Source organism: Nitrospira sp. CR1.1 (genome assembly GCA_014055465.1).
Lineage (GTDB): Bacteria > Nitrospirota > Nitrospiria > Nitrospirales > Nitrospiraceae > Nitrospira_A.
The window spans coordinates 401,789-459,459 of record WIAF01000002.1 but is presented as its reverse complement, the minus strand read 5'-3'; the positions used below and the strand labels follow the sequence as shown (position 1 = coordinate 459,459).

At 59.3% G+C, this 57,671-nt stretch carries 51 protein-coding genes and 1 pseudogene (2 of these 52 running past the window's edge); 49 read left to right on the top strand and 3 right to left on the bottom strand.

Going from position 1 to position 57,671, the window contains the following annotated elements; all coding sequences use genetic code 11:
• The 3 genes from GDA65_06710 to GDA65_06700 form a co-directional block, all read left to right on the top strand.
• Window positions 1-1,303, top strand: the 3' portion of a protein-coding gene (locus GDA65_06710) for a carbon starvation protein A (protein ID MBA5862381.1). Its footprint begins 704 nt before the window's first position; only the last 1,303 of its 2,007 coding nucleotides appear in the window; its start codon lies beyond the left edge, outside the window; the stop codon is at window positions 1,301-1,303.
• A gap of 37 nt (window positions 1,304-1,340) precedes the next feature.
• Window positions 1,341-1,838 carry a YajQ family cyclic di-GMP-binding protein gene (locus GDA65_06705; protein ID MBA5862380.1) on the top strand — a complete coding sequence of 166 codons (498 nt, stop codon included), beginning with the start codon at window positions 1,341-1,343 and terminating at the stop codon, window positions 1,836-1,838.
• A gap of 146 nt (window positions 1,839-1,984) precedes the next feature.
• Window positions 1,985-3,004: a hypothetical protein gene (locus GDA65_06700; GenBank protein MBA5862379.1), complete on the top strand. Its 1,020-nt coding sequence runs from the start codon at window positions 1,985-1,987 to the stop codon at window positions 3,002-3,004.
• Between the two features lie 39 nt (window positions 3,005-3,043).
• Here the strand turns inward: GDA65_06700 and GDA65_06695 are convergent, their stop codons facing one another.
• The gene (locus GDA65_06695) at window positions 3,044-4,135 is read right to left on the bottom strand and encodes a hypothetical protein (protein ID MBA5862378.1); all 1,092 of its coding nucleotides are present in this window, start codon (window positions 4,133-4,135) and stop codon (window positions 3,044-3,046) included.
• Between the two features lie 138 nt (window positions 4,136-4,273).
• On the opposite strand from GDA65_06695, the gene asnS reads away from it, so the two are divergent.
• From asnS to GDA65_06585, 22 genes are all read left to right on the top strand, one after another.
• The gene (gene asnS / locus GDA65_06690; protein MBA5862377.1) at window positions 4,274-5,566 is read left to right on the top strand and encodes an asparagine--tRNA ligase; all 1,293 of its coding nucleotides are present in this window, start codon (window positions 4,274-4,276) and stop codon (window positions 5,564-5,566) included.
• A gap of 312 nt (window positions 5,567-5,878) precedes the next feature.
• The gene (gene rsmH / locus GDA65_06685) at window positions 5,879-6,802 is read left to right on the top strand and encodes a 16S rRNA (cytosine(1402)-N(4))-methyltransferase RsmH (GenBank protein ID MBA5862376.1); all 924 of its coding nucleotides are present in this window, start codon (window positions 5,879-5,881) and stop codon (window positions 6,800-6,802) included.
• Window positions 6,799-7,131 carry a hypothetical protein gene (locus tag GDA65_06680; GenBank protein MBA5862375.1) on the top strand — a complete coding sequence of 111 codons (333 nt, stop codon included), beginning with the start codon at window positions 6,799-6,801 and terminating at the stop codon, window positions 7,129-7,131. The genes rsmH and GDA65_06680 overlap by 4 nt, the downstream gene beginning before the upstream one ends.
• Window positions 7,131-8,849, top strand: coding sequence for a penicillin-binding protein (locus GDA65_06675; GenBank protein ID MBA5862374.1), 1,719 nt, complete (start codon window positions 7,131-7,133; stop codon window positions 8,847-8,849). Before GDA65_06680 ends, GDA65_06675 begins: the two co-directional genes overlap by 1 nt.
• A 1-nt stretch (window position 8,850) precedes the next feature.
• Complete coding sequence (locus GDA65_06670) at window positions 8,851-10,353, top strand: UDP-N-acetylmuramoyl-L-alanyl-D-glutamate--2,6-diaminopimelate ligase (protein MBA5862373.1); 1,503 nt, start codon at window positions 8,851-8,853, stop codon at window positions 10,351-10,353.
• 18 nt (window positions 10,354-10,371) lie between these two features.
• Window positions 10,372-11,835, top strand: coding sequence for a UDP-N-acetylmuramoyl-tripeptide--D-alanyl-D-alanine ligase (gene murF, locus GDA65_06665; protein MBA5862372.1), 1,464 nt, complete (start codon window positions 10,372-10,374; stop codon window positions 11,833-11,835).
• Window positions 11,836-11,896: 61 nt separating this feature from the next.
• Window positions 11,897-12,973, top strand: coding sequence for a phospho-N-acetylmuramoyl-pentapeptide-transferase (locus tag GDA65_06660; protein ID MBA5862371.1), 1,077 nt, complete (start codon window positions 11,897-11,899; stop codon window positions 12,971-12,973).
• Window positions 12,974-12,983: 10 nt separating this feature from the next.
• A complete protein-coding gene (murD, locus tag GDA65_06655; GenBank protein MBA5862370.1) occupies window positions 12,984-14,372 on the top strand; it encodes a UDP-N-acetylmuramoyl-L-alanine--D-glutamate ligase in 1,389 nt (462 codons plus the stop codon).
• Between the two features lie 35 nt (window positions 14,373-14,407).
• The gene (gene ftsW, locus GDA65_06650; GenBank protein MBA5862369.1) at window positions 14,408-15,625 is read left to right on the top strand and encodes a putative lipid II flippase FtsW; all 1,218 of its coding nucleotides are present in this window, start codon (window positions 14,408-14,410) and stop codon (window positions 15,623-15,625) included.
• Complete coding sequence (gene murG, locus GDA65_06645; GenBank protein ID MBA5862368.1) at window positions 15,622-16,743, top strand: undecaprenyldiphospho-muramoylpentapeptide beta-N-acetylglucosaminyltransferase; 1,122 nt, start codon at window positions 15,622-15,624, stop codon at window positions 16,741-16,743. Before ftsW ends, murG begins: the two co-directional genes overlap by 4 nt.
• 82 nt (window positions 16,744-16,825) lie before the next feature.
• Window positions 16,826-18,208, top strand: a complete 1,383-nt coding sequence (locus tag GDA65_06640; protein MBA5862367.1) for a UDP-N-acetylmuramate--L-alanine ligase — start codon at window positions 16,826-16,828, stop codon at window positions 18,206-18,208.
• Window positions 18,209-18,230: 22 nt separating this feature from the next.
• Complete coding sequence (gene murB / locus GDA65_06635) at window positions 18,231-19,163, top strand: UDP-N-acetylmuramate dehydrogenase (GenBank protein ID MBA5862366.1); 933 nt, start codon at window positions 18,231-18,233, stop codon at window positions 19,161-19,163.
• A 24-nt stretch (window positions 19,164-19,187) separates the two neighbouring features.
• Entirely contained in the window at window positions 19,188-20,171 is a 984-nt protein-coding gene (locus GDA65_06630; protein MBA5862365.1) for a D-alanine--D-alanine ligase, read from the top strand.
• Window positions 20,172-20,173: 2 nt separating this feature from the next.
• The gene (locus GDA65_06625; GenBank protein MBA5862364.1) at window positions 20,174-21,043 is read left to right on the top strand and encodes an FtsQ-type POTRA domain-containing protein; all 870 of its coding nucleotides are present in this window, start codon (window positions 20,174-20,176) and stop codon (window positions 21,041-21,043) included.
• A complete protein-coding gene (gene ftsA, locus GDA65_06620) occupies window positions 21,040-22,284 on the top strand; it encodes a cell division protein FtsA (GenBank protein MBA5862363.1) in 1,245 nt (414 codons plus the stop codon). Before GDA65_06625 ends, ftsA begins: the two co-directional genes overlap by 4 nt.
• Window positions 22,285-22,342: 58 nt before the next feature.
• The gene (gene ftsZ / locus GDA65_06615) at window positions 22,343-23,545 is read left to right on the top strand and encodes a cell division protein FtsZ (GenBank protein ID MBA5862362.1); all 1,203 of its coding nucleotides are present in this window, start codon (window positions 22,343-22,345) and stop codon (window positions 23,543-23,545) included.
• The gene (gene pgeF / locus GDA65_06610) at window positions 23,502-24,323 is read left to right on the top strand and encodes a peptidoglycan editing factor PgeF (protein MBA5862361.1); all 822 of its coding nucleotides are present in this window, start codon (window positions 23,502-23,504) and stop codon (window positions 24,321-24,323) included. Before ftsZ ends, pgeF begins: the two co-directional genes overlap by 44 nt.
• A gap of 102 nt (window positions 24,324-24,425) precedes the next feature.
• On the top strand, window positions 24,426-25,151 hold the full coding sequence (locus GDA65_06605) for a YggS family pyridoxal phosphate-dependent enzyme (protein MBA5862360.1): 726 nt from the start codon (window positions 24,426-24,428) through the stop codon (window positions 25,149-25,151).
• Complete coding sequence (gene proC, locus GDA65_06600; GenBank protein ID MBA5862359.1) at window positions 25,138-25,944, top strand: pyrroline-5-carboxylate reductase; 807 nt, start codon at window positions 25,138-25,140, stop codon at window positions 25,942-25,944. Before GDA65_06605 ends, proC begins: the two co-directional genes overlap by 14 nt.
• Window positions 25,944-26,240, top strand: coding sequence for a YggT family protein (locus tag GDA65_06595; protein ID MBA5862358.1), 297 nt, complete (start codon window positions 25,944-25,946; stop codon window positions 26,238-26,240). The genes proC and GDA65_06595 overlap by 1 nt, the downstream gene beginning before the upstream one ends.
• Window positions 26,241-26,261: 21 nt before the next feature.
• On the top strand, window positions 26,262-26,774 hold the full coding sequence (locus tag GDA65_06590) for a DivIVA domain-containing protein (protein ID MBA5862357.1): 513 nt from the start codon (window positions 26,262-26,264) through the stop codon (window positions 26,772-26,774).
• Window positions 26,775-26,887: 113 nt separating this feature from the next.
• Entirely contained in the window at window positions 26,888-28,018 is a 1,131-nt protein-coding gene (locus tag GDA65_06585) for a serine hydrolase (protein MBA5862356.1), read from the top strand.
• On the opposite strand, the gene GDA65_06580 is transcribed toward GDA65_06585, so the two are convergent.
• Window positions 28,015-28,335, bottom strand: coding sequence for a hypothetical protein (locus GDA65_06580; protein ID MBA5862355.1), 321 nt, complete (start codon window positions 28,333-28,335; stop codon window positions 28,015-28,017). The genes GDA65_06585 and GDA65_06580 overlap by 4 nt on opposite strands.
• A 161-nt stretch (window positions 28,336-28,496) precedes the next feature.
• On the opposite strand from GDA65_06580, the gene GDA65_06575 reads away from it, so the two are divergent.
• The 8 genes from GDA65_06575 (at window position 28,497) to GDA65_06540 (ending at window position 37,241) form a co-directional block, all read left to right on the top strand.
• Window positions 28,497-29,039 (top strand): CDP-diacylglycerol--glycerol-3-phosphate 3-phosphatidyltransferase, encoded by a 543-nt coding sequence (locus GDA65_06575; GenBank protein MBA5862354.1) that lies wholly within the window; start codon window positions 28,497-28,499, stop codon window positions 29,037-29,039.
• Between the two features lie 163 nt (window positions 29,040-29,202).
• Window positions 29,203-30,417 carry a type II secretion system F family protein gene (locus GDA65_06570; GenBank protein ID MBA5862353.1) on the top strand — a complete coding sequence of 405 codons (1,215 nt, stop codon included), beginning with the start codon at window positions 29,203-29,205 and terminating at the stop codon, window positions 30,415-30,417.
• Window positions 30,418-30,509: 92 nt separating this feature from the next.
• Entirely contained in the window at window positions 30,510-32,318 is a 1,809-nt protein-coding gene (locus tag GDA65_06565) for a PAS domain S-box protein (protein MBA5862352.1), read from the top strand.
• A complete protein-coding gene (locus GDA65_06560) occupies window positions 32,303-33,682 on the top strand; it encodes a response regulator (GenBank protein MBA5862351.1) in 1,380 nt (459 codons plus the stop codon). Before GDA65_06565 ends, GDA65_06560 begins: the two co-directional genes overlap by 16 nt.
• A gap of 14 nt (window positions 33,683-33,696) precedes the next feature.
• Window positions 33,697-34,602 (top strand): 4-(cytidine 5'-diphospho)-2-C-methyl-D-erythritol kinase, encoded by a 906-nt coding sequence (gene ispE / locus GDA65_06555; protein ID MBA5862350.1) that lies wholly within the window; start codon window positions 33,697-33,699, stop codon window positions 34,600-34,602.
• A gap of 299 nt (window positions 34,603-34,901) precedes the next feature.
• Window positions 34,902-35,843 (top strand): ribose-phosphate diphosphokinase, encoded by a 942-nt coding sequence (gene prs / locus GDA65_06550; GenBank protein ID MBA5862349.1) that lies wholly within the window; start codon window positions 34,902-34,904, stop codon window positions 35,841-35,843.
• 37 nt (window positions 35,844-35,880) lie between these two features.
• Complete coding sequence (locus GDA65_06545; protein MBA5862348.1) at window positions 35,881-36,648, top strand: 50S ribosomal protein L25; 768 nt, start codon at window positions 35,881-35,883, stop codon at window positions 36,646-36,648.
• Entirely contained in the window at window positions 36,648-37,241 is a 594-nt protein-coding gene (locus GDA65_06540; GenBank protein MBA5862347.1) for an aminoacyl-tRNA hydrolase, read from the top strand. The genes GDA65_06545 and GDA65_06540 overlap by 1 nt, the downstream gene beginning before the upstream one ends.
• Before the next feature lie 767 nt (window positions 37,242-38,008).
• Here GDA65_06540 and GDA65_06535 read toward each other — a convergent pair.
• Window positions 38,009-38,518 (bottom strand): hypothetical protein, encoded by a 510-nt coding sequence (locus tag GDA65_06535; GenBank protein MBA5862346.1) that lies wholly within the window; start codon window positions 38,516-38,518, stop codon window positions 38,009-38,011.
• A gap of 386 nt (window positions 38,519-38,904) precedes the next feature.
• Between GDA65_06535 and GDA65_06530 the strand changes: the two genes are divergently transcribed.
• The 16 genes and pseudogenes from GDA65_06530 to fabH form a co-directional block, all read left to right on the top strand.
• Window positions 38,905-40,110, top strand: coding sequence for a hypothetical protein (locus tag GDA65_06530; protein ID MBA5862345.1), 1,206 nt, complete (start codon window positions 38,905-38,907; stop codon window positions 40,108-40,110).
• A 92-nt stretch (window positions 40,111-40,202) separates the two neighbouring features.
• The gene (locus tag GDA65_06525; GenBank protein ID MBA5862344.1) at window positions 40,203-40,415 is read left to right on the top strand and encodes a hypothetical protein; all 213 of its coding nucleotides are present in this window, start codon (window positions 40,203-40,205) and stop codon (window positions 40,413-40,415) included.
• A gap of 194 nt (window positions 40,416-40,609) precedes the next feature.
• A complete protein-coding gene (locus GDA65_06520) occupies window positions 40,610-41,263 on the top strand; it encodes an outer membrane beta-barrel protein (GenBank protein MBA5862343.1) in 654 nt (217 codons plus the stop codon).
• 526 nt (window positions 41,264-41,789) lie between these two features.
• A pseudogene (locus tag GDA65_06515) lies at window positions 41,790-41,903 on the top strand (sulfur globule protein CV1).
• A gap of 659 nt (window positions 41,904-42,562) precedes the next feature.
• Complete coding sequence (locus tag GDA65_06510; GenBank protein MBA5862342.1) at window positions 42,563-44,119, top strand: hypothetical protein; 1,557 nt, start codon at window positions 42,563-42,565, stop codon at window positions 44,117-44,119.
• A 40-nt stretch (window positions 44,120-44,159) separates the two neighbouring features.
• Window positions 44,160-50,072 carry a copper oxidase gene (locus tag GDA65_06505; protein ID MBA5862341.1) on the top strand — a complete coding sequence of 1,971 codons (5,913 nt, stop codon included), beginning with the start codon at window positions 44,160-44,162 and terminating at the stop codon, window positions 50,070-50,072.
• Window positions 50,069-52,045, top strand: a complete 1,977-nt coding sequence (locus GDA65_06500) for a hypothetical protein (GenBank protein ID MBA5862340.1) — start codon at window positions 50,069-50,071, stop codon at window positions 52,043-52,045. Before GDA65_06505 ends, GDA65_06500 begins: the two co-directional genes overlap by 4 nt.
• Window positions 51,909-52,640 carry a hypothetical protein gene (locus GDA65_06495; protein MBA5862339.1) on the top strand — a complete coding sequence of 244 codons (732 nt, stop codon included), beginning with the start codon at window positions 51,909-51,911 and terminating at the stop codon, window positions 52,638-52,640. Before GDA65_06500 ends, GDA65_06495 begins: the two co-directional genes overlap by 137 nt.
• Window positions 52,538-54,271 carry an ABC transporter substrate-binding protein gene (locus GDA65_06490; protein ID MBA5862338.1) on the top strand — a complete coding sequence of 578 codons (1,734 nt, stop codon included), beginning with the start codon at window positions 52,538-52,540 and terminating at the stop codon, window positions 54,269-54,271. Before GDA65_06495 ends, GDA65_06490 begins: the two co-directional genes overlap by 103 nt.
• A 106-nt stretch (window positions 54,272-54,377) precedes the next feature.
• Entirely contained in the window at window positions 54,378-54,809 is a 432-nt protein-coding gene (gene rpsF, locus GDA65_06485) for a 30S ribosomal protein S6 (protein ID MBA5862337.1), read from the top strand.
• Window positions 54,793-55,188 (top strand): single-stranded DNA-binding protein, encoded by a 396-nt coding sequence (ssb, locus tag GDA65_06480; protein MBA5862336.1) that lies wholly within the window; start codon window positions 54,793-54,795, stop codon window positions 55,186-55,188. Before rpsF ends, ssb begins: the two co-directional genes overlap by 17 nt.
• A gap of 15 nt (window positions 55,189-55,203) precedes the next feature.
• Window positions 55,204-55,464 carry a 30S ribosomal protein S18 gene (gene rpsR, locus GDA65_06475; GenBank protein MBA5862335.1) on the top strand — a complete coding sequence of 87 codons (261 nt, stop codon included), beginning with the start codon at window positions 55,204-55,206 and terminating at the stop codon, window positions 55,462-55,464.
• Window positions 55,465-55,547: 83 nt separating this feature from the next.
• Entirely contained in the window at window positions 55,548-56,153 is a 606-nt protein-coding gene (locus GDA65_06470; protein ID MBA5862334.1) for a hypothetical protein, read from the top strand.
• A gap of 38 nt (window positions 56,154-56,191) precedes the next feature.
• Window positions 56,192-56,377, top strand: coding sequence for a 50S ribosomal protein L32 (gene rpmF / locus GDA65_06465; protein ID MBA5862333.1), 186 nt, complete (start codon window positions 56,192-56,194; stop codon window positions 56,375-56,377).
• Window positions 56,378-56,528: 151 nt separating this feature from the next.
• On the top strand, window positions 56,529-57,560 hold the full coding sequence (plsX, locus tag GDA65_06460; GenBank protein MBA5862332.1) for a phosphate acyltransferase PlsX: 1,032 nt from the start codon (window positions 56,529-56,531) through the stop codon (window positions 57,558-57,560).
• Window positions 57,557-57,671, top strand: partial view of a beta-ketoacyl-ACP synthase III gene (gene fabH / locus GDA65_06455; GenBank protein ID MBA5862331.1) — the 5' end (the start) only. The gene runs 863 nt beyond the window's last position; the window shows 115 of its 978 coding nt (coding positions 1-115); the start codon lies at window positions 57,557-57,559; its stop codon lies off the right edge, out of view. The genes plsX and fabH overlap by 4 nt, the downstream gene beginning before the upstream one ends.

Sequence of the window (57,671 nt, the reverse complement as noted above, 5' to 3'; positions counted from 1 at the left end):
GTTCGGGCGCGTCGTCGGGCAATCGTCCTATGCCTGGTTGTTCGAGTTCGAGAAGCCGGCGCTTGTCTGGCTGCTGGCCGGGTATGGATTCATCGCTTCGGTATTGCCGGGGTGGATGTTGCTGGTGCCGCGCGGGTATCTCTCAACCTTCATGAAACTCGGCGTGGTGTTTCTGCTCGGGCTTGGCGTGATTCTCATGGCGCCGACGATTGAGATGCCGCGCCTGACCTCATTTGCTAACGGGGGAGGACCGATTATTCCCGGCACCTTGTTCCCCTTTCTGTTCATTACGATCGCCTGCGGCGCCGTATCGGGCTTTCACTCGCTGGTGTCTTCCGGGACGACCCCCAAGATGATTGAACAAGAGTCCCAGGCGGTGGTGGGGTATGCGGCGATGTTGTTGGAAAGTTTCGTCGGCGTCATGGCGTTGATTGCGGCGTCGGTGCTGATTCCTGGCGATTATCTGGCCATCAATACGATGCTCTCCGCAGAGACGCTGACGGCGATGGGGTTTGCGCCATCCCGCATTGCGGAGTTGTCGCAGTTGGTCGAAGTGAATGTCGCGGGGCGGCCGGGTGGTGCGGTCTCACTGGCCGTGGGCATGGCGTCAATTTTTGCCGCGTTGCCAGGTATGGCCGGGCTGATGGCCTATTGGTATCAATTCGCGCTGGTGTTCGAGGCGCTGTTCATTCTGACGACGATCGATACGGGGACGCGTGTCGCGCGGTATCTGATTCAGGAAATGGCCGGGCGTGTCTATGCGCCATTTCGACAGATGAACTGGCAGCCTGGCGTGCTGCTGAGTAGTGCTGTTGTCGTGGGGTCCTGGGCCTACTTGATCGGAACCGGCAGCATTTCCACCATTTGGCCGATGTTCGGTGCCGCCAATCAATTGCTGGGCACGCTGGCGCTCTGTATCGGCACGACGGTATTGATCAAGATGTGGAAGGCGCCGTATCTCTGGGTGACGGCCCTCCCCATGTTGTTTGTGGGAGGCATTACGCTGGCCGGCTCGTATGAGATGTTCTGGATGTTCCTGACGAAGGCGGCGACGCTGGCGGCAGGGCAGGCCTTCGCGCTCTATCTCGACGCCGTGCTCGTTGCGGTCGTGGCGATTCTGGGGATCGTCGTCTTGAGCGACAGCCTGAAGCAGTGGTATGGGTATGTGGTTCTGAAGCGCCCATTCAGCAGCAGCGAAGTCATCGCCACTGCCGGCGGCGGATCGGCTGGTCGCGCGCAGACGGCGATTCACCATCATGATGACCGCACGTTCAAGCTGCCGCATGGCGGCGGCTGCTGTTAGGTTCTGGACGATGGCGCGAGCATAGAAGGAGGAAATCGTGGCTGACCAATCATCATTCGATGTCGTGTCGGAAGTGAATATGCAGGAAATGAAAAACGTCGTCGATCAGGCGACCAAGGAGATCAAGCAGCGGTTCGACTTCAAGGACTCCAAGACCGAGCTGACGTTGAAGGAGAAGGAAAAGGAACTCGTCGTGCTCTCCGACGATGAGTATAAGCTCAATGCGGTCATTGAAATCATCAAGAGCAAATGCGTGAAGCGCGGAGTTTCACTGAAGGCATTCGACTACGGCAGGATCGAGGAGGCGCTCGGGGCCACGGTCCGTCAAGTGATCAAGATTCAAAGCGGGATCGCTTCGGAGAAGGCCAAGGAGATTACCAAGGCCGTCAAAGAATCCAAGCTGAAAGTCCAGGCGCAGATCCAGGGTGAACAGGTGCGGGTGATCAGCAAGAGCAAGGATGATCTGCAAGCGGCCATTGCGTTCCTTAAAGGAAAAGATTTTGGGATTGATTTGCAGTTCACCAACTACCGCTAGCCTGGGGTGGTGAAACCGGCCTCCAGCTTCGTTCTCGCGTCGCTCAGAGGCTCGACGTACAACGTAGTACGCCTCGCCTCCTCGCTCGCTGCGGCCTTGCTGGGCAGCCTGTTTGACCATCCCAGAAGGAATTCCCCGGTTCCAGGATGCCCAAACTTTTCCTTTGTCTCTTGATGTTCGTCTTCGCTCTCGGCGGATGCACCGGCAGTGATCCGATCGTCGTCATTCAACTCCATCCCACCAATCCGGACATTCTGTACATCGCCACCAATGATTACATTTACAAATCGCGGGACGGCGGGAAAACCTGGAGCAATCTCTCGAAGGGGATGAGCTACTCGCGCGTCATTGCGATGGCGATCGACCCGGTCTATCCCGCCACGATCTATGCGGGCACAAAGGGAGATGCGGTCTACAAAAGTTATGACGGCGGTCAGCGCTGGACCTCGGTTCGAACCGGCTTGGACGATGCGACGATCTCGTCCGTCGTCAACCAGTTTGTTTTCGATCCGGCGGACGACAACCACATTTTCCTGGCCACCACGATGGGCGTATTCGAATCGAAGAATGCCGGGGAGCGGTGGGTGAAGAAGATGGAGGGGATGAAGGAAGTATTGATGGTGGTGACGCTGGGGATGGACCCCGCGCATCCCTCCGTGATGTATGCCGGCACTAGCGGAGGCGTGTACAAAACGAGTGATCAGGGGGCGCATTGGCTGCAGATGAATAACGGTCTGGTGCCGGAAGGTATGGTGAAGACATCGCGCGCACTCGGCGTGACATCGGTGCAGGTCGACCCCTTCGCGCCGGACACGGTCTACGCTGCGTCGCTGGCCGGTCTGTATAAAACCACGGATGGTGCGGTCTCATGGGTGCGTATCGGTGAGTCGTTGCAAGATCAGATGATTGTGGCGATGGTACTGGATCGCGCGCGGGCCGGGGTGATGTATCTCGCCGCGCGGGATGGCATTCACCGGAGCGAAGATGGCGGCAAAACCTGGGCGGCATTCAATGAGGGACTGACGACAACCAATATCCGTTCTCTCGCGCAAAGCGCCATGGATCCGCAGGTCTTGTTCGCGGGTACGAACGGCAGCGGGCTCTATAAGAGCGTGGATGGCGGCGCCCATTGGCAGCCGATGCCGTCGGTGTTTCCCAAGGACTAGCAGGCTGTCGGATGAGGTCGCCCGCGGATGGATGTGCCGTTATCGCCGGGGCTGGCTATTCAGGGAGGAGTCGCCGATGGCAGGACCGACTCCTCGAATGTGCGCCGAGGAGGAGTGCTCTGCGTTTTCGCCCGCGTTGATCTCAAATCCCGATACATTCGGCAAGGTCGTGTCTTGTGTGTGGGCGCCGACACGATCCGTCAAGACGCTGTCCCTGAGATCTTCCCCTCTTCTGGGGCGCAGGGATTCGTTGACGTTGCTGTAGGGCGAGACCGTGGCGCCGATGTCCGCGCCGAAGCTTGGGTTGAGTGCGCGGTTCAAATTCGTGTTTTCGATGTCGCCGCCGATCCTGGTCGGGATGGTGGTATCCTGAATATCCATGCCGGTCGGGGCGGAAGCTGCCGGTCGTTTCGGTCGGATATCATGCGCAATCGTCTCGCGTTCATCTTCAATGCGTCGTTCTTCTCTCCCGCGCTGCTCGTAATCCAGTGAGTCGAGCTTTTCGTATCGCGTGAGGAGGCCCTTCATCCGGGTCCTGAGTTTCTTGAGATCATCTCGCGCGATGGCGACGGTGCCGACAATTTCGCTGAGCGTCCATTGCCGGGCAAAGGTGCCGAGTTTTGGAGACTGGCCGGGGCCGCCGCCCAAACCGTCCACGCCGCTTCCTACGCCGAATCCCGCGCTGTTGTAGATGCCTTTTTGTTGGACCGACATCAAAATGTGGTTGGACTGTTCGAGAAGTTCGTCGATGCGATCGACGGAATCCCATTCGCTGGCGCAGCATTCCAGAAATTCCCGGTAGTCGCGGGTGAATTTCGAGGCGGTATTTTGAATGTCGACGATTTTGAGCGGTGCTTTCGTTTCGGATTCACTGTGCTTGTCCTGATTCCCTGAGGCGGGTTTCTTCTCATCCCGCTCCGCGTCGTACAGAGGGGTACAGCCAGCATCAGGGGTAGCGGTGATGCGCTTATCGGCGGTGCGACCCGGGCACCAGTAGATTTTCCCAGGCTGGTTCAGCGGGTTGTCCGATCTGAATTCTCCTGCCTGCGCGGGAGGCAGAAGGGTCAGCAGGACCAACCCGGTGAATACTGACGCGAACGAATAACGAGGGTGCAGCGCAATGGTATACATCGTGAGATTGATGATGCCCCGCAAAGGACGTTGTGTCAATGAAAGGGGGGAATTGTGATGTGCTTGAAAAGCCCGAGGCTGTTCGCTACCCTCCCGCATAATTGAGGTTGTTCACGTTCGTAGCGAAGGGGAATGCCCATGCCCGTGATCTATATCGACGAAGCTGCGGCTCACGCAGGACAGGACGTCACGATTCGCGGATGGCTCCGCAGCCGGCGCGATAAGGGGAAGCTCCATTTTCTGATTGTGCGGGACGGGACCGGCGATATCCAGGCGGTCGTGAGCAAAGGCGCGGTTGGGGACGAGCAGTTTACTCATTCGGCCGAGCTTACGCAGGAGTCGAGCGTCGTCCTGACCGGCACGTTACGGCAGGATGCGCGCGCCCCGGGCGGGTACGAACTTGATGTGAAGCATCTCGCGGTCGTGCAGGTCGCGGAACCGTTTCCGATTCAGCCCAAAGAGCACGGTACAGGATTTCTGATGGAGCATCGGCACCTCTGGCTGCGTTCCAGCCGCCAGCATGCCGTGCTACGTATTCGGCATGAGATCATTCGCGCCTGCCGGAACTTTTTCGATGATCGCGGTTTCACGCTGGTCGACGCGCCGATCTTTACACCCAATGCCTGTGAAGGCACTACCACGCTGTTTCAGACGCAATATTTTGAGGAGACGGCCTATTTGACGCAAAGCGGCCAGCTGTACAGTGAAGCCACCGCCGCAGCTTTTGGAAAGGTGTATTGCTTCGGGCCGACGTTCCGCGCGGAAAAATCCAAGACGCGCCGGCATCTGATGGAGTTCTGGATGGTCGAACCGGAAGTGGCGTTTGCGGAGCTGCCGGACATGATGGATCTCGCCGAACAGTTTCTCTCGCATATCGTGGCTGCTGTGCTGAAGACGCGCCGTGCCGAATTGCAGGTGTTGGAGCGGGATCTCGCCAAGCTGGAGCGTGTGACGGCGCCGTTTCCACGCATCACATATGAGGAAGCCGTGGATATCCTTCAGCGGAAAGGACATCCCGCAAAGTCGGGAGATGATTTTGGCGCGGAAGACGAAACTATTCTGTCGAAAGAATTCGATCGCCCCGTCATCGTGCATCGGTATCCCGCCGCCCTGAAAGCCTTCTATATGGAGACCGATCCGGCTCGACCCGATCTCGCGCTCTGCATGGATGTGTTGGCTCCCGAAGGGTATGGAGAAATCATCGGCGGCGGGCAGCGCATTCATCAACACGAGAAACTATTGGCGCGCATACAGGAACAGCATCTTCCGGTAGAGGCGTTTCAATGGTATCTCGATCTGCGCCGGTTCGGTTCTGTTCCTCATGCCGGATTTGGAATGGGCATTGAGCGCGCCGTGGCGTGGATCTGCGGGTTGGAGCATGTGCGGGAGACGATACCCTTTCCCCGGATGTTGTATCGCTTATATCCATAGGTTTTCCCCATCCTTTCTGTTCTGGTGATCGGTCATACGATCACCAGAAATGCTGCCATTCGATCTGTCTGATTTTCTGGACGGGTCCCACTTTCCTCGGCCTCTTTTATGCCGCAATTCACAAGATGGTGGGTAAGTTTCCCACAAGATTGTCCACAGATGTGGATAACGCACGTGCCAAATTCGGCACACCATGCGATGGGCGAAAAGCGAACAATATTCTTGATAAATTGGAGCAAAATCTGTTGACAGCTGTTTCGTTGGGTGTATACTCCAGCCAACATGTGGTGAAAAGTGGGTGGAAATGGGTGTATGAATTCTGCTCGCGGTTCCCATGAGCCGGTTTTGGTCGACGAGATCTTGTTCTGGCTGCAGTGCAAACCAGGTGGAATTTACGTGGACTGCACTCTCGGATATGCAGGGCTCGCTACCAGGATTCTCCATCACACTGCTCCAGATGGCATTCTCATCGGGATCGATCGCGATGCGGCCGCGCTCGAAGAATCTCGCACGCGCCTGCAAGGTGTCATGTCCCGGGTGCATCTCCGGCATGGAAACTTTTCTGAGCTTACAACGCTCGTGGCCCAGACCGGACTCCAACATGTGGATGGTGTGGTCTTCGATCTCGGCGTCTCTTCGCCGCAACTCGATCGTCCGGAGCGCGGATTCAGTTTTCGTGATGATGGACCATTGGACATGCGCATGGATCAGCGCGAGGGCCGCACGGCGGCCGACCTCATTCGTGATTTGTCGGAACGCGAATTGGCTGACGTGATCTATCAGCTCGGCGAAGAGCGGTATTCGCGAAGAATCGCCCGCGCGATTGTGCAGGCGAGAATGCAATGCGCAATCGGGACGACGCGGGAATTGGCGGCGGTGGTGGAACACGCGGTGCCGGCTTCCTACCGCCATGGGCGGATCCATTGCGCCACGCGAACGTTTCAGGCGTTGCGGATTGCCGTGAACCGGGAGTTGGAAGTGCTCGAACCGGCACTGCGCGATGCCGTTGCTACTGTGGCGCCTGGGGGGCGGGTCTGCGTCGTGTCGTTTCATTCGCTTGAAGACAGAATTGTGAAACATACGTTTCGGGCGCTGGCAAATGGCCCCGAGGCTTCAGTGAAGGTGCTGACAAAAAAACCGGTCATCGCTTCGGAGAGCGAGTGTGACCATAACCCGCGGTCGCGCAGCGCAAAGCTGCGTGTCGTGGAGCGCAAGTCCAAGGAGTCTATGCAATGAAAGCCGTCGCGTTTGCCGCGGTCACGTCGTTGGTGTTGCTCTTTGTGTGGGAACGGGTGGACATCGTTCGCATCGGATACCACATCGAGCGGCTGAAGACGCAAAAAGTGCTCCTCGAGCGCGAGCGGGATGAGCTGCAGGTCAAGCTTTCCGGGCTCACGGCGCCTGAGCGGATCGCGCGTCTGGCCAGCGACAAATTAGGCATGATGCAGCCGGAGAAGGGGCAAGTCGTCGTTATTAATATCGAGCCGGAGACGCCTGCGAATCCCGTCGCCACAGAAGGCGAAGTCCGGATTGCAAAGAACATTGTCACTCGGAGAGCGCGATAGTGGCTTCGACCGCCTTTCGTGGGCGCCGAATCGTGGTGGCCTGCGGGTTGGTGGTCGCGTTTGTCCTGGTGATCGTCCGCCTCGTGAATCTTCAGGTGATGCAATCGGCGGAGTTGACCGTCAAGGCCGATCGGCAACATCAGAAGAATGTCACGCTGGAGGGAGCGCGCGGCACAATTTACGATCGCAACAGCAAGGTCCTGGCAATGAATATGGATGTGCCGTCCGTGTTCGGAGTGCCTGCCTCGCTCGGCAACCCGGGAGTGGCGGCGCGCAATCTCTCGTCGATTCTGCATGTGAAGGCGGCGGAACTCGAAAAAAAGTTGAAGCAGGAAAAGCATTTCGTCTGGCTGGCGAGGAAGCTGGAGCCGGAACAGGGACGCCGGCTTGAACGACTTGGGCTCGACGGGGTCGGCGTGGTGATGGAGGGGCGGCGATTTTATCCGAAGGGGCCGCTGCTGTCGCATGTGCTGGGATTTGCCGGGATGGATGATCGCGGCCTGGAAGGGGTGGAGCTGCGGTACGAACAATATCTGCGCGGCGAAAAGCGGGCCGTCGTGTTGCAGCGGGATGCGCTGGGGCGCGCCGTCTTCCCCAAGGGCCTGAATGAGGAAGGGGCCGCGGCTGGACATAGCCTCACGCTGACGGTCGATGAGGTGGCGCAGTATATTGCCGAGAAAGAGCTGGATGAGGCGGTCACTCGATCCAATGCCAAGTCCGGCACGATCATTGTGATGGATCCCAGGACCGGCGCCGTGCTGGCTATGGCCGTGAGTCCGCGATTCGATCCCAATACGGTCGGCGCGCTGGTTCCCGATCGATGGCGTAACCGCGCCTTGACCGACACCTACGAACCGGGCTCGACGATGAAGGCTGTCATTGCAGCTGCGGCGTTGGAAGAGAAGGTCATGACTCCGGGCAGCATGATTTATGGCGAAAACGGGCAGTTTGCGATTGCGAATACGATCATCCATGACCATGAGAAAGCCGGGTGGATGACGTTTGCGCAGATGATTCAAAAGTCGAGCAATATCGGCGCCGCCAAGGTGGGCATGGCGCTGGGAGAATGGCGGGTCTTCGACTATTTGAAGGAGTTCGGCTTCGGAGACAAAAGCGGCATTGATCTGCCGGGTGAAACCGCCGGGTTGCTGCGAGGGCCCCGCCAATGGGGCAAACGTTCTTTGGCCTCCATTTCCATGGGACAGGAGGTTGGCGTCACGCCATTACAAATGGTGACGGCGATGTCGGCCATCGCTAATGGCGGCGTCCTCATGAAACCCTATGTGGTCTCGGAGATTCGCAACGCGAAGGGACAATTGGTCGCGCAGAATATGCCCCAAGCCAAACGGCGTGTCATCTCCGCCGATACGGCCAGGACATTGACGACGCTTTTGGAGGGCGTGGTGACCCACGGGACAGGCGGGAAGGCGGCCATCCCGGGCTTTCGAGTGGCCGGCAAGACCGGAACCGCTCAGAAGGTTGATCCCCGCACCGGCAAATATTCCTCCACCCTTTTGGTCGGATCGTTTCTCGGGTACGTCCCCGCGGAAGATCCCCGGCTGGCCATGATTGTGGTGATCGATGAACCGCGCGGAGAAGCCTGGGGTGGTGTTGTCGCAGCCCCGGTGTTCCGTCGAGTCGGAGAGCAGGTGCTCAATTATCTGGGGGTTGCAGTGGACGAACCGGTTAAGCTGGCGATGGCCGGGCTGGAATCCTGAGATGACGCTGGATGAGTTGATCAGTCCCATTCAGGGGCGTCTAGGCGTTTTGGAGCGGAGCGGGGATCAGCGGGTGACGATTACGGCCGTGACCGATGATTCCCGTCAGGCTGAGTCGGGGGCCGTCTTTGTCGCCGTGCCGGGAGAGCGGGTCGACGGCCACGAATTTTTAGATCGGGTCGTAAGGGCGGGGGTGGCGGCAGTCGTCGTGGGACGCCATGTTGAGGTTGGATCGACTCCGTGCATTCGCGTGCAGGATTCCCGGGCGGCATTGGGGATTCTCGGCAGCCGGTTTTACGGAGATCCCTCTGCCGCGCTCCGCATGATCGGAGTGACGGGCACCAACGGGAAAACCACGACCACCTATGTCGTGAAAACCATGCTGGAGGCGGTGAATCGGCAGGTCGGTTTGATCGGCACAGTCGCGTACCTGGTCGGGAACGAATCGATTCCGGCGTCGCATACCACGCCCGGCGCGTTGGAGTTGCAGAAATTATTTGCACGAATGGTCGAGAAGAGGTTGGATACGGTCGTCATGGAAGTGTCGTCTCACGCGTTGGCCCTTGACCGAACCGCCGGCTCGGAATTCGATGTCGCGGTGTTTACGAACCTCACGCAGGACCACCTCGACTTCCACCTGGATATGGAACGGTACTTCCAGGCAAAGCGCAGATTGTTTGTCGGGCTTGGCCAGTCGGGCGCGCGCAAGCCAAAGAAACGAGCCATCATCAATGCGGATGATCCCTGGGGCGGACGGATTCGTGAAGCCTGCACTGTGCCGGTATGGACGTATGGTCTGCACCGGCAGGCCGACATTCGCGCAGATGAGGTGAAGCTGTCTCCTTCGGGCACCAGTTTTACGCTGCGCACCCCGAGCGGCAGTTGCGCGATCCAAAGTCGGTTGGTGGGAGAGCACAACGTCTCCAATTTGCTGGCTGCCATCGGCGTCGTGCTGCACGAAGGTTTGACGCTGAACCAGGTTCGCGCCGCGGCGGGCGCCGTCTCCAATGTGCCGGGGCGATTTGAGCGGGTTGAGGCGGGGCAGGATTTTACGGTGGTGGTGGACTATGCCCACACCGAAGACGCATTGGTTCGATTGTTGACCGCCGCGCAGGCTCTGCGCACCGGTCGTATCATTACCCTGTTCGGATGCGGTGGCGACCGGGATCGCACGAAGCGTCCGAAAATGGGGCGCGCCGCCGTCCAGTATAGCGACGTGGTTATCCTGACCTCGGACAATCCACGCACGGAAGACCCGGCTGTGATTCTGAGCGAGGTCGAGCTCGGGGTGAAGGAAGCGTTGGCGGCTCGTAGCCATGTTCGGTATCGGATGATTGCGGATCGCCGGGCGGCGATCGAAGCTGCCATCGGGGAGGCAAAAGCCGGCGATATGGTGTTGATCGCGGGGAAGGGACATGAAGATTATCAGATCGTGGGAACGACGAAACATCACTTCGATGATCGGGAAGTGGCGCGTGAAATGATCGAGGCGCGCCGGTCCTGACATTCAGCGAGGCATGACATGCGGGAGCATGGACATCGTGGCGTAATGGCGCTGTTTACCGTTGAAGAAATGTGCGAAGTGTTGGGCGCCAAGTCGTCGACAGGCTTGAGTCCGCAGGATTTGAAGCAGCGGATTCGGCGTGTGGTGACCGATTCTCGTCTGGTGCGCAAAGGCGATCTGTTCATCGCCTTTCAGGGAGAGCGATTCGACGCGCATTCGTTCGTGCCCAAGGTCTTTGCGCAAGGCGCCGTCTGCGCCATCGTGCAGGAAGACTACCGACTTCCTCCGATGAAGCCCAGGACCGGCGCGCCCATTGTGCTCGGCGTGCGGGATACGCTCGAAGCCTTTCAGCGGTTGGCCACGCACTACCGCAACCGATTTCCCATTCCGGTCATTGCCATCACGGGAAGCAACGGGAAGACGACGACGAAAGAAATGGTCGCGCATGTGGTCGCGCAACGCTGGAAAACCCTCAAAACCGAGGGCAATCTCAACAATCGGATCGGCGTGCCGCAGACATTGTTCCAATTGGCGCCGCGGCACCAGGCTGCGGTGATTGAAATGGGCGTGGATCAGCAGGGACAAACGACCCGGTTGTGCGAAATCGCGAGGCCGACGGTCGGCGTGATTACCAATATCGGACCGGACCATCTGGAGTTTTTCGGCAGCATGGAAGGGTCTGCGCAAGCCAAAGCCGAATTGCTCGACCATCTGCCGGAGGACGGGGCCGTTGTGCTGAATGCCGACGATGAGTATTTCGATTACCTTGCCGCAAGGGCACAATGCCGGGTCGTGGCATTCGGCGCGTCACCCAAGGCGGCCGTTCGCGCCGCGAATGTTCGAACCGATGAAAAAGGCGGGACCAGCTTCGGACTCATCCTGCCGGGCAAAAGTCGCCAGACGGAAGTGCGGATCCGAACGCAGGGGCAGCACAATGTGAGCAATGCCTTAGCGGCGGCGGCCGTGGGTTATGCCTTGGGTCTGTCCGGCGCCGCCATCGCCGAGGGATTATCGAAGTTCCGCCCGGCGGCGATGCGATCGCAAATCAGCCAATCGCATGGCGTCCAGGTCATCAACGATTGCTACAATGCCAACCCGGCCTCCATGAAGGCGGCTATCCAATTGTTGGCGGAGCTGGGGCGGGGGAAACGATCGATCGCGGCTCTGGGCGACATGCTGGAGTTGGGCGCGGATACCAAGCGTCTACACCGGGAAGTCGGGGCGTTTCTGGCCGCGCAGGGGATCGGGCACCTGTTGGCGTGCGGCGCATTAGGACGGGAGTTGGCGGAAGGGGCTCGTCAGGCCGGTATGGCGTCCGAGAGGATTGCCGAACTGCCCGATGCGCAGGCGGCCGCCACGGCCCTGGCGCGCATGGTCCGGCAAGGCGACGTGGTGCTGGTGAAAGCTTCGCGCGGAATGCGCATGGAACAGGTCGTGGAGGCCGTGACGGGAATGCGGCGAGTGGCGAGAAAAGCCTGTTAGCTGCAAGGGATTCAAAGGAATTTAAAATCCGCCGAACTATGGCGGGCAAAGAAGCCGTAGGATGTTATACAACTGGCTCTACCCACTTCATACACAGTTTTCGTTTCTGAACGTCTTTCGCTACCAGAGTTTCCGGATCATCTACGCAGCGGTCACCGCGTTTCTCATCGCATTCGTGATGGCGCCTTGGGTCATCCGGAAACTGCAGGAGATTAAGCTCGGCCAGCAGATTCGCGACGACGGGCCGAAGCGGCATTTGGCCAAGAGTGGAACGCCGACGATGGGCGGCATTCTCATTATTTTTGCGGTGGTCTTGTCCACGCTCTTGTGGGCCGATATGACCAATCGTTATGTGTGGTTGGTGGTGGTGGCGACTGTCGGGTTCGGCGCAGTGGGATTTGCCGATGATTATCTGAAATTCATCAAGCGTCAATCGAAAGGCCTGTCGGCTGCGCAAAAATTTTCCGGCCAGTTCCTGGTGGCCTTGGCCATCGGCGTCTTTCTCTACAGCCTCCCGAGCTACACGACGAAACTCAGCGTCCCGTTCTTCAAATTTTTTACGCCAGACCTGGGCTGGTTCTACATTGTGTTCGTCATTCTCGTCATCGTCGGCAGTTCCAATGCCGTGAATCTGACGGACGGGCTCGATGGTTTGGCGATCGGCCCGGTCATGATCGCCTCGCTGGCCTATACCATCGTGGCGTATGTGACCGGGAACCGCGTGATGGCCGAATACTTGTTAATTCCGTACATCGAAGGCGCCGGAGAAATCGCCATTTTTACCGGAGCGATTTTAGGGTCGAGCCTCGGCTTTCTCTGGTTCAACACCTATCCGGCTTCTGTCTTTATGGGCGACGTGGGCTCCCTTCCGTTGGGCGCGGCGCTCGGAACGGTGGCGGCCATCAGCAAGCACGAACTGTTGTTGCTCCTGGTCGGTGGGGTGTTCGTCATCGAAGCCCTGTCTGTCATCCTGCAGGTGGGATCCTACAAATTGCGGGGGAAGCGTATTTTCAATATGGCTCCAATCCATCATCATTTTGAGATGAAGGGATGGGACGAGCCGAAAGTGGTGGTGCGTCTATGGATCATTGCCATTTTGCTGGCCTTGCTCAGCTTGAGCACGCTCAAACTGCGGTAGACGGGGACTCATGAACGTCAAGGATCTTCAGGTCACGGTCGTCGGTCTCGCCAGGAGCGGTGTCGGCGCTGCGCGGCTCTTGCATCACCTTGGAGCGCGGGTGACCGTGGCCGACCGGAAAGAACAACAGGAGCTCACGGCCATCCTGTCGCAGTTGGACGGGACGAGCATTGCCGTCCGGGTGGGGGATCGGTACGAATCGGCGCTTGAGGACGCGGATCTTGTGGTGATCAGTCCCGGCGTACCGACGCAGCTGGATGCCTTCAATCGCGTGCGCGCTCGCGGAGTTCGAGTTATCGGGGAACTGGAGTTGGCATCGCGGTATATGACGGCGCCGATCGTGGCCGTGACCGGAACAAACGGGAAAAGCACGACGGTCACACTGATCGGCAAGTTTTTGCTGGAGAGTGGCAAACGCGCCTTTGTCGGCGGCAATCTGGGCATCGCGGCCAGCGAAGCGGCCCTGGCTTGTGTCCAGGCGAAGCCGGGAAGCCCCGCCCCGTATGAGTATGTGGTGTTGGAAACCTCCAGCTTTCAGCTTGAAACGATCGAACAGTTCCATCCCTGGATCGCCTCGATCTTGAATGTGACGCTGGACCATATGGACCGCTACAGCTCGGTGGAAGAGTATGTAGCGGCCAAAGCGCGTATCTTCGCCAATCAAACCGCCGGAGACTATTCACTCTTCAATCTGGACGACATGCGGGTTGCCGCGCTTCGCGGAAAGACGAAGGCCGCTGTTCTGGGTTTCAGCCGAAGTGGAGCCACGGTTTCAGGCGTGGCCGGGGCCACGGTGCTGGACGGGGATCTCATCGTGACGACGGTGCGGGGGCAGCGCGAGGAAATCTGTCGCCGGAGCGATATGCGCCTGATCGGGCTTCACAACGTGGAAAATGTGATGGCGGCAGTGACCTATGGTTTGTTGTGCGGCTGCTCCATCGAAGCCATCCGCGCCGTGCTGCGATCCTTTCCCGGTTTGGAGCATGCCCTGGAAGTGGTGCGTGAGCGCCGCGGGGTTCGGTATGTGAACGATTCCAAAGGCACGAATGTCGATGCGGTCTTGAAAGCCCTTGAGGGCATCGAACAGCCGATCTGGTTGATCGCCGGAGGGCGCGACAAAGGCGGCGATTTTTCCCGCTTGGAAGGGATGATACGCCAGCGGGTCAAGGGCCTCATTCTCATTGGTGAGGCGGCGGGCCGTATTCAAAAGGCGATGGGTGATTTTGACGGATGTCGTCCTGCAGCGACTCTCCGCGACGCCGTGGAGCTTGCTGCTCGCGAGGCGCAGCCCGGTGAGGTGGTTCTACTCTCGCCGGCCTGCGCCAGTTTTGACATGTTTGCGGATTACCAAGACCGGGGCCGGCAATTCAAGGCGCTGGTCCAGTCGCTTCCGGCGTGAGGCCGGAAGTCGCGCGGAGGAACGACAGCTGAACAATGGCACAGCAAGCGCTCGGGACTCTGAAGCTGCCCTGGTCGACCTCGACCCAGCGGGCGTCCAAGCGCGTGCCGGTGGATCCGGCGCTCTTGGCGGTTACCCTTATCCTCGCTCTGATAGGCGTGGTGATGGTGTTCAGTGCCAGTGCTGTGGTGGCGGGAAACCGCTTTCACGACCCCTGGTATTTCCTCAAACGGCAGGTGGCCTGGCTGGTCGTCGGTTTGCTGGTCATGCATGTCGTCTCGCGGATCGACTATACGATCTGGAAGAAGCTGGCGATACCCCTGCTCTGCGGGGCCACGCTGTTGTTGGTCCTGGTGCTCATTCCATCGCTCGGGAACGTGGCCAAGGGGGCACGGCGGTGGCTGCACCTGGGGCCGATCAATATTCAGCCGGCCGAGGTGGCGAAATTCGTGGCCATCATCTACGCGGCAGCCTATCTGACCAAGAAGCAGGATCAGATTACGCAGTTCGCAAGGGGGTTGTTACCGCCGCTGATCGTGATCGGCTTGCTGAGCGGGCTGGTGCTGCTGGAGCCGGATCTGGGCACTGTGGTGGTGATGGGGCTCGTGGTGGCGACCCTGCTGTTTCTGGCAGGGGCGCGGATCAAGCACCTGGTGATCCTGTCCTTGTGCGCCTTGACGGGGGTGGCCGCGCTCATCCTGACGTCAGCATACCGCTGGAAACGGTTTCTCATGTTTTTGGATCCCACGAAGGACCCTTCCGGAGCGGGCTTTCAGATCACGCAGTCGTTTTTGGCCTTCGGGAGCGGCGGTCCGTTCGGGGTCGGGTTGGGAGAGGGCAAACAGAAATTATTCTTCCTGCCGGAGGCGCACACCGATTTTGTGCTCGCATTGGTCGGCGAGGAGTTGGGGTTGTTGGGCACCGTGACGATCGTGTTGCTGTTCGGCCTCTTTGTGATCAAGGGGGTTCAGATTGCGGGCCGGGCGCGGCATTCCTTCGGGAAGCACCTGGCGATGGGCATCACGATGTTAATCGGCATGCAGGCCTTGGTGAATGCAGGGGTCGTCACGGGACTGTTACCCACCAAAGGGTTGACGCTCCCGTTCGTCAGTTACGGTGGTTCGTCGCTCATGGCCAACCTGTTCGGGGTGGGGATTCTCCTGAGCATTTCGCGCGACCGGCAGGGCGGGCACGGCGGCCAGGACAGCAGCGGATCCCGAGGCGCGCGGAAGCGCGGGGTGATCACGGAATGACTATCGTGATTGCAGCAGGAGGCACAGGCGGGCACCTGTATCCGGCCATTGCCGTGGCCCGGGAATTTTTGCGGCGGGACCCCTCGACGCGCATCCTCTTCGTCGGAACGACGCGTGGCATTGAGCAAAAGGTCCTGGCCCATGAAGGGCTCCCCTTGCGGTGCATCACGGCGCATCCGTTCATGGGCAAAAAGCCGGGTGAGATGGCGAAGGCGCTCATCACCATTCCGGTCAGTCTCTGGCAGTCGCTGAGGGTACTGAAACAGCAGGGCGCTGATCTGGTGTTCGGCGTGGGAGGATACACCAGCCCGGCGATGCTGGTGGCAGCATTTTTGCGGCGCGTTCCCGGCGTAATTCTCGAGCCGAATGCCTATCCGGGATTGGCAAACAAAGCCGTCGCGCCGCTGGTGCAGCGTATTTTTCTGGCGTTCGAGTCGACGAGACAATTTTTCGATCGACGGAAGACAAGCGTGGTCGGAACGCCCGTGCGACAGGCATTCTTGGAATCTTCCGCGCCTGAGGCGGTGCGGCGCGAGATAGGACCGCAGCGGCGCCTGTTGATTTTCGGCGGTAGTCAGGGGGCGAAGGCCATCAACTCCGCGATGATTGACGCGTTGCCCCTGCTCGCAACCATGAATGCCCGATGGACCATTACGCATCAAACGGGGGAGGCAGATCATGCCCGGGTTGCGGCCGCCTACGAACAGGCGGGAATCTCCGCGCAGGTCGTTCCGTTTCTCTACGACATGCCCACGGCGCTCCGCGCAGCAGACCTGGTTGTGGCGCGGGCCGGTGCCATGACGATTGCCGAATTGACGGTCTGTGGGAAGCCGGCGATTCTGATCCCGCTCCCCACAGCCATCTACAACCATCAGTTGCGGAACGCGGAAGTGATGGCGAAGGCGGGTGGGGCGGTCCTCCTGCCTCAGGCGCAGTTGACCGGGGCCGGTCTGGCGCAGGCCATGACGGAAATTCTGGGCGACCCGCAACGACTGGAGACCATGAGCCGGCACAGTTGGAAGATGCGCCGCAGTGATGCGGCGGAAACTATCGTGCGAGAATGTTATGACGTCATAAGGAGGCGCCATGAGGCCAGCGACAGCGCTCGCGCCCTATGAACTACGAGAGCGGGAGAGACAGCAACAGAATCGCAACAACGGACAGCGATCATTTGGCGGACAGGAGCTAAGGCGGACGGCGATGTTCAGAAAGACACAACATATTCATCTAGTGGGAATCGGCGGGTCCGGGATGAGCGGCATCGCCGAGGTATTGTTGACGCTCGGGTACAGGGTCAGCGGATCGGACCTCAGCCAGTCGGAAACGACTCGCCGGCTTGAGGAACTGGGAGGGCGCATCGCCATTGGCCACCATGAGTCCAATATCGGCGAAGCGCAGGTGGTGGTGATTTCTTCCGCGGTGGCTGCGACCAATCCTGAAGTGGTTGCGGCGAAGGCGCGGCAGATTCCGGTCATCCCACGCGCTGAAATGTTGGCCGAGTTGATGCGGTTGAAGTTCGGCGTGGCGATCGCCGGCGCTCATGGCAAGACGACCACGACATCAATGGTGGCGAATGTGCTCGCGCAAGGCGGGTTGGATCCGACCATGGTGATCGGGGGCAAGGTGAATGCGTTGGGGAGTCATGCCCGCCTCGGACGGGGCGATCTGCTCATTGCAGAAGCGGACGAAAGCGACGGCTCGTTTCTGCGTCTGGCGCCGACGATCGCCGCGGTCACCAATATCGACCGGGAACATCTGGACCATTACGGCAGCATGGAGCGGCTCAACGACAGTTTTCTTGAGTTTGTGAACAAGGTCCCGTTCTACGGACTGGCCGTGCTCTGCTCCGATGACGAACGGCTGCGCCATCTCCTGCCGCGTGTGGTCAAGAGATACCAGACCTATGGTTTGAACGAACATCCCGATCATGTGCCGGATTTTCGCGCGACCGATATCAGCTTGCGGCAATGGGGTTCGGAGTTTCGGGTGTTTTTTCGCGGCCGTAACCTGGGTCCGTTCCGGTTGGGCATTCCCGGCATCCACAATGTGTCGAACTCGTTGGTCGCTATTGCGATCGGCATGGAGCTGGATATTCCGGTCGATCTCATCCGGAAAGGCCTGGCGGCGTTCAGCGGCGTCGAACGCCGGTTTCACCTGCGCGGGGAAAAGGCCGGCATTATGGTGGTGGACGATTACGGCCATCATCCGACCGAAGTCCGGGCCACGATTGCGGCCGCGAAGCAGGGCTGGGACCGGAGGGTGGTCGTATTGTTTCAGCCCCATCGCTATAGCCGTTCGCGCGACTTGATGCAGGAATTTTCCCATGCGTTCGACCAAGCCGATGCGCTGTTTATGACGGAGATCTATGCGGCGGGCGAGCAGCCGATTCCCGGCGTGTCCGGGGCCAAGTTGGTCGAGGCCGTGAAAACCGCCGGGCATCCCTCCGCCACATTCGTGGAGCGCAAGGAAACTCTGGCCGAGCAGGTGCTGCCGACGCTGAAATCTGGGGATCTTGTGATCACCCTCGGGGCGGGAGACATCTGGAAGGCGGGGCTGGCGATCCTCGACCGATTGCCGGCCTGAGGGTGATGAGAGGCGGGACCCGGTGTCACGTGTGGCGCGGAAAGAGCAATCGGCGGGAGCGAAGAAAGACTGGGCGCGCATCCTTGAGGGAATTCGTGGAACGATCACGTACGAGGCGTCGTTGCAATCCTATACCTCGTTCCGTATCGGGGGACCGGCCGAAGTTCTGGTGGAGCCGGCCGATGTGGACGATTTGTGCCGGGTGGTGGCGCAGGCTCACGCCGAACGCGTCCCGATTTTCGTGGTGGGTGGGACGAATCTGCTCGTTCGTGACGGGGGAATCCGCGGCCTCGTGCTCAGCCTCCGGCAACTCAAAGCCATCCGCCATGAGCCGGGATCTGTCCTCTACGCGGAGGGGGGCGTGGGCATGCCGACGTTGATTGGGTATGCCATCCGCCGCTCGCTGGCTGGGCTGGAATGGGGCGCCGGCATTCCCGGCACGGTCGCCGGTTGTGTGGTCATGAACGCAGGGACACGTTTGGGTGAAATGAAGGATTCCCTCAAAGCCGTTCGCATGGTCGATCCGCGCGGTCGGGTGGTGGACATTCCGGCAGCTGACATTCCGTTCAGTTACCGGCGGGCGCATCTGCCGCGCGGCATCGTGGCCGGAGTCTGGGTGCAACTGAAGCCCGGAGCGCACGACCGGATTGAAAAGACCGTGAAAGATTATTTGCAGTATCGCAAGACCACCCAACCGTTGACGCTCCCGAGCGCCGGATGCGTATTCAAGAATCCTCCGCAGGATTCCGCCGGCCGCCTGGTGGACGCTGCTGGGCTCAAGGGCGCGCGTGTGGGCGATGCGCAGGTTTCCGAAAAACACGCGAACTTTATGGTGAATGTGGGGCATGCGCGCGCGGCCGATGTGCTGGCCTTAATCCGGAAAGTCCGCGCCGGAGTCAAAAAGGCCTCGGGTGTCACATTGGAATTGGAGTTGAAGGTGGTCGGTCAGGCCTGACGCAGATCGAGGAAGGGAGTGGATGTGACGGAACGGAAGCCGCTGACTCGTTCGAAAATCGGGGTGTTGATGGGAGGTCAATCCTCTGAGCGCGACGTCTCTCTCAGGACGGGCGAAGCCGTGTACCGGTCTCTTGTTCGCAGCGGCTACGATGCGATGGCCATCGATGTGGGGCCGGGGTTGTCTCAGACCGTGCAAGAGCAGGCGATAGAAGTGGCCTTTTTGGCGTTACATGGGCCGGGCGGGGAAGACGGTGCGATTCAAGGATTCTTGGAGACCCTGGGCATCCCGTATACGGGGTCGGGTGTGCGCGCCAGCGCCATCGGTATGCATAAGGTGGTGACCAAGACGGTGGTGGCCGCCCACGGCATTCCAGTCCCGCGCGGGACGGTGGTGTGGCGGGGAACGGCGCCCACGTTGAACCGTATCCTGACGAGTTGTAAGTTGAAGCTGCCGATCGTCGTGAAACCGGCGAGCCAGGGATCCACCATCGGCGTGACCATCGTCCGCACACCGTCGCAATGGAAAGAGGCGTTGCAGATGGCCCATCGATACGATGAAGAGGCGATGATCGAGGCGTTCATCCCCGGGCACGAAGTCACCCTGTCCTTGTTGGGGACTATCGACGGAACGGTGGCCGGGTTGCCTGCCGTGGAGATTGTGGCGCCGGACGGATTTTATGATTTTTCGGCCAAGTACGAGAAAGGCCGGACGCAGTACCTCTGCCCGGCGCCGCTGTCCGCCGCCGTGAGCCGCGAGATCAAGCAGCTGGCCATCCGAACCTATCAGGCCTTGGGCTGTAGCGGCGCGGCGAGGGTCGATTTTCGGATTACGCCCAAGGGCAAACCCTTTGTATTGGAAATCAACACGGTGCCGGGGATGACGGAAACGAGTCTGTTGCCGATGGCGGCGGGCAAAGCGGGCCTGTCGTACGATACGTTGACGGAACGGATCCTCCAATCTGCGCTCCGGCGTGCCGGAACGGGATCATTTCGAGCCGTGAGGTAGCCATGCCGCTCAGGTGGCAGAAAGCACGACCGGCCAAACAGAATCCGCGGGCCAATGCCCGTTCGGAATCGGGCCTGGAACGCCGTCGAGGCGAGGCGGCAGGCGGCTACTGGTCGCGGCTGGGGCGTGGCCTGCTGATTTCCTTGCGAGTGATCGCGACGGTGATCGTCTTGGTCGGCGGCTGTTCAGGGCTCTTTGTGCTGGCTCGTGAAATAGGGCCGCTGACGCGCGAATGGTTTCTGGTGCGCTCCGTGTCGGTCAATGGACTGCATCATGTGACCAGAAAAGAGGTGATCGGCCGGTTGGCGCTCAAACCCGATACCGCGCTCTATTCCATCAATCCCACGTGGTTAGCGGAACGGATCAAGACGCATCCCTGGATCAAAGAAGCGACCGTGGTGTTGAAGCCGTTGCATGAAATCCATATCGACATCGTCGAGCGTGAGCCGGCGGTGGTGGTGCGCACCCTGGCGGAAAATCTTCTGACTGATGCGGAGGGGGTGTTGCTGGCGCGTCTCGGGTCCAGCGATGACCCGACGCTTCCCATCTTGTCGGGTGTCGATGGCAAGCGGCTGGCGCAAGGCAGGGCGGAGGATCGTCGTCCCGTGCAGGTGGGCGCCGCGTTGGCGCGCATGGTCGGTCAGACCACAGGGGGACGGCCGGACATCAATGTGGGGAATTTGAATAACCTGGTGGTCGAGGTGCAGGGCGTAACGTTTCAGTTCAGTGAGTCGTCGATGAATCAGCAATGGCATCGGTTTCTCAAAATGCGGCCCGCACTGCATGATGTGGCCTTTGACGGCGAGGGCGCCAGAGCGAATGAAATCGATCTTCGCTTTGCCGACCGCGTCATTGTTCGGGGAAGGGGGTGAGCCGAGTGTCTAAGCGGGATCATATCCTGGTCGGGCTCGATATCGGAACGACCAAGATTTGCGCAATTGTCGCCGAAGTGCCGGAGGAGGGCCCGCTGAACATCATCGGCGTCGGCTCCTGTCCCTCACGCGGGCTTCGCAAGGGTGTCGTGGTCAATATCGAGAGCACCGTGGAATCGATCAAGAAAGCGGTCGAGGAAGCGGAACTCATGGCGGCGGTGCAGATCAATTCGGTGTATACGGGTATTGCCGGCAGCCACATTTCCGGAGAAAATCTCAAAGGTGTCGTGGCGCTCAAGAAACAGGAAGTCACGCGGGACGACATCAGTCGCGCGGTGGAGAGTGCGCGCACACTGGCCGTCATTCCCCATGAACGGCGTATTCTGCACGTGTTGCCGCGCGAGTTCATGGTCGATGATCAGGAGGGTGTCCGCGAGCCGCTGGGCATGTCTGGCAACCGGCTTGAAGTCAATGTGCATGTCATCACGGGTGCGGTGACCTCAGCGCAAAACATCATCAAGAGTGTCAACCGGGCTGGGCTCGATGTCGTCGATATCATCCTGCAGCCGCTGGCTTCGAGCGAGGCAGTGTTAAGCGCGGAGGAGCGCGAGTTGGGCGTGGCCATGGTGGACTTGGGCGGCGGCACGACGGACCTCGCCATTTTCCTCGACGGCAGCATCCGGCACACAGCGGTGCTCCCGATCGGGGGACAGAATCTGACCAAGGATCTGGCAATCGGCCTGTTAACCTCGCAAACCGACGCCGAAAAAATCAAAGTGCAGCACGGCATCGCTCGCACCGAGCTGGTGCACGGGCACCAAATGGTGGAAGTGCCCTCAGTCGGCGATCGTCCGCCGCGGCAATTCACGCGCCGCGATATCGCGGAAATTCTGGAACCGCGCGTCGAAGAAATGTTCGATCTAGTCAAGCGCGAAATCGTGCGTGCCGGCTATGAAGGCATGCTCGGCGCAGGGGTTGTGATTACAGGCGGAACCTCGTTGTTGGAAGGGATGCCGGATGCGGCGGAACGCGGACTGAATCTGCCGGCTCGACGAGGCGCGCCGACAGGCATCGGCGGTTTACGAGATATCGTCAGCAACCCGATGCATGCGACCGGCGTCGGGCTGTTACTCCACGCGCGTCAACATGCCGACAACTTGGAGGCTGCCGGCATGCGTCACGGCAAAGGACTGGGAAAAGTGTTCGATCGCATGCGATCGTGGATGTTTGAGTTTTTCTAACTGTTGCGGACGGCTTCAGGCCACGTCCGCGCCATCGCCAAGGAAGGGAGGTGCCACGATGTTTTCATTTCAAGAGGAGCCGCAATCACCCGTTCGCATCAAAGTGATCGGGGTCGGAGGCGCGGGATGCAATGCCGTCAATACGATGATTACCGGCGGATTGTGCCGGGTCGATTTCGTCGCCGCGAACACGGACGTGCAGGCGCTTGATCGGTCTCAGGCGTCCTATAAAATTCAAATCGGTCCGGAGCGGACGCGCGGTCTCGGGGCCGGCGCCAAACCCGAAGTCGGACGCGACGCGGCGTTGGAGAGCAAAGACGAGATTCGCGAGAGCCTGGTCGGCGCCGACATGGTATTCGTCACCGCGGGCATGGGCGGCGGCACCGGAACCGGCGCGGCTCCAATCGTGGCGAGTATCGCGCGTGAGTTGGGGATTCTCACCGTCGCCGTCGTGACCAAACCGTTCCAGTACGAAGGGCATCGGCGCATGAGCCATGCCGAAGAAGGCATTCGTGATTTGGGGCGGCATGTCGATACGCTGTTGATCATCCCCAATCAGCGGTTGCTGGGCATCGTGGATAAGGCCACCCCGCTGTTGGATGCGTTCAAGGTGGCGGATGATGTGCTGCGCCAAGCCATTCAAGGCATTGCCGACGTGATTACCACCACCGGGCTCGTCAACGTCGATTTCGCCGATGTGCGGACCATCATGGCCCACACGGGGCGCGCGGTGATGGGCATGGGCATCGGGCGCGGCGCCAACCGGGCGCAGGAAGCCGCGCAACAGGCGATTTGCAGTCCGCTGCTGGAGGAAGGCAGCGTGGAAGGGGCTCGCGGAGTCTTGTTGAATATCACGGGCGGCCCGAATATGTCGCTGCACGAAGTGGAAGAAGCCGCGTCAATCGTGCAACATGCCGCCGATGCCGAAGCGAACATTATTGTGGGGCAGGTGATCAATCCCGAGATCGGCGATGATCTGATTGTGACGGTCATTGCGACGGGATTCGAACGGGAAGAGCAACCGGCTGCTCGACCGGCTGCCCCGGCCGAGCGCCCTGCCGCGCGAACTCCCAACGGACGCCCTGCGCAACAAGTATTGAGCGGCGTGCATGCGTCAGGGTCGGATCGACCTATCAAGGACATCGACCGGCCGACTTTCCTCCGTCGCATGGGTGAAACGCGCGAGGCGGTGGAACGGATCGCGGTCGTGGGCGACGATGAGTGGGATGTGCCAACCTTCCTGCGCAAGCAGGCCGATTGAGGATCAGCTCGTTCCGGAAAGCGTAAGGTCGGAAGAGACGATGGCGTCCGAGGTCATTACCCTTCCCTCGTTTGCAACCCATGCCGACGGGGCAGAACATTTTTTCGGCACCCGGCTGTCCGCAGTGCCGGTCACGCCGGGACGCGCCTCTGCGCACACAGCGGAACGGCGGGGCCACAAGGCAGTGGTGATCCTGTCCGTCAAGCAAGTGCACGGGACCGATGCCTTAGTGGTGGATCGGCCGGTCGAGGAGGGCGACCGGTTCGAAGGCGGCTGGGATGCGCTGGTCACTAATCAGCCGGGGCTGATGGTGACCGTGCGGACGGCAGATTGTGTGCCCGTTCTCTTGCATGATCCTGTGCGACGGGTTGTGGCCGCCGTCCATGCTGGTTGGCGGGGCGCAGTGGCGGGTATTGTGCCGAAGACTGTGGCGTTGCTGGTCAACCGGTTCGGGACGACGGTCAAGGATGTACGAATGGCCATCGGGCCTTCCGCAGGTTCCTGTTGTTATGAGGTAGACGAGCCAGTGCTTACACGGCTTCGTGACGTGTTTCCCGAATGGCAGTCCGTCGTCTCGCCGGTGAATTCGGAAAAGGCTCATTTCAATTTGCGCGCCTTTGTGCGAGCGCAAGCAATGGCGGAGGGTTTAGAGGCTGAGCGGATTGCCACTGCCGATGCTTGCACCATTTGTCAGCCTGACGTATTTTTCAGCTACCGCCGAGAAGGCGTGGTGAAAGCCACGATGGTCAGCGGAATTGCCCTCAGGCCCTCCCGGTAACCCGGCCGTCGGCTGGTCCCGGCCTTGATTCTCCGCGCCTGCTGGCGCCTGGAACCTATCGGGTGAGGCTCGGGCGTGCACGGCAATCTGCAAGGCGGCAGGATGGACGCAGAACTGGGGACAATTGCCGGTCGGGTGCGAGCGGTATTCGACGAGATTCAACGCGCAGCGGTCCGTGCGGGGCGTGCTCCGGACGCAGTGCGGCTGGTCGCGGCATCCAAAACTGTCACCGTAGAACGGTTGCGGGAAGCCGTGGATGCCGGTATTCGGCATCTTGGCGAGAACCGCCTTCAAGAGGCCCTTCCAAAAATCGAGGCACTGGATCGTGAGGGCGTCGTCTGGCATTTTATCGGTACCCTGCAGCGACGAAAAGTGAAGTCGGTCGTCGGGCGGTTCGAGACAATTCATTCGGTCGACAGCCTGGCGCTGGCGGAGGAGATCGATCGTCAGGCCAAGGCCGCGGGGTTGAAGCAACGGGTTCTGCTGGAGGTGAATCTCGGAGGAGAATCCAGCAAAGGCGGTTTTGCTCCGGCGGCATTGGCTGCGGCCCTGCCCCTTCTGAGCCAGTTTGAGCAGGTGGATATTCGCGGCCTCATGGCCATTCCTCCGCCGATGCCGACCGCGGAGGCTGCGCGTCCCTACTTCCGGCAGCTTCGGGAACTCGCCCAGGCATTGACAGCGCTAGGTTGCAGGAACATTAATATGCAGGAACTGTCGATGGGCATGTCCCATGACTATGCGGTCGCCATTGAAGAAGGTGCGACCTATGTGCGAGTCGGCACCGCAATTTTCGGGGCACGGGATGAGCAGGTTCATGATCAAAGGTAACATCGCGTTTCTAGGCGGCGGGCAGATGGCGGAGGCATTGATCGGCGGCCTGCTGGCCTCGAAGGTCAGCGAACCGCAGCTCATCTGCGCCACGGATCCGGTGGGGGCTCGCCGGGATCTTTTGAAATCCCGATTTGGCATTCTGGTCGGTGAAGACAATGCCAGGGCTGCCGACGGGGCGGATCTCGTGCTCCTGGCTGTGAAGCCTCAGGTATTACCGGCTGTGCTCAGGGATGCTGGTTCAGCCCTGTCAGGGAAATTAGTGGTCTCGATTGCCGCCGGCGTGACGACGGCCTGGATTCGGGAGCGGGTGTCGGCTGCGAGAGGCATCGTGCGAGCGATGCCCAATACGCCGGCCTTGGTGCGTGAAGGGGTGACCGCGCTGGCGTATCAGCCGGACCTGGCTGCGGATGACGTTGCGAAGGTGCGGGCCTTCTTCGAAGCGGTGGGTTCTGTGGTGCCGGTTGAAGAACGGCTGATGGACGCCGTCACCGGGTTGAGCGGCAGTGGGCCGGCCTATGTGTTCGTGGCGATCGAAGCGCTGGCCGACGGCGGAGTCAAAATGGGATTGCCGCGCGTGACTGCGCAATTGTTGGCGGCCCAGACGGTACTCGGTGCGGCACGGATGGTTCTGGAGCGGGGTGAACATCCCGCCACGCTCAAGGATCAGGTGGCCTCGCCGGGTGGGACGACCATCGCCGGGCTGCATCAGTTGGAGGTCGGAGGCATGCGGGGCTGTCTGATGGCCGCCGTCGAAGCGGCGACGAAACGTTCACAGGAGTTGGGACGCTGATGTTTGTGCTGAGCAATGTGCTGCAGGGGACGGCAACGGTGTTGGATACGATGTTGTGGCTCTATATGTGGGTGATCATCGCCCGCGCATTGATTTCATGGGTCAATCCCGATCCGTGGAATCCGATCGTGCAGTTCCTGGAGCGTGCGACGGAACCGGTGCTGACGCCGATTCGGCGACTGATAGGCTGGCGCATGGGCATGGATCTTTCGCCCATGATCGCGATCCTGATCCTTGTCTTTTTGCAATATGCCGTGGTTCAATCCTTGCGGGATATAGCCGTGCGGATGCATTAACTGTCGGGCAAGAGGTGTCGCATGAAAATCACTCCCATCGATATTCAGCAGATGGTGTTTCAGGTCAAGTTTCGGGGTTTCGACCGGGACGAAGTGAACCGCTTCCTTGAGGAGTTGGCGCTGACCGTCGAAAATCTGAATCGAGAGAACAGTCTGCTTCGCGAAAAACTCACCGTCACCGAGCAGCAGGTGGCAGACTTGCGCCGAACGGAAGCGACGCTCTCTAACACCTTGGTATCGGCGCAGACGTTGGCCGAGGATGTCAAACGGTCTGCCCAACGCGAGGCCGACTTGATCGTGAAAGAGGCCGAACTGAAGGCGAGTGAAATTATCCGGCAGGCCCGGGTCAGCCTCACCGAGATGCAGCGTGGCGTGGCGGATCTTCAAAAGCAGCGACTCATGATGGTGGAGCGGTTTCGTTCGACCTTGCGTTCGTTTGAGCGGATGCTGGAAGTGGAAGAGAGTGACGCATATCAATCGGATGCTGCTTCGGTCGAAGGAAAGCTGGCCGGCGAATCAAGCCCTGCGCGTTGAGTCTCCTGCGTCCATCCGGCAGTCCACTCTTGCTTGCACGCCTGAATCGGCGGAGCAGACCGTTCGCTCCCGTCCTTCCCCCGCTACCCGTGGACCACAAGTAGATCAAAGCCATGGCCATGAGCGATCCAATTCAGTCGGCGCTGCAAGCCGCCGTTGATGGCGGGACATTTCCGGGCGCGGTTCTGGCGGTACGGCTGCGCGGGAACATCGTCTTCGAAGGCGCTGTCGGCCGGCTGTCACGGCAAGGGCCGGAGGAAGCCGTCACGGTCCAGACCTGTTATGACCTCGCGTCCCTGACCAAAGTACTCGCGACCACCACAGCGCTGGCCCTGTTGATGCAGCAAGGGCTTGTGAAGGTGGACGACCGCATTGACGGGATCCTGAATGAATTGCGGGACAGTTCGACCGGAGGGGCGACGGTGCGGCAGTTGCTCACCCACAGTTCAGGTCTGCCGGGCTGGCGGCCTTATTACGAACGCGTAGCTGCTGCCGAGGCGGCGCAGCCGGGATTCCTCGGTAGTCCTGCGGCGCGCGAGGCCGTATTGGGGTACATCGCGAAGGAAGAGTTGGTCTATGAGCGAGGTTCCCGCAGTCTGTATAGCGATCTTGGGTTCATGTTGTTAGGTTTTGCCGTGGAGCGAGTATCGGGCGAGTCGCTCGATCAATTTTGTAGCGGGCAGGTGTACGGGCCGCTCGGCGCTTGCCCGCTGGCATATGCGCCACGCGGGCAGGTGTCGTCGCTGTCTATACATCACGGTGCGGGATGTACCATTGCCCCGACGGAGGAGGATCCCTGGCGGAAACGAATCCTCTGCGGCGAAGTCCATGATGAAAATGCCTATGCGTTGGGCGGAGTCGCCGGCCATGCGGGGTTGTTCGGCACGGCTCGCGCGGTGCTCGCGGTTTCGCAGGCTTGGATGGATGGCTGGCGCAACCAATCCGGCTTGTTGGCGTCCGATATCGTCAGGATGTTTACGACGAACCGGCAGGGCGTTCCGGGTTCCAGTTGGGCGCTGGGGTGGGATACGCCTTCGGTGCGGTCGTCCGCAGGCACGCGTTTTTCTCCAGAGTCGTTCGGCCATCTCGGGTACACGGGCACGTCGTTGTGGGTCGACCCGATCAAGGAGCTGGAAGTGGTGCTCCTCTCGAACCGGGTGCATCCCACCAGGCGAAACGAGCAGATCCGGATCTTCCGCCCGCACATCCACGATGTCATTTGCCGGGAATTCCTGAGAGGTTAGGCGGGCAGGTCGGGATAGTCGGTCCAGGTTTCTTTTTCGGCAAGGTACCGGTTGCCTTTGAAGTTCAAGCGTGTGCGTAACCGGGTAAAGCCGACATTCAGCAGCTTGTCGATGACGGCTTTGACGGCGGCACTGGTCGTTGGATGGGCTGTGCCCTCCACGGCGTAGGCTTCGTAGGTTACTTTGCCCGTATATCCAGCCGCCACCCGGCTTACGAGGACGGCCCGGTTAAAATAACGATCGCTTGGATCGATCCCCTCGACCTGATGCCGTTCAATGAGTCCCTCTTTCTTAAAGAGGAGGGGGAGTCCGCTCATACAAAACCTCCGTCGATCATCCGTAGGCCGCGAGTTACGGGTTCCGATTATAGGGACCTCCCCCGTCGAGTGCAACCGTCGTTGACAAGGTTCTACAGTGGTTTCTATGATGCGCGATTCCGGCGGCGTCATCCGGAAGCCGAAATGCCGACTCCAGCCATATGAATATGAACGTTCCCAATAGCCTGACGATGTTGCGCATCCTCTTGATCCCGGTCTATGTCGGGTTGCTTAACTATGAGCAATTCGACTATGCGCTGGCGATCCTGTTCATCGCCGGGTTGACCGACGCGCTCGACGGGATCATTGCCCGGGTGGCCAACCAGCGGACCAGGCTCGGAGAAGTCCTCGATCCCCTGGCGGACAAACTGATGCTGACCACGGGATTTATCACGCTTTCCGTCATGCACCTCGTGCCGCTCTGGCTGACGATTCTCGTCGCCAGCCGCGACCTCATGCTGATGTTGGGGGCGGCGGTCGCCCACTTCACCCATACGCAGGTCGATATCTCGCCGACGGTGCTGGGGAAAGGCACCACATTGATCCAACTGGCGACGCTGGTCGCCGTGATCTTTTTCGCCTCGCGGCGACTCGATCTCGCGACCCTCGATCCGCTTCTGTACCTGATGGGTGCCGTGACGCTGACGTCCGGCCTGCATTACCTTTCCCGAGGCTACGTACGCATTACCTCCAGCCAGGTATAACCTGCCATCATGCGTTCGGCCGCTTATGGCGCCATTTCCTGCGGTTCCGCCTTTCGTGCATTTGTTTGACAGTTTTTAGGTCGTCTTATAGACTTCGATCATAGTTTTTTCCGCTGCATACCTACGTGTCCTGCCTGGCGTTCAAAGGAGTGAAAACCGCGTTATGAGCACATTCGCCTATGTCGGACGCAATCGCCAGGGCGCTGTGAAGAAGGGGGAACTTACCGCCAAAACCAGAGACGAGGCGGTGGACCAGCTTCGCAAGCAACAGGTCGTCGTCACGAGCCTGGAAGAAAAGTCGGGTGGCGGGAAATTCAAGCTGAAGATCGGAGGAGGACTCACAGACAAGGACCTCGTGGTGTTCACTCGTCAATTCGGCACCATGATCAATGCCGGTTTGCCCCTCATTCAATGTCTCGACATTCTGTCTACCCAATCTGAAAATAAAGTTCTGCGCGAGACGGTGGGCGATGTGAAAAACAGCGTGGAAGCGGGATCCACGTTTTCGGATGCGTTAAAAAAGCATCCCAAAGTGTTCGACGATCTCTACGTGAATATGATCCATGCGGGTGAGGTGGGCGGACTGCTCGATACGATTCTGACCCGGTTGGCCAAGCACATTGAAAAGGCCATGAAACTGAAGGGCCAGATCAAGTCGGCGATGGTCTACCCCGCGGCGATTGTCGGTGTAGCGGTCGTCATCATTAGTGTGTTGATGGTCTGGGTTATTCCCGTCTTCGCGCAAATGTTCACCGAAATGTCCGGTGGCAAGGTCGGACTTCCCGGTCCGACGCAGATCGTCATCGATGTCAGCAATTTCTTCCAGAGTTATTGGTACGCCATGTTCGGGGCCATGGCAGGCGCCATCTTCGCGATCAAACGTTACTATGCCACCGTGAATGGACGCGTGGTGATCGATAAGCTGCTCCTCAAGATGCCGATCGTCGGAGACTTGATCAGGAAAGCATCTGTCGCGAAATTTACCCGCACGCTCGGAACCTTGATCACCAGCGGTGTGCCGTTATTGGAAGGATTGAGTATCTGTGCCAAGACGTCGGGCAACAAGGTGATCGAAGAAGCACTCATGAATGCGCGGGTGAGCATCAGTGGAGGAAAAACGATTTCCGAGCCGCTGGCCAAGTGTAACGTATTTCCCAAGATGGTAACGCATATGATCGCCGTCGGTGAATCGACCGGCGCGCTCGATGCTATGCTCGGGAAGATCGCCGATTTCTATGAAGACGAAGTCGACCAGGCCGTCGAGACACTGACCTCGCTCCTGGAACCGATCATGATGGTGGTGCTGGGCACCATCATCGGGTTTATCGTCATCGCCATGTACCTGCCGATCTTCACGATGGCGCAGGCTATCCAATAACGACGCTCCACCGTCGCGTCCGATTCCCGGCGCGCGGCCCGATCTGACGAGAGGGCCGTGCGCCGCACATCCATCAGGGCAACGCGCCCGTCATGCTGTCCCCAACCCTTCCAGTCTCCACCAGCGCTTCAGAGGCATCCCTGAGCCCGCATGGGTCGACCATGCCGGTGTGTGATGCGCCTCCTCAGTCGTCGAACGAGCGCTCTATGCCTGAGTTGAAGACCAGACTTCATTGGCTCATGGGGTTTCGCGTTCTAGTCGTGACCTTGATGCTCGGGCTGTCCCTGGCGTTTCAATCGACGCGTGGCGAATCGGCGCCGACCTTTACCGCCTTAATCGTCTTCACCTACGCCATCACCATCGTCTACGCACTGGTACTGAGAAATCTTACGTCTCCTGGGGCGCATACCGCCTTCACCTGGGTGCAACTCGGAGTCGATATCGTACTCGAGACCGTTCTTATTGTGAGAACCGGCGGTGTCGAGAGTCCGTTTGCGGTGCTGTATGTCATTACGGTGACGGTGGCCAGCCTGGTTCCTCACCGGCGCGTCGGCATTGTGACGGGAGCCGGCTGCACCCTTCTGTTCGGCTCCATCACGGCTGTTCAATATTTCGGGCTGTGGAACGCCTCGGCCTGGTTGCCTCCCAGCAAGCTGGAAGGGCCTGAGGCCTTGCAGACATTTGAGGTGTACGGGCTCGCGTTCCTGGTGGTTGGATTCTTAAGCAGTGTGCTGGCCGACGAGCTTCGTCATGCGGATCAGTCCTTGCGGGAGAAGGAGCAGGGACTCAGTCGCTTGCAGGTGTTTCACGAAAGCATCGTGCGCAGCATCAGCAGCGGCGTGTTTACAACCGACCAAGAGGGCCGTATTACCTCGTTCAATCCTGCGGCAGATGAGGTGACCGGCTATGGGTTCGCGGATGTGCAGGGCCGCTCGTGGCAGGAAGTCTTCAATTGGCACCCGGCGGACGGATCGCAGACGACGGACATGACGTCGCTGTCGCCCCTGCGCTTTGAGGTAGACTGCTTCCATGCCAACGGCAGCTGTCTGGTGTTGGGCATGACCCTGTCGCCGCTCCAGGAGCAGGGGACGCAACGTGGTTTGGTGGGGGTCTTCAAGGACCTCACGCAAATCCGGTATCTGGAAGAAGAGATGCGCCGGCGGGAATGGCTGGCCAATCTGGGCGAGATGTCGGCAGGTATGGCGCATGAAATACGTAATCCGCTGGGTGCGCTTGCCGGAGCCATGCAAATGTTGCGACAGGATGTCGGGTCCGATGAGACCAGCCAACGGCTGATGGACATTGCCATCCGGGAGGCGAGGCGGCTCGACAATATCATCACGGAGTTTTTGCAGTACGCGCGACCGCCGGCATTGAATGTGGCCGAGCAGGATTTGAACAAAGTCCTTGCCGATACGCTGGATCTGATCCAACATGAAGCGCGATCACGAACCGGCATCTCGATCGTGTCCCGCCTGGCCTCGACCGCCCTCGTGGCGCAGGTTGATCAGGATCAGCTGAAACAAGTGTTCTGGAACTTGGCCGTCAATGCGTTTGATGCCATGCCCGGAGGAGGAATGTTGACGATTGCCACCGGATTGCGGCGGGTGGACGTCGCCGGTTGCCGCGCCGATGTGATTGAGATCCGCTTTCACGATACCGGGGAAGGCATTCCCAAGCAGAACTTCGACAAGATCTTTTTGCCGTTTTTTACGACAAAGAAGGAAGGCTCCGGATTGGGGCTGGCCCAGGTCCATCGGATCGTAGAATTGCACGACGGGTGGATCAAGGTAGAGAGCGAGGTGGGGGCCGGAGCGCGTTTTGTGGTCTGCCTCCCGCAGTCCCCGGAGACAGGGGCTCGTTTGCGGCACGAGGGAAGGGAACCGTGGAAAAGATTCTAGTCGTCGACGATGAGCAGGGCTTGCGCGATGTGCTGAGCATCATGCTGAAGCGGGCGGGGTATGCCGTGACCGTGGCGTCGGACGGGGACGAGGCGATCGCCCAAGTGCAGAAGGAAATTTTCGATCTCGTCATCACCGACCTCAAGATGCCCAGAGTGGGCGGGCTCGAGGTGCTGAAGGCCGTCAAGGCCGCGTCTCCGGACACCGTGGTCCTGATGATCACGGCCTTTGCGTCCGCCGACTCGGCAGTCGAAGCGATGAAGCACGGCGCGTACGACTATCTCACCAAGCCGTTCCAGGTCGATGAAGTGCAACTGATTATCCGCAACGCGATCGAGCGGCGCCGGCTGTCCACGGAGAATATGCTCCTGAAGCGGGAGTTGGCCAGCCAGTCGTCGTTTTCCCAGATCGTCGGCCAGAGCGAGGCCATGCAAAAAGTCTACGATGTCATCAAGAAGGTGGCCGATTCCAAGAGCAATGTCCTGATCGGCGGGGAAAGCGGAACCGGCAAGGAACTGGTGGCGCGAGCCATTCATTTCAACAGCGCGCGCGCGTCGATGCCGTTCGTGACGGTCAACTGCAGCGCGGTGCCTGAAACGCTGTTGGAGAGTGAGCTGTTCGGCCATATGAAGGGCTCCTTTACCGGCGCGATTTCCAACAAGGCCGGTCTCTTCGAGGTCGCGAACGGCGGCACGATTTTTCTCGACGAAATCGGCGATACCACGCCCGCGATTCAGGTCAAGTTGTTGCGCGTCATTCAGGAGCGTGAGTTCCGGCGGGTAGGCGGAACTCAGGATGTGAAGGTAGATGTGCGTATCGTTGCGGCCACCAATCGGGACCTGGAAAAGGCGGTCGCCGAAGGCGCATTTCGAGAAGATCTCTATTACCGGCTCGATGTGATTCCGATCAAGCTTCCGCCGCTGCGCATGCGCACGGGCGACATTCCGCTCTTGAGCCAACATTTTCTGGAGAAATTTGCCAAGGAAAGTGGTAAACCAGTGCCGACGATGAGCCAGGAGGCCATGCGCGTGCTGTTGGCGCATGAGTGGCGGGGCAACGTTCGCGAATTAGAGAACGTCGTCGAACGCGTCGTGGCCTTCACCACGGGATCGTCGGTAACGGATGCGGATATTCGCGGATGGCTCCATAAGCCGGTGAGCAACCAGCAGGCCGTGCCGTCGGAATTGCCGGAAGATGGCCTGGACCTTGAGGGGCTGATCAACACGATCGAGAAGGATCTGTTGTTGAAAGCGCTCGAGCGGAGCCAATGGGTCAAGAAGCGAGCCGCGCGGTTGTTGCGGTTGAATACCCGGTCGTTCCGGTACCGTCTCGAAAAATATGAAATCAAAGGAGGCCGGGATTAGCGCCGCCCAGTAATCTGCGAGTGAATGCTACCAGTCTGCTGGTTCTGACTCCTGCCAAAGTCAATCTCATTCTTCGGGTGCTCGAACGACGGCCTGACGGGTTTCATGGCATCTGGTCGTTGATGCATACGGTTGGGCTCAACGATGAGTTGACGCTCACGATGCAGCCCGCCGCCGCGTCCCATATCACCTTGCGCTGTGACCAGGCCGCCCTGGCGGTGGATCAGAGCAACCTGGTCTATCGGGCCGCAGCGCTCGTGTTGGCGCGAGTCGGTCAGACGATCGATCTGTCCATCAGCCTGACCAAGCGCATCCCCATGGGGGCCGGATTGGGCGGAGGAAGCAGTGACGCGGCGGCGACCATTCTCGGGTTGACACGATTGCTGGGACTGGCATGGTCGGTTGAGCAGATGGCGGAGGTGGGGCAGCAGTTGGGCAGTGATGTCCCGTTCTTTTTTGTGGCGCCTGCCGCCTGTGTCACGGGACGGGGTGAGCATGTACGTCCGGTCCAGGTGACAGGAGAGAGGTGGATCGTGTTGGTCAATCCGGGATTCCCCGTCGCGACCAAATGGGCATACCAGCAGTTGGCCGCGACTCGCTCCGCAGTGCGCTCTCTCTCGGCAGCGGTGCAGTCCCTGGATCGACGCTCCGAGCTGAATTGGTCGGAGATCGTTCCGTTGGTAGAAAACGACTTCGAGGCGCCGGTGTTTGCCCAACACCCGGTGCTGGCTCAGATCAAGGGTCAACTGCTGAGCTTGGGGGCTGAGGTCGCCCTGTTGTCCGGCAGCGGGGCGACGATGTTTGGAGTATTCCGGGACCAGTCCGCCGCGCAGGAGGCCGCGATGCGGTTTGCGCGCAATCCTGGAATGGCGGCCTATGCCGTGCCGGCGGCAGGCGCGCCTTCGACGAGTCTCATATAGCGTGATGGGCAGGAGCTGGCGGAATTCCGGCCCTGTCGATCAGCCAGAACGATCCTTCCACCGTACATATGGTCACGCGGGTCTATCTTGGTCGTTAAGGGCTGCCGCCTGCGGCAAGATTATTGACAACTTCCCAGGCTTTTCGTTAATGTGCTGAGCTTCGGTAGGCGTCCTCTTGTCCTGACTGTGCGAGGTCGGCGGGATTCATAGCGGGTCCGTTCCGTGCCCACCGTGTTAGACGAACTCGATACGCACCGTTACAGCATCGGCATCGCCACGTACCGCATCGAAGGGGTGGAATGAACAGGGAACTGAAGCTCTTTTCGGGCAACGCCAATCCTGCGCTTGCGCGCGCGATCGGCTCATATCTCGACTTGCCCATCGGCGCGGCCACGGTGTCCTCTTTTAGTGATGGGGAAATTCGGGTCCGCATAGAAGAGAATGTGCGCGGGGCGGACGTGTTTCTTATCCAGTCCTGTTGCGCGCCGGTCAATGATTCGATCATGGAAATGCTCATCATGATCGACGCCCTCAAGCGTTCGTCGGCCAATCGCATTACCGCGGTCATTCCGTATTTCGGCTATGCCCGGCAGGATCGCAAGGATCAGCCGCGCGTGCCGATCTCAGCCAAATTGGTGGCAGACCTCATTACCACCGCCGGCGCGGATCGGGTACTGACGATGGATCTCCATGCCAGCCAGATTCAGGGGTTTTTCAATATTCCCGTGGATAATCTCTACGCCTTACCGGTGCTATTGGATTACATCACCAAACGAAGAATAGAGGATTTGGTCGTGGTGTCACCCGATGCAGGCGGCGTGGAACGTGCCCGGGCCTTTGCGAAACGTCTCCAGGCCAATCTTGCCATTATCGATAAACGGCGGGAAGGACCGAATCAGGCGCAGGTGATGAATATTATCGGTGATGTGCAGGGGAAAAGCGCTCTGCTCCTCGACGATATGATCGATACCGCGGGCACCATTGTGCAGGGAGCCCAGGCTTGCCTGGATAAGGGTGCGCGGGAGGTCTGGGCCGGCTGTTCGCACGGAGTCTTGTCGGGGCCCGCGTTGCAGCGTCTCCAACAGTCTGGACTGACGGACGTGTTGGTGACCGATTCGATTCCGTTGCGCGGCAAGGAGTTAACGTGCCCGAAATTGAAAACGTTGTCTGTGGCCCCACTCTTTGGTGAAGCCATCAGGCGCATCCATGAGGATGAATCAGTGAGTTCGTTATTCGTGTAGGCCGTCCGCGTGGAGCGACAGGTCGAGGAGGAGCATCATGAAATTCGAGTTAACCGTTGAGAGCAGAGAAGGTGGGGGCAAAGGCCCTGCACGTCAACTTCGTCGTGCCGGTCGCGTTCCGGCGGTCCTCTATGGACAGGGGGAATGTCTCCTGCTGTCCGTCAAGCCGGACGAACTGGTGAAGATTTTACGGTCCCAAGCCGGATCCACGGCGCTGATCTCCCTCACCATCAACGGGACGAAAAGTAAACCCAACCGTACGGCTTTGTTGCGGGACTTCCAGGTGGATCCAATTGCCGGAAGCGTGCTGCATGCGGATTTCTTTGAAGTCGCCATGGATAAGCCGATTCGCGTCAAGGTTCCTATCCATTTGACCGGCGGTCAGCCGATCGGCCTGAAAGAGGGCGGTGTGCTGCATCAGGCCTTGCGTGAATTGCATGTTGAATGTCTGCCGTCCGTGTTGCCGGATTTCATCGCGGTCGATGCCTCGCAGTTACAGATCAACGAAGGTATTCATCTGAAGGATATCCCGAAGACGGAAGGCCTGCGCTTCCTGGATGATCCCGACCACATGGTCGTGAGTGTGGCGGCGCCGATGACCGATGCCAAGCTGGAGTCCTTGCTCGCCACCGGTGCAGCCGGAGCTGAGGGCGCCAAGGAACCGGAAGTGGCGGCCAAGGGGAAAGCGGCGGCTGAAGGCGCGGCTGGCGCGGAAGCCGGCAAGGCAGGTGACGCCAAGGCCGGGGCTGCGGCGCCTAAGGCGGGAGCGGCTCCAGCCAAGAAGGAACCAGAAAAGAAGAAGTAGTGGCATTGCGCCTGCTTGTTGGATTGGGCAATCCCGGAGCCGAGTATGCCGAGACCCGGCACAACATCGGCTGCTGGGTGATCGAACGGGCTGCGGCGCGATGGTCGATACGTCTCACCAGAAAAGGCGTGGCCCAGCGAGGCTCGGGTCGCGCCGGTTCTAAACTCGTCGAGCTGGCCGGTACGCTCGACTGGATGAATCTCAGCGGTCCCCCCCTCAAAGGCCTCCTTCGTGAACTTGGCTTGGCGCCCGAGGCCCTAGTGGTCGTGCATGACGATCTGGATCTGGAGCCAGGTCGATTGCGGATCAGGCAGGACGGCGGCAGCGGCGGTCACAATGGTCTCAAGTCGATTATCGAAGCCCTAGGCACCTCAAAGTTCGTCCGCTTGAAGGTCGGAGTGGGGCGCCCGGCACCGCGGCAAGACTCCGCCGACTATGTGCTGGAGCCTGTCACACCAGAGGAACGAGCGCTGTATGCCCCCTGTCTCGACCGGGCCGTCGATGCCCTGGAGTTACTCTTGAATCGCGATGTCGCCACGGCGATGAACCAATTCAACGTGCGGGACAAAGCCGAGGGCGGCGAGAGGACTTAGTTCCCGTACCTGCGGCGGACTCATGCCCAACGTGGTCAGCCATCCCGGCGTTGCCCGTTCCATAGGAAAACCTACTGCTCTGGTGTGCTCGATCCGGGCCTGCCCGTTGCCCTGGTGCGCCCTGTCCCAACCTCTTGGATGGATTTCCTTGTCATCGAGGTAATCGCCAGCTGGTTGACTTCGGCGGTGGCGCTGCTTGCGAATCTGCCCACTATCGGAATGAATGTCACCGGAGTTATTTCCGTGTTGACGTGGGCATAGGTCCAACTCTCTAGCAGGCTGCGGAAAAACTCATGTTTTGCACGCTACGCCGCGATCAGCTCACGTGGCGTGTTGGTATCAGGATAGTAGGCAGGATGCGCAACAAGGCCATCCAGCAAGGCCGCAGCGAGTGAAGCGGCGAATCGTACTCGTGTCGTACGTTGAGCCGCTGAACGAGGCGAGAACGCCGCTGGTGGACTTTTTCCGCATCCTGCTAGAGGGGCCTCGCTGAAAGGTAGAGTATGCGGAGCATAGCCTGATGTTTCCAGTATCAACAACTTTTCAGCTGAGCTCGGGAATGTATTTGAGTATGGCGAGGGGTTGGGCAGAGAGGTTGGGGCGCACATCATCGCGAGCATGGGGCACAACTTGCTGCACGTTGGGCCCATTGCGGCTGGCAGGTGGAAGCCCGATCAATCGAATCAACGTACGGTGGCCCCTGGGACCTCCAGGGGCCACCGCTCCTTCCGAGAAAGAGAGGCACGTTTCCTTCGCGGTCGGCTCTGTTACGAAGCGCCTGGGTCCCACACATCATTGGTCCAATAATCGCACCCGCCTGAGGCGCAGAGTGGTCCCCCTTCATAGGGCGTGTTCATCGAGAAGTCGGGGACGCTGATGGGACGTTCGGTGTCGATGCCTAGTTCGATGGGTGCGCTCAACGCAGTTGAATCGTTTGATCCGTTAGGTCTGGTGCTCACGACAAAATTATAGATTTCGTCGGCCGCCACATCATTGATGCCATGTCGTCGATCCAACAGCATTTTGAGAAGGCGATCGGTTTCTCTCTTCACGACTTGGTGGTCTCCTCGGTCCAGACCGGCCTTCATACGGTCGAGTTTCTGGAAGTAGGGGGCGAAGTCCGAGGCGGGGTAGGTCGCTTTCTCGAACGCGACCATGTTCCAGACATCATCGATCCACGTCTCGCTCGCGAGTGCTGTGCCGCCGCACAAGAGTACGAGGGCGCAGCTTGCCGGTAGGATTATTCGTATGCTGTGTTGAAGGTTGCTCCAGTTCATGGCGGTACTCCTTTCGGAGCGTGCGAGCCGATGAGAACCGCTTGATCTCAGCGGCCATGTTCACCGGCTCGCCAAGGGTGAGCAGTGCGTCCCCGTGCGAATGGAAACGGCGGCGATCTGGCTTCTGAAGCGGACCGGGCGACCATGGTAGAGATCTCTTCTGGAAGGTCTGCCTGGGACGGAGTGATTGTACGAGTGGGACAAGGAGTGTGCCATTACCGTGGAGAGTGATTTTGTCTCCACCGTTTGGGTGAGGAAGAATGGACGGACGTTTCTCGTAACCTGTGCGGGACGTTCACGAGGCAACCGTAGGAATGGTTCCGGCAGTGAGTGGGAAGACTGTGATACAGTAAAAATAGTTGCAACATCGACCCACGGAAGAGACCATGCTGACGTCCAGCCACCAGCCTCTCTCGCTTGCGCAGTTTGACCTTTCCCCTGACCGCGGGTTCCTTCCGGCGGCCGATCCGTTGGCGCAGCTGCCGGATGAGCCGATCTTGAATCAGGTCGGCGCGGAGCTTCCGAAATTCCTGACGGCGCGACAGTTTCGATCTTTCGTCCAGGACCATCAGCAGCTCATGGGCGCGGTGGCGGACGATTGGGGGCTCGATGTGTTCCGTTCCGCCATGCGGACGCTGTCATTTGCCGGGCATGCCTATGTCTGGGAAAATCCCGACTCTCCGGCGGCCAGGTTGCCGGCCAGCATCGCCTTGCCTTGGTGCCGCATTGCGCAACAGCTGGGCCGTCCGCCGGTCCTTTCGTACGCCTCCTATGCGCTGCACAACTGGCGGCGGCTTGATCTGCAGAAGCCGATCGAGTTGGGTAATATCGTGCTCCTGCAGAATTTCCTCGGCGGGCTCGATGAAGAATGGTTTGTGTTGATCCACATCGAGATCGAAGCGAAAGCCGGGTCAGGACTGCAGGGCTTGGTTCAAGCCCACAATGCCGCGCGGGACGATGAGGCGGAGACCGTGCTGGCCGGGTTGCATGCGCTTGCCGTTGCGCAAGAGGCGATGCGTGAGACGCTCCTTCGCATGCCGGAACGGTGCGACCCCTACATCTATTACAGCCGGGTGCGACCCTATATCCATGGGTGGAAAAACAGTCCGGCATTGCCACAGGGACTGATGTACGAAGGGGTGACGGACTATGCTGACCGCCCGCAACAATTCCGGGGGGAAACCGGCTCGCAAAGTTCGATTGTACCAGCGTTGGATGCGGGACTTGGTGTGCGCCATGCCGACGATCCATTGACGCAATACCTGGTCGAAATGCGTGACTACATGCCGCCGCGCCATCGAGCCTTTGTCTCCGCGCTTGAGGCGCGCATGGACGGCCAACAGCGGCCATTGCTGTATGGGTATGTCCGCGATCGCAAGGCGACCAATCCCCAATTATGGGAGTCGTTCTGCGCCTGCGTAGACTTGCTAGCCCAGTTCCGCGACATTCATGTCGGGTACGCCGAGCGCTATATCTTCCGTCAGCACCAGTCGCATGCGAGTAATCCGACCTCCGTAGGCACAGGCGGAACGCCGTTCATGCCCTATCTCAACAAACATCTGGAGGAGACGAAGCACCTTCTCCGGGACTAAGCACGCAGGTGCGATTGTCTCCTCCCGTGTTTCGGGCTGGAATAATGGCCTCGGAGTTCGTACACTGCCGGCGTGCCGATGTGATTTGACCTATGCGCAAACCCGGCGAACCCATTTACCTCCGGATACACCTGATCGCCCTGGCGGTGGTCCTTCTTGCCACGGTGGCGTTGCCTCAGGCAGCGGAATTTTTTGTCGGCCCGCTAAGCTTCGGCACGCGCGCGTTGGCGGGGTTGGGAATTGCTGTGGCGGGCGGGATTGCGTTGTACCGGCTCTATAATTCTTCCGCCCGCAATGAGCCCTAGCAGCCAGCAGGGCATACTGCCGCCTGTATTGACGTGTCGCTGCGCGGGTGTCGGTCTATCCGGCATCGATCCTGCCTGTCGGGCATCTACTCCGCCACAGCCTCCTTTGCAATTCGACATCACGTAGGTGAGCCCGGCAAAGTTATCCAGTGTTCTCCGCCGAGGGACTGTTATGATCAGGGTAGGCCTCGCCCATGGAGCAAGCCACCATGGTGTGGATGACATGTCTACGCAGTGGGTTCGCAGGAGTATTGTCTGTGTCCCTACTCCTCCTCGCGCCTGTCTCGACCAGAGCGGAATGGTATGCGGCCGCCCAGCTGGGCGTGAACTTCGCCGATCCCATCCGGAATGTTCGAGGGAGCGGCTCCCTCGCCGGGTTGGAGGCCCCTAACTTCAATCTGAAAACCAGTCCCGCGTTCGGCGGCAAATTAGGATGGTTTCCCAATCATGGGATTCTGGGACTCGAAGTGGATGTTTCCCACAGTACCCCGCATATTAAGAATCTCGACGATGTGCCGGGCATTCACCTCTCCGTGACCAACATCGGCCCCAGCGTCATCCTTCGCTATCCTGGTCTGACCTGGCAGCCGTATATCGGTGGTGGACCGGCCCTGCTGGTGGCGCATCTTGGCCGATCTTCGACCACGGAGAGCGATACGCAGGTGTCGATCGGTGCCAATGTACTGGTGGGTATCCGCGCGTTCGTCACCCCGAGGGTGGCGTTGTTTACCGAATATAAATACACCGATTCGACGTTTCGCTTCGGCGGCGCGTTCGGGCCGGTCGGTGGTTTCGACGGTACCTATCGAGCCCATCAGCTGTTCATGGGCCTGGCCTATCACTTTTAGGAGAGCCTTGCCATGATGCGATTCGTTGGCTGCTCCGTTGCGACAGGCATCCTGGTGTTGACAGCAGGGTGCGCAGAGTCGCTGCACCAGGGGTAGCGGAAGGAAGTATGGAATAGCCGGTCCCATGCCGGGTTTTCAGACGGATCAGCCTACGGGAGAGCAGGATATTGGTGGAATCCGTTCGGATACTACGGCTCCGGCTACGGGTGGTATGGCGGCGGTTACGCGGGTAGTCATCAATCATCAACTGCGCCAGCATCTCGCCCGGCTCCGCCGGACAACGCGCCGCCACAGTTTCAGAAGAAGTATTGAGCCGAATAGGGTCACGGACGCTATGGGCAGACACATTGTAGATCGGTTTGGAGCGGCACGTATGCGCCAATGCGCATGCACCGCCATGGCGCTGGGGATCCTGGTATTCATGTCGGCCTGCGCCCAGTCGGTACACCAGACGCAACGGCTCGCGCAGCAAGACTTCATGCTCGACCCCGGATATGCGGGCGCCCAAAATTATTCCTATTGGCCTGGCCCAGGATACGGATATGGCATTGGGTATGGGGCCGGGTATTGGGGGGGACCGCTCGGATATTATGGCGTTCCGTACGGGCCCCTGGGATTTGGTTGGTACGGTGGGTATGGGGGCTTCGGTGCCGCACGTCCACCATCGAGCATGCCGGGAGCACGTCCTTCGCCGCCGCCACACGCGCCGCCACAATTCAGGAAAAAATACTGAGAGCCCTGACGTTACGTTCGACGAGAGTCAGTCGCCCAAAGAAGGACGCGCTGTCTGGCAAGAGACACGCCGAGTCAATCCTTTCTGTATCCATACCAATACTGCCTTGTATCCAAATCGATAAGATACGGTTCCCACCCTCAAGCGGCCTTGTGCATCCTCTGGGTCTCGTCCGAAGTCATCCACATTCACCATGACGAACGCGGAAGCGACGCGCCAGTCAGATCATTGGTGCATACGTGTAACTCGCAGTTCCATGGCTCTGATGAGGGGCACGCTCAGTCCACGTAATATTTGCCTCGGTATTTTTTCGTCCGACTGACGGAAAATGGCTTGGCAAGTATTGTGCAATCTGGTATCTCGTGCCCGGCCTAGATAAGACTAGCCCGCCGGCCGAAGGCCCGTCGCAGCAGTGAATCGGCGAGTACAGCAGAAGGGCTCATGAAGAAGGCGGACTAGGTGGTGATCCTCTGCGTGCATTGTTCGTGCGGATTGCTGTTTCCCGGGCCTCGATGTCATGTGATCATTGAGCTAAGTGCCGTCTGTTTCCAGGAGGAGGATTCTCGATGCGTGTACTGTCCACTGTCACCCTATGGATGATAGGTGTACTTGTCTTAGCCGGAATGACCCAGCCAAGCGACGCGCTCTCGCAGGCCGTGACCCCGTTTCAGATCGTTGGACACATTCAACGCTTCACGCTTGATAACCCAGCAGATCCTCTATCCGGTGCCAAGCTTACCGTGAATGGTGTGGATGTGGTGCTGCCGAAGAATCTCGTGATCCAATTGCCGGCGGCCTATTTCACTGCGCAACAGCTGTTCGATAAGGCGCAGGGCGTCTCAAAAAAGTATGGAGAATCCGGGCTCGCACTGAGCGATAAGTTTCCTCCACTGGCGGCATTTGAGGCCGATGTGAGCGGGAATATTGTGAATGGCCTCTATATTGCCGGGCTAGTCAGCATCTCACAGCAATCGTTGAATACCGGCGCTGGCTTCATCCATCACATCGATACCGCGACCGGCATGATGTGTGTGGGGGGAAGTTCGACAGCAGTGGCGTGTGGCGGCGGTGATACGCGTATTCGTCTGAATGATCCCGCATTGGATGCCTCGGACCCTTTTGCGGGAGACGGACGGTACGGCAAGCCGAATCCGGCGCCGCCACCAGTTGGTATGGATGATCCGAACTCTCGCTACCCGGATCCGCGTTTTACAGTCGACCAGGGCAATCCCACGGTGCATGCGCTGACCGGTTTCCCGATGTGCGTGCCGCGCTTGGTGAACGATGCGCAATGTCCCAGTCAAAATCGACCGGTGGAGCTCACCTTCGTCATGGACTCCGTCGATCTCGTGCCGCCGATTAAATTTGGAAATAACGCGATTAAGGCCTGCCCGCTGTGTGATGCGAATAGGCAGGCGCCGGTGAGAGTCGGCGACTACATTACCTTCTCGGGCACGAGGGCTCGTGATGCACAGGGAGCGGATTTTGTATCGGTGCATACGTTGGTGGTGAATGTCGGCATCTATACCAAACCCGGTGGACGTGCCTATGTCAGCCTGGAGGAATCCCTGCTTGGAACGAGGGGGCCGGTCGCGGATTGCGGCGCGGCTGCCGAATGCCAGGACCGCTTGAAAGTCGAAGGCTTCACGACGGATCCAAGCCGTCGCGTCAGCGTCTATGCTGTGGACGTCGCGCCAGGCGGGGTCCCCAGGGTGCGGTTGCTGCATAGCACGGAAAAAGACCAAGCCGTCTTTGGACGGTTCCGCTACGTCCCACCATTGACGGCCGCTGCGCTCTTCGATTTCAACGGAAATTTGAAAGGAGCTACGCGCGAGCTGATGGTGCGCATTGACGATCCTACGCCGTTACCGGACGGCAGCAATGTGCCGAGCGTACCCAAAGCCGCTCATGGGCTGATAGCCGGCATCTATGTCGCCCCGGTCGGGGAGTATATTTTCCCGGAACCAACAGGCGTGCAAGGGGGCGCTCAGCCCGCGCTGAATTTTCAATGTTTGGCCTTCCTCGCGAACGGGTGGGCGCTGCCGGACAGCGGGTTGCCCAATATTCCCCGCCTGACCCCTTGGCCGGGAGTCGCAACGCCGACGTTTTCCTGCACGCAATAGTGTGTGATCCTCAACAATGAGGCCAGTGGAGACCTAGACCATGCGAGATGATGAATTCGTTCCCGTGCCCACTCAATTAAAGGCAGACACGCCTCCCAGAGAAGTTCTCGTCGCTCGCCCCAGCCAGAAGCCGAATGTGTCACGAATCAGAGCGGTAGCTAACGCCGTAGCGATTCTCAGCCTGTCTCTCATCTGGTGGGGCTGCGCCAAGCCGAAACTGCCGGAATCCCAGCAGGTGGTCAAGCCGGCCTGCGAACGGACCATCACCGCCAAGGTCGTGGCCTTGGACCAGGTGTATTACTACAACCGGTTCGGTGCATTTAATCCGGCCGGCATCATGTACGCACTGCGGCGGGATGTCGTTCAAACGGACGAAAAGGAACTGCTCAATGGTGATCTGGATAACTGGCCTGACGAAAAAGAAACAGCGATCTCTCCTCAGCATGGGCCTGCGGATCTCGGTTTGGCCGGGAATGTCAAATTGCGGTCCGATAAGCGGCCTCGTCCGCTGGTGCTCCGGGCCAATGAAGGAGATTGCCTGCGAGTCACCTTCACCAACCTGCTTTCCCCGGACACGAACGGCCAGGAAGTCATGCTTGACCCAGAAAAGCGGCTTACCCGGCCGGATACGCGAGTGACATCCGTCAGTGATAGCGACGAACCGTCTACCCGGCATGCTTCCATGCATGTCAACGGATTGAGTCTGGTGGAGTCCATCGACTCACAGGGGGCGAATATCGGCCGGAATGGATGGCACGATCAAAGCGGGAAGAAGATCGAGGGCCGATGTTCATCGAACCGAAGCGATTTTGGTAAAGATCTCTGTGCCCTGGCGGCACCCGGTGAAACCAGAACGTACACGTGGTACGCCAAAAAGGAAGGGACATTTTTCCTCTATTCCATGGGAGCGCCCGCCGGAGGAGAGGGAGACGGCGGGCAGCTCGGGTTAGGACTCTTCGGGGCGATCAATGTGCAGCCCAGAGGTGCGAAGTGGTATCGCTCGCAGGTGACCCATGAAGACTTGAAGGCCGCAAGTCATACGCAGCCGACACGATTCAGTCAGCCGGTCATCGACTATGAGGCGGCCTACAAAAGTGGGCCGCATGCGGGCGACCCGATCCTGAACATGCTCAAGTGTCAGTCCCAAGACAACCGCCTATGCGAGCTCGTCCATTCGGATCTGAATGCGGTGATCGATATCGATCGGGAAAACGGCTGCGAAAAAATGGGCGAAGGGAATGCCTGCGGTCGACCGTATCGGGAGTTTAGTGTGATTTTTCATGATGAGATCACCGCCGTACAGGCCTTCGATGAAATCAGAGAAGAAGGTAGTCCGCTGAGTTCGCTTCGCGACGGCATGGGGATCAACTATGGCGCCTCCGGTGTAGGATCCATGGTCGTGGCCAATCGGAACAAGCTCGGGCCGGCGCGAGATTGTGTGGAATGCAAACTCGAAGAGTTTTTCCTCACCTCCTGGGTCAATGGCGATCCGGCGATGGTGGTCGGGTACGAGCGGGACAAAGACGGGAGGTACAAGAAGGACCGCGACGGACGGTTTGTCATGCAGGCGCGATATCCTGATGATCCGTCCAATGTCCATCATTCCTATCTTGGCGATCCGGTGCGTTTCCGAAACATGCACGCGGGCCCCAAGGAGACCCATGTGTTCCATTTGCACGCTCACCAATGGCTGGAGGATAAACACGACCCTCTGTCTCATTATCTCGATTCACAGACGATATCCCCGGGCACGACCTTTTCGTACGAAGTGCATTATGGCGGGTCAGGTAACCGGAATCTCGGACCGGGCGATTCCATTTTCCACTGCCATCTCTACCCTCACTTCGCTCAAGGCATGTGGGAGCTCTGGCGGACCCACGATGTGTTTGAAGACGGCGGACCAGACCGCCGTTTGAAGGATTACGACATTGCCGAGGGTACACCCACGCCGGCGATTGTGCCGTTACCGAGGACAGCGCTGCCTCCTATGCCCACGAAGCAGTTCCAGGGATATCCGTTTTATATCGCCGGAGAAATCGGCCATCGGCCGCCGCAACCGCCACTCGATCTGGAAGGCGGGGACGATGCCGGTACCCTCCGTCGTCACGTGGTGGCGGGCGGCACGGTTCGTGATGCCCTGGACGCGCATGGGCCGAAGGAGATGAAACAAGCTCCTCCCATGAACGATGACTTGTTTGATAAGGGACGACAGCAGTCGGCACATATTGCCGCGCGGGTATCTACGCAGAATACCGACAAGGATTTGGTTGGGTTGGCGCGTGAATTGGTTACAGCGAAATTGGATGTGATGGCGACCGCCGGCACGACAGAGGAAAAACAGGCGATGAAATTTCATGCCGGGATGGCTCAGGTAAACGGCGCTCCTGCAGTTCGCCCTGGCGATCCGGGTTGGACCTACACTCCCTATAACTGGGAGGCGCCTGGATATGTGACCTGTCTTTCTAGCGGTGTCTGCGACGATCCACACGGGACACGGGTGTTGTTTCATGTGAACGGAGGCGGAAATGTCATTGAGGCCAAACGCGGAGAGGGTGAATCCGGCGCTCCGTTTTCAAACCCCTGTCCCAGGCAATTTGTCGATGAGAAAGGTTCGATTCATGAGGTGAAGACCCGTGAGTACCGTGCCGTCTATATCCAAATGAATATGACGGTGAATAAATCGGGCTGGCATGATCCGCAAGCCCGTTTCCCGGTCTTGGAGCACGATGTCAAAGAAACTTTGGACGGCAATCGTCCCACCGAACCGCTCTTCTTCCGAGCACAGTCAGGGGAATGCGTGGTCTTTCACGCAACGAATCTGATCCCGAGCAATCTCAACCTGGATGATTTTCAGGTCTATACGCCGACCGATACGATCGGCCAGCACATTCATCTCGTGAAGTTCGACGTCACATCATCGGATGGATCGGGCAATGGATGGAATTATGAAGATGGCACCTTGGCCGCCGATGAAGTGCGGGAGCGAATTCAGGCCTACAACAAGACAAGTCCTGCGCAGCGGCTCAAGCCTCGTACCCACCGGCTCTTTCTTCGCAAGGGGCAACTTGGCGCAACGGAGAACGGCGCCATGGCAGGGGATGCCCGCGGTCTGTGCAGCGATATTACCGGAAAAGAGGCTGATGATCACGATCCGATCGGTCATCCTTGGTGTGGAGCGCAGACCACGACGCAACGGTGGTGGGCTGATCCGGTGCTGAACGGAAAGCCGGGCGACAAAGGCACCAAAGATCGCACGATGCGCACCGTGTTCACGCACGACCATTTCGGTCCCAGTTCACACCAGCATCACGGGTTTTATGCCGCGCTGGTCGTCGAACCGAGAAATTCGAAATGGTATTTCCCGGATGGACGAGTGATGGGAGGAACCGATGCTACGGGTGTTCCTGAACCGGTGAATGGGCGCAAGGACGGCGGTCCGACCTCGTACGCCGCGAACGTGATTGTTCGGAATCAAGGCAAGGCCTGTATTACTCCAGGTAAGAACGGGATCGCCTGCAGTGACGCGCTCGATTCCAGGGGCAGTGTCGATGCCGATCGGACCGGCCGGGAATTCAATCTGGCCTTTGCGGATTTTGCGATTGTCTACGACAAGGAGAATCAACCGGTGAACTCACCGAGTCAGATCGAAGGCGGGTTACGGACGCCTATTCTCCCAGGCCGTATTCCAGTACCGGAAGGCATTTCGACGAAAGATCCCGGTACGCAATTGATCAATTATAGGAACGAACCGATCCCGCTGCGCATCGGGACGCAGGACACAGACGGAAATCAGTTCAAGCAGTTGCCCCTCGATCAGGAGCGCGGCGATCTGGCGCATGTGTTCAGTTCAACCGTTCACAAAGACCAAAAAAGCGTAGACGAGCGTCTGTTTACCGAGCCCATCGGTAACGGACGTATGCCAGGTGATCCGGCGACACCGCTCCTGCGTGCTTATGAAGGCGATCATGTCCAGATTCGGCTGATTCAGGGCGCCCAGGAGGAACAACATGTATTCACCATGCATGGAGCCAAATGGCTGGCCCAGCCGGACAGTCCGAACACAGGCTACGTGAACGCCCAGTCCATCGGGATTTCCGAGCATTTCGAATTCAACGATCGCGTGGTCGACTTTATGCCATTCGGCCGAAGCAACGGAAACAAATCGTTCGGCGGAGTGGGGAAGCACAAATCAATCGACCATCTTTACTCATCGGCCGCGACGGACAATCTGTGGGATGGTCAGTGGGGACTGATGCGTGTCTATTCCCGTACGGAGGATGAACAGGGCCTTGTTCGCTTGCCGGGCAATACGGAGAAAACGCACGATGTTCTGGCGTCCGCGTTCATGCAGAACCTGGATGAGCTGTTGGATCGCGAATTGCTGGACGCCTCGGACGATGCCGCCGGCGATGAGGCGGGAACGAACGCCGCTCCGAGCGACGCGCTGGAGGCGTTTTGTCAGAAGGGCGGTCAGGACTTGCTGTCCCGCTCGTACGAGGTGGAAGCGTGGCTGGCGAAGGACCTGTTGCCAGGCGGAAAGCTGGTCTACAACGAACATTTCGGTATTGCGGATCCCCATGCAATTATTTTCGTGGAGTCCGGCGAGAAGGCCATGTTGCGATCAGGGAGTAAGCGGCCGGAGCCGCTCATTCTCCGCGCTCGGGCGGGGGACTGTATCCGTGTCACCCTGACCAATCATCTCCCTGCAGTCATGCAGGATGGCCCAGACCATCCGGAGACCTGGAGTTACAACATGGTGCCACCGGTCGTCCCGGGCTTCTCGTTTAATCAGGTACGTTCGTCGAGCCGGGTCGGATTACATCCGCAGCTGGTGGACTATAACCTGCTGAAGAGCGACGGAGCGCACGTGGGACTCAATGATGACTCCACCGTCGAGCCGGGCGCCAGCAAGACCTACCTCTGGTACGCCGGCGACATCGTGACCAACAAGAAAGGAACTCGCATTGTCGGCATCCCGCATGAGTTTGGGGCCATTGGCTTGCAGGATATGGGAGATGCCATCAAACATGCGTCGCATGGGGCGATTGGCGCCTTACTCATCGAGCCGCAATGCTCGCACTGGGAGACTGTGCCGTCGACGGGTACCGCCGAGGCGGTGGTGACCTATTGGAAGCCGGAATCGGCATCAGGCCGGCAGGGGAGGCATCTCAAACAACAGATCTGTCCCACTGAGCCCAAGCTGGACTCTGGAAAGCTGTATCGATTCAAAGAAATGGTGCTGCTGTATCAAGACAACCTGAGCGTCCAGCAGTACGGCCAGCCCATTCCCAATCTTCGGAATGGGGATGACTCCGAAGACTCCGGGCAGAAGGGATTTAACTATCGCACAGAGCCGCTCTGGGCCCGATTAGGGGCCGGTGCAGCCGATAATCCGGAGACGATGAATCAGTTCGATTGGTCGAATGTCTTGAGCTCAACGGTGCCGCACTTCCGCTGCGAGGCGGATTTTGCGAACAAGAAATATTGTGACCCCGAAACGCCGATCTTTACCGCGAAGGCCGGAGAGCCGGTGCGGTTTCGGGTGGTGCATCCGGGAGGCCATCCACGACAACATGCGTTCACGGTGTTCGGCCATGATTGGGTGCCGAGTCCATGGATCGATGCGTCCAAAACCATGGGATGGAATCAAGATGGTCTGACGCGAGTCGGATCGGCCGGAGGAATTGGGCCGGGCCGCGACGTGAACATTCTGACAACGGCCGGCGGGGACTGTAAAGTTTCGGGCGACTATCTCTACCGCACGCAAGAAGGGTTCATGTTCGGCGGCGGATTATGGGGGATTTTCCGGGTTGAGGAGAATCTCGGATTGCGCTGGTATCAACCGGCTTGGGCTTGGGCCGGAAATCTCTTCGGGTATGAGACCAACACAGTGGCGTCGTCTGATCTTTGCAGGGTTCAGACGTCGAACGATGCGCCGGTTATGCAGCCATGAGAGGAGCCATTCACACCCTCGTGGCTGCGGCTATGCGAAATATCCCGGGGGTGTTGCTCATGACAGCCTCGGTGGTGGCTGACGCCGCAGAAATTCAGCCGCCGCCTGATGTGCAACGGTTCGAACAGAACGGTCTCGCGATTGAGTTGACGGTTGTTCCGTTGAACGGCTCACCGGAAATCGGGAGAGGATTGACCGCCGGCCAACCAGCCACGGTGAAGGTCGCACTGATGGATGCGAAAAGCGGGTCTCCGGTGGTCGGGATACGTCCGAAGGGGTGGATGACGGGTCGGCGTTCCGAGATGGCGGCTGATGAAGTCACCTGCTTCGAGAAGATCCGTCGGCTGGCCGGCAGACGCTTGGGTGCCCGTGCCGAGATCGACTTGAATCGATATGTGATTGTGACGATGAATCACGACAAGACGGTTTCGGTGATCGACCCCCAGTTGGAGTTTAGTGCGACGAAGCTGGAAAGTCTCGTGACGTTGCCTGGCATCGGCGCGGATTGGGTCCTCAGTCCGGATCAGAATCACCTCTATGTGACCATTCCGGACAAGGACGTTGTGGCAGTGATCGAAACCCGAACTCGCAAGCTCATCGAGATCATTGCTATTGGTGAGGGATCACGTCCGGGACGAATCCTCTGGCAGCCAGAAAGCCGCCGGCTCTGGGTCGGGCTGGACGGAACGGGTCAGGTGGCAGTACTCGACGGAGAGAATCCCAGGCTCCTCACGTCCATGGCGGTAGGGCAAGGTCTCCATACATTGGCCGCTGTTCCTGACGGTCGATTCATGTATGTGACGAATAGCCACAGCGACACGGTGTCGGTGATCGATACGCAGATCATGGCGCCTGTGGCGTCGGTGCCGGTCGGCAAAACACCCGTAACATTGACCTACAGTAGTGCCGCCCGGCGCATGTACGCCGGAGGAGTGAATGGCGGGGAGGCTGTAGCGATTGATCCATCGACGCAGCGAATCGTTGCCCGGATTCCCATGGCGCAGGGCGTCGTCGCGTTGGCCGCAGAGCCGAAAGGCCGGTTTATCTTCGCGGTCAATCAAGTTGCAAGCAGCCTGTCCATCATCGATACTGCCACCAATACCGTAACGGCCGCCACGAACGTGGTCAAAGATCCGGATCAAATCGTGTTCACCCAGCGGTATGCCTATGTACGTGGCATCGAGTCGGAAAAGTTTACGCTCATTGATCTAGGCGAGGCCAGGAATGGGAAATTAGTACCGCTCGATGTGCAAGCCGGACGGCAAGCGCCGAGTGCTGCGCCGCAGGAACTGGGAGTCGCTCCCATGATCGTTCCCACACCTGAAGGCAATGCCGTCATGATTGCCAATGCGCCGGATGCGACGCTCCATTATTATCAGGAAGGCATGATGGCTCCGACGGGAACCTTCTCGAATTATCGTCGAATGCCGCGTGGCATACTCGTACTCGATCGAAGTTTGAAAGAAGTGGCCCCCGGCGTCTACCAAGCAACCGTGACCCTTCCGCATTCCGGTCGATTTGACGTTCCCGTGCTGCTCGACCAGCCTCGCGTGTCGCACTGTTTCCAGGTGGCCGTTCAGGAGTCGGCGGTGTCCCCGACGGCGGACCCGCGCCCTCGACCGGTACGCATTCAGGTGCGGTTTGGGAGCGATCCCGTGTCGGCGCACGTTTCAGCCGCCTTGTGGTTTGACTTGCTGGATGCCGATACTCAGGAACCGATCACTGGGCTTCACGATGTGCAGGTGTTGCTCTTCGAGCCGCCCGGTACCTGGCAACAGCGGCGGTGGGCCAAAGAAGAACGCGCCGGGCGTTACGTGATCACCCAGGCCTTTCCGCATGCGGGAGCATATCGGGTGCTCGTGCAGTCGTCATCCCGGCACGTGCGCTTTTCTGACAGTCTCCCTGCCCTGCTCACCGTCGGGCCGCCGGCGTCTCCTCCCTCGAAATCTCCTGAGCAGGCTCAACAGCCATGAGCGTGTCCATTCGATGATGTCCCGGATCGTTGCAGCCACAATGATCTTGTGGTTGTGTAGCGCGTATGCGGCGCTGGCCTGGTCCGATGTCACCCTGCCCGCCATCCCTGATGTTGAGGTGATTGACCAAGACGGCCTCTCTTACCGCTTCTATGGGGATTTGGTGCAGGGGAGAATCGTAGTCATCAATTTTATCTACACGACCTGCAAGACCAGTTGTCCTGCGGCAACCGGGCTGCTCAGTGGTGTGTATCATCGCCTGCGAGCGGCGGAACAGCCGGTGACCTTGCTGTCTGTCACCGTCGATCCTGTACACGACCGGCCGTCCCGGCTCAAAGCCTATGCCGCGCAATTTGGCGCTGGGAAGGGATGGCACTTTCTCACCGGTGCACCGGCGGATGTCGCCCGCATTTTGGCATCCCTGCAGGTCTCCACATCGAACAAGGCGGACCATCCGGCGATCGTGGTCATCGGGAATGAAGCGACTGGGACATGGACACGTCTTTACGGGGAAGCATCGGTTCCGATGGTGCTGGAGAGCCTCGAGGCCATAGCCGGCCTGCCGGATTCCGCTCCCTCTGGCGGACGTCAATAGGTTATTGCAACATGGCTCATCGATTTCTCCGGGTGAGCGGGACGTGCGTCATCCTAAGCCTGCTCATGATGACGTTTTGTATGGTACGGCCTTCCACCGCCGCATGGATTGATCCGCTTACGCCGGAGGAGCGGCAGGGGCGTGACTTGTATCACTATGGTGAGAACGGCTCCGCGGACCATGTTCACGTGAACTTGCAGGGAGTCGAGGGAGGTGTCCTGCCGACTCTTTTTCGATGCGCGGGATGTCATGGTCATCGCGGGGAAGGAACACAAGAGGGAGGGCTGCGGGTGCCTCCACTCACGCCCTCGGCCCTCAGGCAGCTCCGAGAAGTAAGCAGTACCGGACGGTCTCGGGTCGGATACACGGACGAGGCGCTGGCTAAGGCGATCACGCGAGGCATTGATCCGTCGGGCCATGCGTTACGCCCAAGTATGCCGCGGTATCAATTGACATCCAGCCAATTGGCGGCCGTGATCGCATATCTGAACCGGATTGGAGAGGAATCCGATACGGATCCCGGGGTAAGCCCCGATGTTGTGCTGATCGGAGCGGCGCTCCCTTTGACGGGGCCGCTCGCACAGTTAGGCCGGGATGTAGCCGCGACGATGCGGGGAACTATGCGGCGCCTGAACGAGCACGGCGGCGTATACGGACGGCAAATTGAACTCATTGTGGAAGATTCCCGGGGAGAGCCTGCGCAGACGGCGCAGGCCGTCTCTCGCCTGATCGAGAGGCACCAAGTCTTTGCCCTCGTGGGGAGCTTCGAGCCGACGAGAGAGGCACCCGTCCGTGGACGAATGGAGCGGCTCCAGATACCTCTGATTTTTCCTTTGAGCCAGTCTCTTGAGCTCTCAGATCCGCCCCACCCTTCCGTTTTCTATGCCTTGCCCGGGTTCGATCTTCAATTTCGATCGTTAGTGGATTTTTTTGCGTCCCGCATGAGGGCCCTCGCGGGAAGTTCCCAGCCCCGTCTGGCTCTCGTGCACAGGAGCGGAGTCAGTAGTAGTGAGGCTGTGCGTGGGGCCCTGGCGCAGATTCGGCATCATGGATTGAATCTGGCGGTGAGTTACGAATATTCGTCAGGCCGTCTGGCCGTGGTGGCTCTTGTTGCGCAATTGGAACAGCAGGGAATCGATGCCGTCTTGTTCATGGGAGACGGAGAAGATCTTGTCTCCATGGCAAATGAGCTAGGCCGCCGGGGAATGTCGCCGGTGTTGTTGAGTGCGGCCGGCATGGTCGGCGCACAGGCTCATGCCGTCCCATCGGACCTTCTTTCGCGGATATTTCTCGTGACCCCGCTTGATCCGCCTACGGAGCGTGAGATGATATATTTGCGGGCCTTGAGTGAGCAGCCCGCGTTATCGAGTGTGGGGTTTGCCCGCATGGCCCACGGCGCTGTGTCGATGCTGGCTGAGTCCCTGAAGCAGGCGGGTAGGGACCTCAGTCGCCATGCAGTCATTGAGGCCCTGGAGGCCTTTCGCGATCAGGACACCGGGGCAGGGTTTGCTGTGACATTCGGGGTACAGCGCCGACTGGGACGTGTGGCGTCAAAAGTAGTCGGTCTGCTCAAAGATCCCCCCTATATTTCGCCGTTGACGGATTGGATCGTGCCGGAAGATACCCCATGATCCTTCCATCTCGGGAAATTGGTCTGTGGAACGGCTGATCTTAAGGTGCCGCGGAAGGGCCACCTGGTTGACAGGTTGCAAAATCCTATGGTAGTTTCCCCAGCTCATGTCGGCTGGTCCGGCATGCCTACACCTCGCTCCCGTCTGTGACGGGGGCCAATGTCCAGGAGGAATCTGCATGGAGCTCTACGAGTCCCTGTTTATTATTCGTCCGACCTTAAGCGACGAAGAAACGACGACGCTGATTGAAAAAATGAAGGGTACCGTCACCAGGAACGGAGCCACGCTCGTGCGAGCCGAGAATTGGGGCCGCAAGAAGCTTGCCTACGAAATCAAGCGTGAACGCAAGGGCACGTACGTCTACTTTTATTTTCAAGGTCCTGGCACAACGATCGCGGACCTGGAGCGCGCGTATCGGCTCGAGGATTCAATCATCAAGTTTCTCACCGTAAAATTGGAGCAGGAGCCCGCTCCGCCCAGGGGTGCCCCCGTGGCGGCGCCAGCCCCACAAGGAGCCACCGTTGGCGGGATTCAATAAAGTCATTCTGGTCGGGAATCTGACGCGGAATCCTGAGCTGCGGTACACGCCCAGCGGAACGCCGGTCGCCAGCTTTGGCTTGGCGACGAGTCGGCGCTTCAAGCAGGGTGATGAACTCAAGGAAGAAGTCTGCTTCATCGATATCGTGGTGTTCGGGAAGCAAGCCGAACATTGCGGGCAGTATTTGAGCAAGGGGAACGGCGTCATTATCGATGGGCGTCTTCAGCAGCGACGCTGGGAGACAGAAGACGGCCAGAAACGCAGTAAGCATGAAGTCGTGGCTCAAGGTGTGACCTTTCTCCCGAAGCGGGGCGAGACCGGTGGTGAGGGCGGTGGCCTTCACGAAGAACCACCTTCATACGATGACGAACAGATGTAGGAGACGGAGGCGATCATGGAACGAGGAGATCGTGGAAACAGCGGAGGGGGCGGAGGCGGTCGGTTTTTTCAGCGCCGCAAGCCATGCCGGTTTTGCGTCGATAAAGCACCGATTGATTTCAAGGATGTCGGCCTGTTGCGGAATTTTCTGACCGAACGTGGACGAATTGTTCCCCGTCGCATTTCCGGCAATTGCTTGCAGCATCAGCGGGTGTTGACGGTAGCAGTGAAGCGGGCTCGCCAGATCGCCTTGGTGAGTTTCGCGGAAGAGCGCTAGGGCAGGGCCAGGTTTTGGCGAGTGTTGAATCAAGTGGCCGGGCTGCCTGTCTCCTATTCGATTCGGGGGCGGATCGTCTCGTCATGACGGTGCCCATGGATATACTCAACCCAGCGATTGTCGATATCGGTCCGGAAGGCCTGTCCCTGTCGTGCACGGCCTCTGGGCCTCAGCTGGGCTTGGATGAGCCCGAAGACAAGTTCGATGGTCCGCTGGCGATTCAGCTTGAGCTTTCGAGGCAGGAAGAGCGAATCTCGGTCACCGGAACGTTGGACGGCACCGCGATCCGTCAATGCGTTCGGTGTCTCGCGGAATATTCCGATCCGCTCTGTGTCTCTCTCTATGCGGAATATCTTCCGCAGGCCGGAGTGGTTGCCAAAACGGCCCCGGCGGAACAGGGGCGACGACATTCGAGACGCGGCGTTCAGCCGGTTGAACCGGAAGAAGAGGCGGACGAAGAGGATGAACTGTATTGGTATCAAGGCGATCACCTTGATCTGCTCCCCATGCTGCGCGAGCAGGTGATACTGACCGCTCCGATGCAGCCGATCTGCCGCGAGGATTGCCTGGGGCTCTGTCCTCGGTGCGGGCAGAACCTTAATGAGCGCCAATGCGGCTGTCCTCCTGAGCTAGCGCCGAGTCCGTTCCGTGTGCTGCGAGGGCGCGGGTCGAAAGGTGAAAACGCATAGTCTGTTAACCGGGTCATGTGCCCGTTGAAGGAGTCGTCATGCCAAATCCAAAACATAAACATTCACGATCCCGGCGGGACATGCGGCGAACGGCCAAGACCAGGCTTGTGCCTCCTGGATTTTCTCTCTGCCCGCAGTGCCACGAATTGAAGCTGCCGCACTATACGTGCATGAACTGCGGAACCTACAAAGGCAAAGCGGTTATCGTCGTCGAGGAATCCTAGTCGCGTTGTATTTTTTCGACGTGATTCGGGTACAATTGCCCACCGTGATCACGATCCGACGCTATGTCATGCGTGAGGCCGTTCAGGTCCTAGCCGGCAGGGCGTCTCTGCACGATTCTTCACTTCTCTATCCGTGGACCGCTAACCGCACATGAAGATTGCCGTCGATGCGATGGGCGGAGACCATGGACCGGCCCCGGTCATTGAAGGCGCGATGCAAGCCGCGCAGGAACTGGGGCTCGGGATCATTCTGGTCGGCAAGGAAGACGAGCTGACCGCCGCATGCCGCAAACTCAACTGTAACGATACGCGGATTACCATTCGGCACGCGCCGCAAGTGGTGGAGATGCACGAGTCGCCTGCCGCTGTGGCCAGGAAGAAGCGGGACTCGTCCATTTGGGTGGCGACGGAGCTGGTCAAATCCGGTGAAGCCGATGCGGTGGTCAGTCCGGGCAATACCGGCGCAAGCATGGTCGCTTCATTCTTTGTCCTCGGTTTGATCAAGGGGGTCGAGCGACCGGCGATTGCCACGATGTTGCCGACGTTGACGGGGAGCGCGGTGATGCTGGATGTGGGCGCCAATGTCGATTGTTCGGCGCAACATCTGGAGCAATTCGCTTTGATGGGAAATGAATTTGCCCGGCATGTCTACGCCAAGCCCAATCCGCGCGTGGGACTGTTGAGCATCGGAGAGGAAGACAGCAAGGGCAACGAAGTCACCAAGGAAGCCTTCAAGCTATTGAAAGCCAGCCCATTGAATTTTATCGGGAACATCGAGGGGCGCGACGTGTACAGCGGGAGTGCGGATGTGGTGGTGTGCGACGGGTTTATTGGCAATGTGGCGCTCAAGATTTCGGAAGGTGTCGCGGACGTCATCAAGAAGTTGCTGATGAAGGAACTTTCCGGTTCATGGCTCGGACGGTTGGCCTATCCCTTGATTGCAAAGCCGCTCCTGAACTTGAAGCGAAAAATCGATTATGCGGAATTCGGCGGCGCGCCCTTGCTGGGGGTGAACGGGACCACCATGATCTGCCATGGCCGCTCGTCCGCCAAGGCGATTAAGAATGCCATTCGTCGAGCAAAGGGATTGGCCGAAACCCGTTTGGATGAGCTGATTCAACGCGACATCGAGGAGAGCCTGAGACGGCATCAAGACGAGCGGTTGGAGGGAAAGCAGGCGTGATACGGGCGCGGATCACAGGGACCGGGTCGTATGCCCCTGAGCGGGTGATGACCAATGGTGATCTGGAGCAGCTGGTGGCGACCTCCGATGAATGGATTCGCGAGCGCACAG

What these genes read in the sequence shown, in the direction of transcription:
- asnS (MBA5862377.1), top strand. Translation starts at nt 4,274, where the DNA reads ATGCCCGTGATCTATATCGACGAAGCTGCGGCTCACGCAGGACAGGAC.
- GDA65_06570 (MBA5862353.1), top strand. Translation starts at nt 29,203, where the DNA reads ATGAGCACATTCGCCTATGTCGGACGCAATCGCCAGGGCGCTGTGAAG.
- murD (MBA5862370.1), top strand. Translation starts at nt 12,984, where the DNA reads ATGAACGTCAAGGATCTTCAGGTCACGGTCGTCGGTCTCGCCAGGAGC.
- murF (MBA5862372.1), top strand. Translation starts at nt 10,372, where the DNA reads ATGCGGGAGCATGGACATCGTGGCGTAATGGCGCTGTTTACCGTTGAA.
- GDA65_06470 (MBA5862334.1), top strand. Translation starts at nt 55,548, where the DNA reads ATGACGGTGCCCATGGATATACTCAACCCAGCGATTGTCGATATCGGT.
- rpsF (MBA5862337.1), top strand. Translation starts at nt 54,378, where the DNA reads ATGTCGGCTGGTCCGGCATGCCTACACCTCGCTCCCGTCTGTGACGGG.
- GDA65_06640 (MBA5862367.1), top strand. Translation starts at nt 16,826, where the DNA reads ATGTTCAGAAAGACACAACATATTCATCTAGTGGGAATCGGCGGGTCC.
- GDA65_06585 (MBA5862356.1), top strand. Translation starts at nt 26,888, where the DNA reads ATGGCCATGAGCGATCCAATTCAGTCGGCGCTGCAAGCCGCCGTTGAT.
- GDA65_06535 (MBA5862346.1), bottom strand. Translation starts at nt 38,518, where the DNA reads ATGAACTGGAGCAACCTTCAACACAGCATACGAATAATCCTACCGGCA.
- GDA65_06680 (MBA5862375.1), top strand. Translation starts at nt 6,799, where the DNA reads ATGAAAGCCGTCGCGTTTGCCGCGGTCACGTCGTTGGTGTTGCTCTTT.
- plsX (MBA5862332.1), top strand. Translation starts at nt 56,529, where the DNA reads ATGAAGATTGCCGTCGATGCGATGGGCGGAGACCATGGACCGGCCCCG.
- GDA65_06580 (MBA5862355.1), bottom strand. Translation starts at nt 28,335, where the DNA reads ATGAGCGGACTCCCCCTCCTCTTTAAGAAAGAGGGACTCATTGAACGG.
- ftsZ (MBA5862362.1), top strand. Translation starts at nt 22,343, where the DNA reads ATGTTTTCATTTCAAGAGGAGCCGCAATCACCCGTTCGCATCAAAGTG.
- GDA65_06575 (MBA5862354.1), top strand. Translation starts at nt 28,497, where the DNA reads ATGAATATGAACGTTCCCAATAGCCTGACGATGTTGCGCATCCTCTTG.
- GDA65_06520 (MBA5862343.1), top strand. Translation starts at nt 40,610, where the DNA reads ATGGAGCAAGCCACCATGGTGTGGATGACATGTCTACGCAGTGGGTTC.
- murG (MBA5862368.1), top strand. Translation starts at nt 15,622, where the DNA reads ATGACTATCGTGATTGCAGCAGGAGGCACAGGCGGGCACCTGTATCCG.
- proC (MBA5862359.1), top strand. Translation starts at nt 25,138, where the DNA reads ATGATCAAAGGTAACATCGCGTTTCTAGGCGGCGGGCAGATGGCGGAG.
- GDA65_06605 (MBA5862360.1), top strand. Translation starts at nt 24,426, where the DNA reads ATGGACGCAGAACTGGGGACAATTGCCGGTCGGGTGCGAGCGGTATTC.
- GDA65_06595 (MBA5862358.1), top strand. Translation starts at nt 25,944, where the DNA reads ATGTTTGTGCTGAGCAATGTGCTGCAGGGGACGGCAACGGTGTTGGAT.
- GDA65_06625 (MBA5862364.1), top strand. Translation starts at nt 20,174, where the DNA reads ATGCCGCTCAGGTGGCAGAAAGCACGACCGGCCAAACAGAATCCGCGG.
- rpsR (MBA5862335.1), top strand. Translation starts at nt 55,204, where the DNA reads ATGGAACGAGGAGATCGTGGAAACAGCGGAGGGGGCGGAGGCGGTCGG.
- GDA65_06500 (MBA5862340.1), top strand. Translation starts at nt 50,069, where the DNA reads ATGAGAGGAGCCATTCACACCCTCGTGGCTGCGGCTATGCGAAATATC.
- prs (MBA5862349.1), top strand. Translation starts at nt 34,902, where the DNA reads ATGAACAGGGAACTGAAGCTCTTTTCGGGCAACGCCAATCCTGCGCTT.
- GDA65_06525 (MBA5862344.1), top strand. Translation starts at nt 40,203, where the DNA reads ATGCGCAAACCCGGCGAACCCATTTACCTCCGGATACACCTGATCGCC.
- GDA65_06695 (MBA5862378.1), bottom strand. Translation starts at nt 4,135, where the DNA reads ATGTATACCATTGCGCTGCACCCTCGTTATTCGTTCGCGTCAGTATTC.
- GDA65_06670 (MBA5862373.1), top strand. Translation starts at nt 8,851, where the DNA reads ATGACGCTGGATGAGTTGATCAGTCCCATTCAGGGGCGTCTAGGCGTT.
- GDA65_06510 (MBA5862342.1), top strand. Translation starts at nt 42,563, where the DNA reads ATGCGTGTACTGTCCACTGTCACCCTATGGATGATAGGTGTACTTGTC.
- GDA65_06505 (MBA5862341.1), top strand. Translation starts at nt 44,160, where the DNA reads ATGCGAGATGATGAATTCGTTCCCGTGCCCACTCAATTAAAGGCAGAC.
- GDA65_06700 (MBA5862379.1), top strand. Translation starts at nt 1,985, where the DNA reads ATGCCCAAACTTTTCCTTTGTCTCTTGATGTTCGTCTTCGCTCTCGGC.
- pgeF (MBA5862361.1), top strand. Translation starts at nt 23,502, where the DNA reads ATGAGTGGGATGTGCCAACCTTCCTGCGCAAGCAGGCCGATTGAGGAT.
- GDA65_06545 (MBA5862348.1), top strand. Translation starts at nt 35,881, where the DNA reads ATGAAATTCGAGTTAACCGTTGAGAGCAGAGAAGGTGGGGGCAAAGGC.
- GDA65_06490 (MBA5862338.1), top strand. Translation starts at nt 52,538, where the DNA reads ATGGACACGTCTTTACGGGGAAGCATCGGTTCCGATGGTGCTGGAGAG.
- rsmH (MBA5862376.1), top strand. Translation starts at nt 5,879, where the DNA reads ATGAATTCTGCTCGCGGTTCCCATGAGCCGGTTTTGGTCGACGAGATC.
- GDA65_06565 (MBA5862352.1), top strand. Translation starts at nt 30,510, where the DNA reads ATGCTGTCCCCAACCCTTCCAGTCTCCACCAGCGCTTCAGAGGCATCC.
- GDA65_06495 (MBA5862339.1), top strand. Translation starts at nt 51,909, where the DNA reads ATGCGGGAGCATATCGGGTGCTCGTGCAGTCGTCATCCCGGCACGTGC.
- rpmF (MBA5862333.1), top strand. Translation starts at nt 56,192, where the DNA reads ATGCCAAATCCAAAACATAAACATTCACGATCCCGGCGGGACATGCGG.
- GDA65_06660 (MBA5862371.1), top strand. Translation starts at nt 11,897, where the DNA reads ATGTTATACAACTGGCTCTACCCACTTCATACACAGTTTTCGTTTCTG.
- GDA65_06590 (MBA5862357.1), top strand. Translation starts at nt 26,262, where the DNA reads ATGAAAATCACTCCCATCGATATTCAGCAGATGGTGTTTCAGGTCAAG.
- GDA65_06530 (MBA5862345.1), top strand. Translation starts at nt 38,905, where the DNA reads ATGCTGACGTCCAGCCACCAGCCTCTCTCGCTTGCGCAGTTTGACCTT.
- ftsW (MBA5862369.1), top strand. Translation starts at nt 14,408, where the DNA reads ATGGCACAGCAAGCGCTCGGGACTCTGAAGCTGCCCTGGTCGACCTCG.